The organism is Bacillus sp. FSL W8-1143, from assembly GCF_037965155.1.
Taxonomy (GTDB): domain Bacteria; phylum Bacillota; class Bacilli; order Bacillales; family Bacillaceae; genus Bacillus; species Bacillus pumilus.
This window is the reverse complement of record NZ_CP150182.1, coordinates 1153429-1211099: the sequence shown is the minus strand read 5'-3', so window position 1 is coordinate 1211099 and position 57671 is coordinate 1153429. Positions and strand designations below refer to the sequence as shown.

Genomic DNA, 57671 nt, shown 5'->3' with positions numbered 1-57671 from the left:
ATATTGGCAGTAAATAAGCTTCATCTGTAGATACATTAAGGTTAAAAGAAGTAAAATCAATCCACGGTAGACTTGAAATATTGAACATGTTTTCTGGCATATGAGGTTTCGGAAATAGGTTGCTGCTTTTGCTAAATGTTTCAATATCGGCTACACAGCTTTTATAAAACTGAGCAAAGTTTTCATCAAAAGGCGTCCAAATACTTGAAAACGTCTTTGTTTCTTTATTTAGAATCGTATAACTAGGATGGAGAATCTCCCAGTAACCCAGTTCATCGTTCACTTGATCCATCCGAAACTCAGGAATTTTTTGCACAGCTCTTGCTAACAAATAAATTTGCACAGGATATACTTTTAGCTTTTTTTCTTTTAATATTGCATGCAATTTCGTGATGTCTAGATTGATCACCAAGCTATATGAGCATCGGGTTAACGTCATATAATGGTGAAAGTGCTCTTTTCGCAGATAATTTTCGTCTATTTGTTTAAACAATTTTATCTCCTCCTGAATGTGATTTACTGTATTCAGGAGGAGACTTTATCTGTTTTCACCACCATAATCATCCTTTCAAGAGATATGTCATGTTTCTGTCCATTCAAAGTCTACCATGAGCTTTGCCTACGTTAAAGCCTGCAGCAACTCTTCGTAAGTCATCTTGCCCAACGTGAATTTTTCTAGTGCTATATATGTTTTCTCCGCTGAGGTATTCATTCTATTATGACATTCATTCACTAACTCATTTTCATTTGTTATTGGCTCATGTATATGTTCTTTTTTTCGAAATGCTTCATAATATCTTATACCAAATATTCTCTGGGACATCGCATTGATGTGAATTCCGTCCGGGTTAGGTATAAGGCCTTTCGCAGTAACATAATAACAATTTTCATGATGATGTGCAGATTTTTGTAGTTCCTCATTGATCAGTTGATATTCCACACATCCTGCGCCAAATGCTCTCTTTCCCAAGAAATCGCCCAAACCTCCTATCAAAAGCGGAATGTTAGGTGCAGATAATTCAGTTCTTAGCTCATGAAATAATCTTAGTATTTTTTCATAATATGCTTTGTACTTCCCATCTTGGCTGTCACTTTCTCCTTGATGCCATAATATCCCGGCCAATTCGCTATTTTCCTTTGCAAATTTAGCTTCATTTATTGCATGACGAAATAAAGCCCCCTCTCGTGCACTCATCAATGGAACTGCCACCTTCGGCACATGGAATCAGACCAATCTTCTCTCCTTCATGATCCTTACACCAAGCCTCCGCAAAGGAAGCCGCCAGTCCAACGCCAGCTACCGGCCTATCAAAATGAATAGGTTCAGTCATCATTTGCCATCTACCATTTCGCAGCATCATGATTCTTTCATTATAAATTGGCGGCACTTCATGCTTGAAGCCACGACCCGCCATATTTGATTGTCCAATTAGTAAAAATGACTTCATATCATTTTCCCCTCCTCTGTGTATTCACCTGAACGTTATCAGTTAACCCTTCCACTGTTATTTCTAGAATTTCAACAATTTCTTAAAATTCCCTTTTCAGATTAACATTTGTCTATTTTTGTCGAAAGCATAGTAAAAAGGAATTGTTTATTGTAATATCCTTATGCATCTATAAATCAGGAGGATCTACTATGAAGAAATATTTTGTATTATTTTTTACTTGTTTATTATTGTTAACAGCTTGTAGCAGCGCAGCATCTACTAAAAAACAGCTCACCACAGACAACCTTATTGAAGCTTTCCAAAGTGCAGGGCTTGAAGCAGAAAAACCAACTGATCTTGAACAAAAAGAGTTTGGAAATTTAAGAGAAGAAGGAAAAAGGATTCTCATTCCCTCTTTAGGCGAAAATGCTGGTGGAAGGATTTTTAAATTTGGAAATGAAACTGATCTTAAACAGGCCAAATCTTATTACGATGAGTTGGGCAATGCTGGATCTATGTTCTTCTCTCACACATATTCAAAAGGGAACTTCCTGTTACAAATGAACGGAGAAATGAAAGATTCTGAGTTTGAAAAATATAAGAAAGTGATGGATGAAGAAATAGACTAGTCTTATTTTTCTTTTACTTATTGCTTCTTTAATCTTTAAAAAGAAGGATTCTTTACGATGGTCTCTAATTCAGCTGTTTCGAACAAAAGTTCAGGTTCAGAAAAACAAAAAACCCTTGTTGCTCAAGGGTTCCTATGATGACTCCGACTGGCTCGAACCATCCATCCCTATCCAATCAAGGTAGAGGTATAGAATTATGTTATTACCAGCGATACCCTCTATTCACTTCTATTTTCACTGCAGAATCTTTTTATCCTCCGGTATTCCTTCGTTTTTTTAAAACCAACAAAGGTTAACTGTTTTAATCTTTGTTATTTAAATTCTTTGCTATTCATGTTTTTTCATAATTATTATACCGTTCAATTTCCATAACAAATAATCCATTTACTTCATCGCACCTCTTAGTGCCATTTGTTTTTCTTTTAAGGTGGTCCAAAGAATATCGCCTCCTTTGGCCCCTATTATGTTTCTTAGGTAGTTGTTCAAATTGTTCTTAATTCTTCTGAGTACTGTTGGCGAATACGCTCTTAATCTATTAGTACTTAATGCGACGCGATCTTCTCCGATTGAGTTTAATGGGCCACTGTAAATGTTTGTAAGTTCGAAACCCTCTTCGTGATTCTCTAGTAATATGTTGGAATTAACCAATCTATTGTCTGAAATCATTTCAGATTATGTCTATAACTTTTTTCCCGCATTTTATGTAAAATGTAAGAAAAAAAGAGGTCAAAAAGCTTACCTCTCGTTATCTACATATGTTCTATTCATCCTTTTTCTCTTCTCAATTTCTTTTTCTCTATCCACCTCTACCTTTTCAAATATTTCTTTCATATCACAACCAATGATGTCACTAATCGCCCATGCGTAGACCAATTTCCATGCAGTGCGATTGTGCACAAGGTTCATAAAGCCCTTATAAGAGAGATCGAGACCATATTTTCCTATCATTCTGTCATGCAAAATGGTGTAATCCATTGATTTCTCTTCCATTATATCCACAAGCTTCTCATTATTAATAATTACATTTATCTTATGAATGTTATAAGGTTTTTTTGCCAATACCTATAGCTCCTCCTTTATTTATGAGGATATGTTCTCTCAATATTCTCTTATGTTAGAAATCTCCTTAGATTGCCATGCAAATTTGAGCCAAATCATCTCGCTAAGATCCTAATCTCATCTGTAGATAACTCACCTATTTCTACATATAATTCTTTTGTATGATAAACCATACAGCTTCTCTCTAACAATTTAGCTGTTAAATCTATACCTAATAATTTTTTAATATTTTTAAGCCTTCAGAACGGCCTTCGCAAAGAAATGATATTAACGAACTGGTTGTTGAGGCACAGTAGCACAGGCGAAATTTCTAAAACGTTGTTAGCGCAACGTTTATTAGAAACCCTAGTCACACTAAGCCTCTATCTCCATATCCGACAATTACTTGCCAACGCCAACCAACAGCACAAAAGGAGTTAATTGGAGTTGCTTAAATTTTACATTTTCCACTTCGGATGTGTCAATATTGTGCATTGATAAAAGAAGGGGACAACCCAAAATATTAGAAATACAAAAGCCACTCTCGATTATGTCAAGAATGGCTCTGTATCAACGTCTTTTCATATGATTCCGACTGGGCTCGAACCAGCGACCTCTACCCTGTCAAGGTAGCGCTCTCCCAGCTGAGCTACGGAATCGGGTTATGTATCAGTTCTGGGCTTTCTGTTACTGACAGTCTCTATTATATAATCATCATGATCCGTCGTCAATGGTTTTGTTCAAAAAAGGTCAAAAAGCCGGCACAGCCGCCGGCTTTTTTCTCTTCTTTATGATTGGTTTACAAGAACAGGCTTGAGTTGATCGAGTGCTTGTTTGAAGTCGCGTTTGAGGTCTTCTCCGTTTTCTACTCCTACACTTAATCGAAGCAGGCCGTCCGTTATCCCTCTTTTTTCTCTTTCTTCTTTTGGCATAGCAGCATGTGACATTTTGGCTGGGTATGACAGAATGGATTCGACGGCGCCAAGGCTGACGGCGAATACAGGTAATGTGACAGCATCCACTAATTCTTTGACCGCTGCTTGGTTTTCTAATTCAAATGAGAGAACTGCTCCAGCTCCGCTTGCTTGCTTTCGCTGAATGTCTGCCCCAGGATGGTCATCTAAGCCTGGATAGTATACTTTTTTCACCGCAGGATGCTCTTTGAGGAATGAAGCGAGTTCAAATGCCGTTTGGCTTGCTTTTTCTAATCTGACTTGAAGGGTTTTTAACCCTCTTAATACGAGCCAGCAATCCTGCACGCCAAGGACCGCACCGAAGGAGTTTTGCAGAGAATAGAGTTCTTCTCCCAGTTTCTCGTCTTTCACTACAGCTAAGCCTGACAGTACATCACTGTGACCGCTCAAAAATTTCGTTGCGCTGTGCAGGACAACGTCAACACCAAGATCGAGCGGACGCTGAAGAGCGGGTGTTAAAAATGTATTATCTAAAAATGTCAGACAGTCATGTTCTTTCGCAAGCTGGACGACGCCCCCAATATCCGTAATCCCTAGAGTCGGGTTTGACGGCGTTTCCATGTAAATGACTTTTGTATTCGATTGAATGCCTCTTTTGACTTCATTCAAATCCGTCATGTCCACAAAGGTATGCTCAATGCCAAATCGCGAAAGAACTTGAGTAATCATTCTGAAAGTACCGCCATACACATCTCTTGTGACAAGGACGTGATCTCCTTTTGATAATAGAAGAAAAGCAGTTGAGATGGCTGCCATGCCTGATGCAAAAGCAAGCCCTCTTGTTCCTCCTTCTAGCGCCGCAATCGTATCCTCTAATGCTTGACGTGTAGGAGTTCCCGATCTTGAGTAGTCATATTGACCAAAATCATCAAAGCTGCTTTGATGAAAGGTGGACGCATGCTGAATCGGCACACTGACTGCACCTGTTGAACGGTCTGTTTTGAATGCATTATGAACGAGTTGGGTTTCGAATGTCCAATCATGTGTGGTCATTTGGCATGTACCTCCTCTTTTACTTGTGATAGTGCCTGTTTTAGGTCTGCCTTCAGGTCATCTACGTGCTCAATACCAACGGAGAAACGGAGCAGTTTGTTACACACACCGTTTGCAATGCGAATTTCCGCAGGAATATCCATGTGCGTTTGCGTCGCAGGATACGTAATGAAGCTTTCGACTCCGCCAAGACTTTCAGCAAAACAAATCGTTTTCAGCTGCTTTAAAAATGGATTGACCCAGTCCTCTTCGGCTACACGGAATGACAGCATTCCTCCCTTGCCTGGGTAAAGGACATCTTGAATTTCTGGCTGTTTCTTTAAAAACTCAGCTAGCTCCTTCGCATTTGCCTCGTGCTGGCGCATTCTAAGAGCCAGTGTTTTCATCCCTCTCATTAACAGCCATGAGTCAAACGGAGATAAAACGGCGCCAATTGCGTTTTGATGCTGGAACATGTCTTCAGAGAGCTTTTCTCCTTTTGTCACCACAAGCCCGGCAAGAACGTCATTGTGCCCGCCTAAATATTTGGTAGCACTATGGATGACAATGTCCGCTCCAAGCGTAATCGGCTTTTGCAAAACGGGTGTGTAAAAGGTGTTATCGACAATGACCAAAGCGCCATGTTCTTTTGCAATCTTCGCTATTTTTTGAATATCCGCTTCCTGCATAAGTGGATTTGTCGGCGTTTCAATAAAGACTGCTTTTGTGTTTGACGTGATTTTAGAGCGTAAACAGTCTTCATCTGAAAAATCATCGTAAAGAAAACGCAAGCCGTACTTTTTCCATTCGTTTTCAAACAAACGATATGTACCGCCATATAGGTCTGATGAGACGATGAGTTCATCACCGCTTTCAAATAGCGCCATGATCGTTTGGATCGCAGCCATTCCCGAACTGAAGGCAAATCCAGCCGTCCCTTCTTCGAGTGAAGCAATCGCATCCTCTACAAGCTGCCTTGTTGGGTTTTTCGTTCGAATGTAATCAAATCCGGTTGATTCCCCTATGCCTCTATGTCTGTAGGCTGTTGAAAGATAAACGGGGGGACTGACCGTACCAGTCGCCTCTTCGCTGCGGTTTCCAATTTGCGCTAATGTCGTTTCCACATGTTCTGTCATTTGACACCATCCTAAGTAAAAATCTGATTTCAAAACAGAAAACCCCTTCTTCATAAGAAGAAGGGGTTTTAATCGCTTCCTCTTATCTTCCAAGCAAAAAAGCTGCTTGCTGGATTTAGCACCTTGGTACATCACATGAAGTGATGCATACCGGTTGCTGAGGTTTCAAAGGGCCAGTCCCTCCACCTCTCACGATAAGAATGTGTTGTCTGTCTGTTCTAATTCTTAATACTGTAACGCATTAAATCTCATTTTTCAAGAGGAATCTGAACAATTAATTGAAATTTTCTGTATTTTATAACAGATTCGGTGTTAACTGAATTGATTGCATGTTAGCATATAGGAACAACGCTATTTTTCATGTTACAATGAATGGAAACGTTTCACTTTGTGATGAAATCGGTTAGCTGGAGGAATGGATTATGGTGAAGAAAACAGGCATTATTCAAGAACAAACCTTACATTCAAAAGAACTTGGGGCGGATATGACCCTTTTGATCTATTTGCCAGTCAATTATTCCCCCCTTTATACATATCATGTCATCATTGCCCAAGATGGTCATGATTATTTCCGCTTAGGCAAAATAGGCAGACAGGCAGAAGAATTGATGCAAAACAAAGAAATGGAACGCTCCATTATCATTGGTGTTCCTTATGAAAATGTCACGGAAAGACGGAATATGTATCATCCAGACGGCACAAAATTTGAAGCGTATAAACGCTTTTTAGCAAATGAACTTGTCCCTTATATTGATACGCATTATCCAACCTATCAAATTGGCTCAGGTCGCACGTTTATTGGTGATTCACTGGGTGCTACGATTTCTCTTATGACAGCGATTGATTATCCTTCTTTATTTGGCGGACTCATTTTGCAGTCCCCTTACGTCGATGAGTCAGTCTTAGAAGCTGTTAAACAGTCGACAGCCCTTTCTCATTATGCGATTATCCATCAAATTGGACTGGAAGAAACGGCTGTGAAAACAACAGATGGCCAAGTGCTTGATTTTATTCAGCCAAACGACGATTTAAAGGCACTTCTTGAACAGTCAGGTGCGGATTATTTATTTGAGACATTCGAAGGGGATCATAAATGGACGTTTTGGCAGCCGCTCATTGCGCCTTCGTTAAAAAGAATGCTCCCATATTCGTTAATCAACTGAATTTTGTTATAATAAACAATAATAAATACTTTCTTAATCAGGAGGGAACAAGATGAAATACGGAGTTGTTATATTTCCATCAAAAAAATTGCAAGATATTGCGAACTCTTACCGGAAGCGTTATGATCCGAACTATGCACTCATACCGCCTCATTTAACACTTAGAACACCTTTTGAATTAACGGATCTAGAAGCGGCTGAGGTCGTCTCAACGTTAAGAGAGTATGCAAAAAATGTTTCTCCTATTACGTTACGTATTAAAAAATTCAGTTCATTCGCTCCTGTAAACAACGTCATTTATATGAAAGTAGAACCGAACGAGGAAATCATGGCGCTCAATGAAAGATTGTACGCAGATCCACTTGCTGGCACACCTGAATATGCCTTTGTTCCGCATGTGACAGTGGCTCAAAAACTATCAGATGATGAGCATTCAGACGTACTTGGCACATTAAAGCTGAGAAAGATTGACCATGAAGAAACAGTGGATCGCTTCCACCTTTTATATCAATTAGAGAACGGATCTTGGACCGTCTATGAAACATTTATTTTAGGAGAAGAGGGTTAAGTACACTTGAAAACAGTCATCGCAACAGCACAAACACAACGAGAAGATGCATATTACGTTCGAAAAGAAGTATTCGTCAAAGAACAAGAAGTCCCAATAGAGATTGAAATAGATGAACTAGAAGACGAGGCCATTCATTTTGTCATTTATAACGATGAAATGAAGCCTCAAGCAGCCGCTAGATTACGGATCATTGAAGGGCCAAAGGCAAAGCTAGAACGAATTTGTGTGTTAAAAGAGGCGCGCGCTTTCGGCCTTGGCCACAAACTATTAGAAGCGCTGGAAACAGAAGCCATTGCGAATGGAGCGAAGGAAGCGGTTATGCACGCACAAGTCCAAGCTCTTCCTTTCTACGAAAAAAAAGGCTACAAAGCCGTATCTGAACCGTTTGAAGAAGCGGGGATCACACATGTCAAAATGACAAAAACACTGTCTGTTTGACCAAAAGAAAAGCCAGAGCATTCAAGATGCCCTGGCTTTTCTTTCTTTATCATCGTTCGTCAATGGAAGAAAGCGCAATCATTTATATATACGTATTAATATGAACGCCTTTGCCTTCCTCCATAAACATATCTCGTACAAAGCGTTCCCGCTTTTTTTGTTGTACTTTCGTTTCCGCTTCTGTCACTAAGTCCTCTTTTTTCTCCAGCTCTCTGTATATCTTGTCATGAAAGGTGCGAGTAACCTTAGTTACTTTCGCGTAGTCTTCTTTATCCTGAGGAGCAGGACGATTGATATATTGAAAATACAGATCCGGCTGAATCGGGGCTATATATCCCATCAAGAACGCCTCCTTTGCTTCTCTTCTACTCTACTATTCCCTAATTAATACTGTTTGAAACACGTCTCATTTGATATGATTAGATGTGTTTCTTTTTAAGATTGATTAACTATTGGAGGACTAGCTTTGAAATGCGCACGACGACATGATCGAACGATCTCATTACATACGTATTCGAGAGAACATTATCAATTCCTCCATGACGAGGGAAAAAAAGGGCACTTATTCTGCCCATATTGCGGACAACCAGTCTTTTTCAGATTAAATATACATGAAGAACCTGCCTTTATTCATAAACATATGTCTCAGCAAGTGCTGTGTGAACAAGCAGAAGAACAAGAAGATCAGAAAAAACACGCAGATCGAGAGGAAAGTGCTTCTTATAAAGAACTTGGGGGCTTCCGTTTTCCAACAGGTAAACAAATCATCTCGCAAACGAATGAATCATATGACTGGCAGGAACCAAGGTCGATTCAATTTAGTGATGCGTTACATTTAGAAGAGAATGAACAAGCACATACCATCGATCTCTTTCCGCATATCACCTTTAGCACACCGCAGCTTCAAGCTGTCACACATAAAGACGGTCCAATGCTGGTGCTGGCTGGCGCTGGCAGCGGGAAAACAAGAGTCCTGACAGCAAGAGCGGCTTATCTCATGTCACATCATCATATTCCTGCTCACCATATCTTACTCGTGACTTTCACCACAAAAGCCAGCAGTGAAATGAAAGAAAGACTGCGCAAGCAATATCAGCTTTACCCATCACAAGCAAGCCAAGTGGTGACAGGCACCTTCCATAGTCTTTTTTATAAAATGCTGCTTCACGATGACGCAAACAAATGGAATGGCCAGCACCTGATCAAGTTTGATTGGCAGAAGGAACAGTACATTCGGAAAGCCATCATGAATGAAGGACTAGATGAAAAAGACTACCCTACCGATCAAGTCCTGCAATCGATCGGCTATTGGAAAAATGCTTTTTTACCAGGTGAGCTTCCTGATTTGAAGGATGAAAAAGAAAAACACATGTGGACAATCTATCAATCTTATGAACAGCAAAAACAAGACAATCAGCAATTTGACTTTGATGACATGGCCATTGCCTGCTTGCACATGCTGACTGAACAGCCTGAACTGCTGAAACGGTATCAAGAACGGTTCAAATATATATTGGTGGATGAATTTCAGGATATAAATCCAGTTCAATATCAATTGATTCAGCTGTTAGCTGGAGAATCTGAGCAGCTATTTTGTGTCGGTGATGATGATCAAGCCATTTATGCCTTTAGGGGCAGTAATCCTGCTTTCATTCTTGAATTCAAACGAGATTATCCTTCGGCTCAGATTGTCCATTTACATGCCAATTATCGGTCGCATCATACAATTGTCGCAAGTGCGGATGCCATTATTAAGAAAAATCAGCATCGTTATGAGAAAACGTTAAAAGCCGTCCGATCGGAGACAATCCCTCCTATGCTCTTTTATCCATATGACGAGGAAGAGGAAGCGACCATGATCGTGGCAGATATTCAGGAGAAAATTAAAAACGGCGCAAAGCCGAATGATATCTGCGTGCTCTTTCGCACCAATACGGGAGGCCGCGCGATTTATGAGCGTCTGCATCAATCCGCGATTCCGTATGAGACGGAGGCTGGTGTCAAAGCCTTCTACAGCAGACGAATTGTTCGGGTTCTTCTCGCCTTTCTCTCTTTAAGTCAGGATGCCGATGATGTAGCTGCTATGAAACAGCTGCTTCCGGTTTTCTTTTTAAAGCAACAGACCTTAAACACAATGAAGGCACTGACCATCACGGAAGATTGTTCAATGGTCGACGCACTCGGAAAACTAACTGATATTCAGCCGTTTCAACAGAAAAAGCTGCAATCTATTGTTCCTCTGTTCCGCACGTTACGAAATTTAAAGCCGTCTGATGCTGTGGCGTTTATTGAACAAAAGATGGGACTTGGTGATTACTTAAAAAAACGAGTGAATGATACGAATGTGCTTGAAAAAGGGGCGGATGACGTACGAGATGTAAAAACCGCCGCCAAACGCTTTGAAACGATTGAAGCCTTTCTCGCACATGCCGAACACATGAAATCTGCCGAAAAGGAAAAAACAGACGAACCAGGTGTTCAGCTCATGACGATTCACCGGGCAAAGGGTCTGGAATTCCAAACGGTGTACATCACTTGCGTGGTCGACGGAGCACTGCCTCATGATTTCTCACTTGATGAACTCAGAAACGGTGATGAAGAAGCCTTGGAAGAAGAGCGCCGTTTATTATATGTGGCCATGACAAGAGCTGAACAATCTCTTTATCTATCGGTTCCATCATTTAGACGAGGGAAAACCGCTCATCGCTCGCGCTTTTTATATCCCCTTCTAAAGAAAAGCCGAGAATTATTCACAGAAAAACAACAGGCCCCCCTTTAAGCGGAGAGCCTGTTGTTTATTTTTTGTTGTTCATCATTTTAGCGATGGTATTGAAATCAAGCTTTTCTTTTCCACTTGTAATCGATTGAACGATTTTGTCTTCCATTTCTTTCGGTACACGTTTATTCGCAAGCTGCGCTACTTTTTTAATGACGCCTCGAACCGTTGCTTCATCTTTAAAGTTGGCATTTTGCAAAGAACCTGCAAGCTTGAAGACATCGTTCATATTCACACCTGTTTTATTTTCAACGCTTTTAAAGAATTTATTATCCATTCATTTGCCTCCTCTTTGTGGAGTAATCACCTTACTATATGAAAATAGGCGAGATATGTGCCTATCCTAAAGCCTTGTTTGCCCAAAGAGAAAGGAAAGCAAAAGGCTCCCCAATTGCTTCCCTCACCTTCTTACTGTTTAGTTAAAGAAAGAAGCACCAACGATGATTAGAAGGATGAAAAGCACGACGACAAGAACAAATGTTGATCCATATCCGCCGCCATAACCTCCGCCGTAGCCGCCGCAAGAACCGCCACCGTAACCGTAACAACTCATATATAAGCACCTCCTCTTCTCCCTTACAAAATATGAAAAATACTACAAATGGTTTGGACGATCACATAAAAAAGTGCGGAATTTTTATTTCTGCTGTTTAAAGACGTAATCTGCCTCTCCATGACGCACAATGAATGCTTCTGTTTCTTTCGCAAAAGCATCCATCTTCACGCCAAATGCTTTTAAATGCTCCTCAAGATCCTTCGCTTTATCCGTTAGATCCATTTCAACCTTTTCATGCGCTTGCTCTTTCCCATCATGGGGTTTAGTGAACAAGGAACCGATTAATTGTTCGAATGCATCCATTCTGGTCACCCCTTCTCTCTTACATATGCATCACTCAAAAAAAGGGCAACAAAAAAACCGGATAAATCCGGCTTTTGTTTTCTCTTCTATTGAGGTTTCTTTTTGTTTCCACAGCCGCAGCCTGCTTTTTTAATTTTCTTCGTATAAACAGATTGTTGATTTGACTGCGCTGGATAACCTTGAAGCGTATGTGACGGCGTTTCAGTTGGTTTCATCGCAACCCTTCCTTTCCTATTCCATGATAGTATATGCATTTTTTAAAAGCGTGTCTGATCAGAATGCCTGTTTATTTCACCAGCTTTGAGACGATCGCTTCAATAATGCCTGCTGCTGCGGCAATCGCTAATAGTAAATTAAGCCACATGCTAATGACAGGAAATAATATGTATATCAGAAGTAAAGCAGCAGTGCACCACATGCCCGTACACCAATAACAACTTAACAGCTCTCCTACCCAAGACCGCAGTCCTTTACCTTTAATGATGATATATGTCTCCACTTCACCTTGTTCATTGACCTCTTCCTGTTCTTCATGAAATAAACGGCGGAAAGGAGCAGTAATGGTATCAAATACAATGAGCCTCGTCAGTCTAAAGGATGCGAGGGCAAACACGACAAATGACAAAGCACCGCTCAGGAGCCTCCACCTCCTTCTTTCTTCTTTTTTGCGTCCTTTCTTTATATATGCAAAAAGAAAGACCGCCATGATGAATCGAGCGGAAATAAAATTGGGTTGTACTTTTTCACACTTTCCGATTCCACCTTGAGCCTCTGCTGCATTAAATAATGTATAGATAAGAAAGGAGTGAAAGTATTGTCTATTGAAGAAAGTGCTGATTTATTATACACACAACTGTTAAACGAATTAATCAGCAATTATGATGATTTCATTGAGATCAAAGATTCCGAAAATGTCACAATTCATAAAACAGATGTAACAGCCGCACTCTCCCTTCAAGCGACCGTAACGACAATCATTACTCTTTTAATCCAACTTCTTGTACCAGACGATGAATTGGCTACAGACATCACAGATCAGCTTTTAGCCACACAACAAGTAACAGTCCAAAAGAAAACTGTGATCCAAATCATCAATTGCTATAACGTCACGATTACATTATCAGATGCATCTATTATGAACTCTGTCCAAATTCTCACTCAAACATTGAATGTACTCTTAGTTGAAGCCGGCATTCTTTGACCCTTTCTTTTTCTAACATTATGTATGAAAGAGGTGAAATAATCGTGGCTGAAGAGAACGAAAAAAAGGAGTTTCAAATCAACACTGATGTTGATCCATTAACGAGCCTTCTTGTAAGTGATATTTTAAACAAAAACAATATCACAGATGATCAGAAAGCAAATATTACAGATGATCAAAGAAGAATGATTTTGAAATTAGTTGAGGACTTACAAAAGAAAGCAGATGACTTCGTACAGCAGCAGCAGGAGAAAAAAAGGCAGGCAGAGACAGCAAAACATCCGGAAGAAGTACAGCCTGAACCAAAAGTACGTCCAAAACGAAATTCACTTCGAGATCGTATTCAGCAGCGCCGTGATGCGCAGCGTAATAACGATTAAATAAAAATGGGTTGCCTGCTAGGGTAAATGCCCGAGACAAAACCACGCATTCCAGCATTTAATAAAGTAAACGGAAGGAGGAATAGAAATGGATTCTAAACCATACTCTTGGGTCGCTCTAGATCGTAACTGTACACACCACGGCGATTACAACTATGAAAGAAAAGCAGTTTGTGACGGCCACTATTATGATGATGAAGATGTCTTGCAAGACTTTGATCAAGTGAGTTTTACAAAGCAGACATCTGAGGAAGTCATTATCGTCAGAGACTCTTGTGACATTAATGTCTCTTCTGTTGATGCACAGGTTGCAGCATCTATCCAAGTAGCTGTTCAAACAGCGATCATCACCATTACAAATATCTCAATCGCAGATGGTGATTTAGCAGACCGCGTCACACAGGATCTTTTACAAGCTGCTACTCACAAACAAACAAACCGCCAAAAACTTGTCATCGAAAATTCAAGAAACGTTACAGTATCGACAATCGATGCGGACATCTCAATCGCAATCCAAACACTTACACAAACACTTGTTGCGACAATCATTGCGATCGGTATCCTCTAATGTACAAAAGCAGAGCGAAAAGCTCTGCTTTTCCTTTTATAAAAATACAACAAATATAAATAGTCATTTACCCACACCAACTAGAGGGCGCATACATATGTTGTTAAGGACTAAAGTCAAATACCTTGTTAAAGGAGCTGAAATCCATGAGCTGCGGAAAACACCATGGCCGACATGATGAAAACTGTGTATGCGATGCGGTTGATAAGATTTTAGCAGAGCAGGAAGCTGTAGAAGATAAATGTCCTACGAGCTGCTACAGTAATTTATTAAGCCCAACCGTTTCTGGAAAAGATACGATTCCGTTTTTACTTTTCGATAAAAAGGGCGGATTGTTTTCTACTTTCGGAAACATTGGAGGATTTGTTGACGATTGCCAATGCTTCGAATCCATTTTCTTCCGGGTTGAAAAATTACACGACTGCTGTGCTACGTTATCTGTATTAAGACCTGTTGATGTACACGGACATACGTTAAGCGTTTGTCACCCTTGTGACCCTGACTTCTTTGGTCTAGAAAAAACGGACTTTTGTATTGAGGTTGATCTAAACTGCTTCTGCGCAATCCAATGTTTAAACCCAGAACTAGTAGACAGAGTCATGCCATCGAAAGATAAAAAGCATCATCACCACGGCTAAATCAACCGCCATTGATCTCACTTGTCATGAGTCAAAGCATCCCCTTCCTTACGAATGACAGTCAATCATGCGGAGCAGTCAGCATAAGAGCTGCCGCTTCCGCATTGATTGTAAGTAGAAGTATCAACCGGCAAAACAAAAAGCTTGTAGATGATGACAGTGCTCAAACACTCAAACAAATTTCCTAGTATAGGAGGGTTGAATATGAGCCGCAAACATTCATGGAATTGTGTAGCAGAGGCTGTTGAAAATATTAACGACTTACAAAATGCCGTCGAAGAAGAATGCCCGACCAGCTGTTACAGCAATCTCCTTTCTTCATCCCATTCATTAGGTGACACTGTCCCGTTTGTTCTCTTTACATCCAAATCAAAACCATTCGTCGCATTCGGAAACGTCGGAGAAGTAGATGCAGGTCCTTGCTTCAGCACTACATTTTTCAGAGTCGAACACATCTCTGACCACTGCGCAACACTCAGCTTGCTTATCGCATTTGACAAAGACCGTCATATTTTAGATTTTACAGACAAAGATTCTGTATGTGATGTGTTCCGATTAGAAAAATCGAAGTATTGCATTGAAGTAGATCTTGACTGCTTCTGCGCAATCGAGTGCTTAAATCCACGACTCATCAACCGTAACTGCTAACAAAAAAAGTCCCTCTATGGGACTTTTTTTATTCGTTAAAAGCCAAGTGGATGAATCGAGGAAATTTCATCTATTGCTAATTCAACTGGATTTCCCCCGCCCGCTGTTCGAATGACCACTGTATCTTCTTTTCGATCCATGATAATCCCTCTATATGTTTTACCATCAGCTTCAATCAGGCAAAGGGCTCTTGGCATATTATGAGGCAGGCTTGTGAGAAAATCGACTTTTTCGTCAATGCTCATCTGACTTAAAGGCTTTTTCACTCGTTTTCTTCTAGGTTCTTCTTTTGTTTCATGAAAAACGCCTTCTGGCGGCTTCTCCTCTTCTCGCTGAGGTTTTCGTTCTTGTATAAGCTCTGGCTCTTTTGTGATGTCTTGTTCTTGGGTAAGCTCTGCTTCTTGCATCATGTCTTGCTCTTGCTGACGCTCAGGCGGCTTTGCTTCTTTTTTCTTCTCGATTTCTTGAGCCACGGGTTCCTCGTGCGTACTTTCTTCGATCTTGTCTTTTTTACTCTTAGAAATTTCTTGTGGTTTTTCTGATTTCTTTCGCTTTCTCACAATATTTTGCATGGCCGGCATTGACTCATCATAGCTCGGCTGAACAATATACATAAGCGGCTTCTGGTTCTCATCACCTTTATTTGACATACTAATCCCTCCCGAATGATTCATTCCTTATATATATGAGCGGACGCCTCAAATCAGAAGAAAAATAAAAAAACAGCATACCCTTATTCGGTATGCTGCAAATCATTTAATTGGTTAGCGAGCAATGATATGGAAGCCAGAATCAACATGCAGATTCTCACCTGTCATGCCGCGTGATAGATCACTGAATAAGAATAGAGCTGTATCGCCAACTTCTTCAGGAGTCGTTGTACGACGAAGCGGTGCACGCTCTTCAATATCCTTCAGAATGGTATTAAAACCACTGATGCCTTTTGCAGACAGCGTACGAATTGGACCAGCAGAAATACTATTCACACGAATACCTTCTGCGCCTAAATCAGCTGCTAAGTATTTCACACTTGCTTCAAGTGCTGCTTTTGCTACACCCATTACGTTGTAGTTTGAAACCACACGCTCTCCGCCTAGGTATGTAAGCGTGACGATGCTTCCACCTTCTGTCATCAATGGACGTGCTGCTTTTGCTACAGCTGTTAAAGAGTATGCACTAATGTTGTGCGCCAAAAGGAAACCTTCACGGTTCGTGTTTAAGTATTCACCGACAAGCTCTTCCTTGTTTGCAAATGCAATCGCATGCGCAACGCCATGAATGACTTGTACTTTTTCTTTAATTGTAGCGAAACATTTTTCGATTTCTTCGTCACTTGTCACGTCACATGGAAGAATGATTGAATCATCGCGCTCAAGTGTGCTTGCAAGTTCTTTTACAGATTCAGCAAGACGATCTCCAACATAAGTAAAAATCAAACGAGCTCCAGCTTCGTGAAGTGAGCGGGCAATTCCCCAAGCGATGCTTCGTTTATTGGCAACACCCATTACCACGATATTACGGCCTTCTAAAGAAAAGTTCATATGTAATAAAGCCTCCTATTTTTTCAAGACATAGTATTAGTACCTGATCATAATATTATCACAGATCACGAGAGAATGACAATTTCCTCAGAAAGAAAGTTTCTTTTTCATCAAAAAACCGTCCTCGCAAATGAAGACGGTTCGATTCTCTCATCGTTTGAGCCGGTTTTGCTGATAAGCAAAATGGTTGGTAGGTCCGTGTCCAGCCCCAATATTCAAAGGGAACTTGATGGCTTCATGGACAAAGGTTTCTGCTGTGTCAAAAGCCTCCCTCATGGAGGATCCTTTCGCAATTTCAGCTGTTAATGCCGCTGCAAACGTGCAGCCTGTGCCATGTGTATGGGGAGTATCAATGTGTTCGTTTGTGACTTCTATAAAGCCTTTTCCATCATACAATAGGTCTGTAATCATTCCGCCAGATGGACCGTGACCGCCTTTGATCACGACATGTTTCGTACCAAGCTCATATAAACGCTCCGCTGCTAGATAGCGATCCTCTTTTGTCTGAATCCGCATGCCTGTCAGCACTTCTGCCTCAGGAAGATTCGGCGTTACGGCATAGCTGACAGGCAGCAAGTGTGTTTTCAACGCTGTGACCGCATCTTCATTTAATAAAGAAGCGCCTCCTTTTGCGATCATCACTGGATCGACAATGAGCTTCATGTCATATTGAACCGTTTTTTCAGCAACTATCTTGATCATGTCTGCGCTCCACAGCATTCCTGTTTTGACGGCATCTGGCAGTAAATCCTCTGCCACTGCATCAATTTGACTTTCTAACGCCTCGTTTGAAAGCGGATATACTCCGTGAACACCTAGTGTGTTTTGTGCTGTAATCGCTGTAATCGCAGACATTCCGAACACACCGAGCTCCTGAAAGGTTTTTAAATCAGCTTGAATGCCTGCTCCGCCGCCAGAATCAGAACCTGCAATTGTGAATGCTTTTTTGATCGTCATTTCATCACACCTCTCATTAGCCAATCCATTGATGATAAATGGTTCTTGCTTTTGCCATATCATTTGTGCCATGGACAAGAGCTCTGCCGTCTTTAAATAAGACAAGCTTATATTCATCCTTTTGACAGGAAAGCAAATACGGATTTTCAAGGACATCCATCCCTGCTTTCTTTAACCGAAGAGCCACTTCGTTTAATGGCGGCGGGGTTTCGGCTGCACTGCGGATTTGGACCGTATTGCGGCCGCATAGTACATCTGCTTTCGCTCTCTTGTCATAGGAGAGAAATGGATATGTCTTCAGCCCACAGCTTGGACATTGCTTCTTCTTTAAGGAGCTGGCTGATCGGATGTCAGACCGCTCATTGGTCCATAAATCAAAGGATCTTAAAATTGGCGTCACTTGATGACCTGTTAAATACTTCAGAGCATCTGCCACTTGATATGCTGCCACCTGCTGCACAACTGGACTAATGATACCGGCTGTATCACAAGTCATGCCTTGTGCGGGTAAATGTTCAAGCAGGCAGTGTAAACATGGCGTCTCACCAGGAATGACAGTAAATTGAATACCATAGCTGGCGACGCAAGCTCCATAAAGGAATGGAATTTGATGTTTGACGGCAGCATCATTTGCGATCATCCTTACCTCAAAATTATCCGCTGCATCCACGATAATCGAAGCCCCGCTGACAAGTTCATCAATCTGTTCAGCGGTCACATCAATGACAATTCCTTTGACCTGCACGTCACTATTTATCTGTTTGAGTCTATTTTCAGCCGCCACAGCCTTTGGCAGTCGATCCTGTACATCTTGCTCCGTGTAAAGCTGCTGACGCTGAAGGTTGCTCCATTCAATATAATCTCGATCCAAAATGGTGACAGATCCAACGCCAGCACGAACGAGCATTTCCGCACTAGCTGTTCCAAGCGCTCCTGCACCAATAATGACAGCCTTTGAGTCATTTAACCGCTTTTGCCCCTCTATGCCGATTGGCTGAAAGAGCTCTTGTCGTGAATAACGTGTGCTCAAAATGCCGGCATTCCTTCCTGCGGACTGCTTGCTGTCCCGTAGTTTTTCAAAGGAATACGTCCCGCCTCGAAGCCTAGCCTTCCTGATTCAATCGCCAGCTTCATGGCTTTAGCCATTTTCACAGGGTCCTTTGCACCTGACACAGCGGTGTTCAGTAATACAGCGTCAGCCCCTAGCTCCATCGCATAAGCCGCATCCTTTGGAGAGCCTACACCAGCATCAATAATCACCGGTACCTTTGCCTGCTCGATAATAAATGAGAGATTCAGAGGGTTTAGTAAGCCTTGCCCTGAACCAATCGGCGAAGCACCTGGCATGATGGCATGGACACCAAGCTCTTCTAATTTTCTTGCCAGTACCACATCATCAGATGTATATGGCAGCACGGTAAATCCTTCTTCGAGTAGCATTTCGGATGCTTTTAACGTTTCGACTGGATCTGGCAGAAGAGACCTTGAGCAGCCAATGACTTCTACCTTGATCATGTCACACAGTCCAGAAGCCTTCGCTAAACGAGCAATACGAACTGCCTCTTCCGCTGTACTAGCACCAGCTGTATTCGGAAGCAGCGTATATTTTGATAAATCAAGCTGCTCCAAAAAGTTTGGCTGAGATGATTCGAAAATGTTCATTCTTCTCACAGCAAAGGTTAATATTTCTGCTTCTGATACGTTCACGGCTTCTTTTTGAACTTCAAATGATGGGTACTTTCCTGTACCAAGTAATAATCTTGATGTGAATGTCTTTCCGCCAATGTGCAGCATGTTGTCATCCTCCTCCTACAAAGTGAACGATTTCGATCGTGTCATTAGGTTCAATTTTCACTTGTTGAAACGCTTCTTTATCAATAATTTCTTGGTTCTTTTCCACAATCACTACTCGATTTTCAAGCTGATAGTCTGATAGCAGGTCATAGATCGTTCCATTTTCTCGTTCGAAATCAACGATTCTGCCATTCAATTGAATTTTCATACAAACAGTGCCTCCTTTCGGCCAATACGAAATGCGTGAAGCCATTCCTTTTGGACCGGTTCACCTAATATCAGGTCGCGAATGATTTCTCCAGTAATCGGGGCAAGTAAAATACCATTTCTGTAATGCCCTGCAGCAAAAAGAATACGCTGATCTTCCGGGTGTCTTCCGATATAAGGATGCCGGTCGCTTGTCGCCGGACGAAGGCCAGCCCAACACTGATCAATCGGCATCTCCTTGATCGAAGGCATCAGCTGTGACGCCTTTTGAATAACAGCTTCAATGCCGCCAAGCGTAGGAACAGTTTGCCACTCGTTTGGCTTCATCGTTGCGCCAACGACCAGTTTGCCGCTATCTCGTTGAACGATGTAACTATGATCATGGTAAATGGTGTGGTGGAGTGCTGGACCATGATTCCATACAGACACACATTCCCCTTTTACTGGATAAAGAGAATGAGATAATCCAAGCTCTTCAAAAAAACGGCCAGACCATACACCACTTGCTACAGTGAGGTCATCACATGTGAATGTTCCCTTCGTTGTTCTAATCGCTAACGCTTCTTTCTCCCGCTTCACTTCGATCACGGGTGTACACTCATTCACTTCTGCCCCGTACCTGACCGCCGCCTGCCAAAATGCCCGGCATACCGCATAAGGTTCGACATGAACATCCTCTTTAATCAAACCTGCTCCTAAGATGTTCTCTGCTATTTGAGGCATGCATTTTTTTACGCTGCTTGCGTCAAGCCACTCAAATGTAGACAAATGCTGCATGCGGCAAAGTGCTTGTTTCTCCTCTTCTGTAAAGGCTACCTTCATGATACCGCCCGCTGATGTTCGAATATCAATGCCAGATTCATGCTGTAGATCGACTTTTAACTTTTCGTACAATGCCTGGCTTGCTCTGCCTACTTGAAAAAAAATATCCTCATGACCCTCTCCTTCAGCATGTGCACCAAGCATCCCAGCAGCCGCACTTGTCGTTTGCTTCCCTACCTCATTCGCCTCAAATAAGACGACCTGCTTTCCTGCTTTTGCAAGGTGATAGGCAATGGACATCCCTATGATTCCACCACCAATGATTGCCACATCATAATGCTTCTTCATAAGGATGCTCCTTTACTTGTTTAGAAAATGCTTGTGCCATCTTGCGCGGCTGATGATGAGTAAAAATTCCAGACATGACAGCAATCCCTTTCACATTCGCGTGTCTCAATTCTGGAATGCGGTCAGGTGTCACACCACCGATTGCCACGACTGGAATAGATAGTAGAGATGTCAGTTCTTTCACAAGCTGTACGCCTCTTGCCTGAAGTCCTGGTTTACAAGTGGTGTCATATACGTGCCCAAATATGACATACTCTGCTCCATTTTTCTCAGCTGCTTTCCCTTCTTCAATCGAATGAACAGAGACGCCCGCATGAAGATGAGGGAATTTTTGCCGCAGCTCTTTTGGCGAAAAGCTATGGCCCGGGAGATGTACCCGGTGAATATTGGTGAGCAGTGCAACGTCTACTCTGTCGTTGATGATGAGCTTCTCTTTCGGTACACCTTCTAAAAGGAGACCTTTCACGAGATCAACAAGCTCACTTGCTGTTTTAGACCGTTCCCGGATATGAATAAAATCCACTTCAGGTGCAATGTTTTTTATTTGTTTGATCAGCTCACCCGCAGGAAGCGAATCATTTGTCACTGCGTGGAGTTCCATTTGCACCAACCCCATCTAAGCATGCTGTTTGCCACATTTCTTTTTGATACGCCATCTCCCAGAAATGGTATTCGTAATAGCTTGAAATCACAAAATTTTCTTTCATATTGGCCCGTACATGTTCTGGTGCTTTTTCGGCTAGTTCATCAAAGCGGTTGACTTGTTCAAAGACAAGTTCCTTAAACCAATCCCCTCCATATGTCAAAATCCATTCCTGATAAATCGGATGGTCAGGTGTGGTTTGTTTCAGCTTTTCACCCACCTCATAATAAAGCCAGTAGCACGGCAATAACGCAGCTAATATCTCTTCGAATCGTCCGCTTTTCACAGATCGGTACATATGAGACGTATACGCATATGCAGTGGGAGAAGGCTTAAAGTTCTCGATGGCTTCATCTGAAATCTCTAAAAGCTCTGTAAACTTTCTATGCAGCGACAGCTCTGCTTCATACGTTCCCTGCGCATGATACGCCATTCTGCCCGTCGTATGTAAGTCCTCACTAATTGCCGCTCCATATGCTTGCACCTTTGCAAAATGAGTTAAATAATATGAATCCTGCATCACATAATACGTGAAACGATCGAGTGACAGCGTGCCATCGCCAATCCCTTTCACAAAGGGGTGTGTAAAGCTTCCATTCCACCATGGTGCTGCTGCTTCTTTACATTCAGTTGAAAATGTCATGTTTCTCTCCTCCTGTTTTTCCATATAAAAAAGCCACTTTCCGTATGGAAAGTGGCTTGGAATTTGTAAAAAGCATAGTCAAAAACCGCACCACTTCCCTACGCAGGTATGAACCTGTTCAGGTAATGAGGGTCTAAAAGTCGATACTTTTATCTCAGCCCTTTTAAAGGACTCCCCTAGTGGATCAAATATATGATGTTGTACTTCTATCTTAATCAGGAATTGTTCATTGGTCAAGGGTTCATTCTCACTCTAATTGGGCTCTAAGTCCTGCTACATACTCACGAGAGCCCGACACAAGCACACGGTCACCGCTTCTAAGCGTCGTATCTCCATGTGGTACTAAGCTGTCTATCCCTCTGAAAATACGGACAAAGACCAAATCGCCGGTAAACGGAAATTCCCTCAGCATGACATTGTGATAGCGATGATTGTTCATTTGAATTTGATACAAGGAAGTATCCTCATTTGTTAATAATCGAATTGCATCCGGTGCTTCAATCAAGGCTCTTAGCACCGTTTTAGATGATAGGAAATTAGAAAACGTATCAATGCCCGCTTCCTTCAATGTTAGCTCTGCCTCAGCTTTGCTCACACTCGCAATGACTTGTTTTGCTCCTTCTTCCTTTGCAAATAAAGCAATTTTCTTATTTTTCGTCTCACTGCCTGTTGCGACGACGAGGACATCCTCCTGGCCAACGCCTGCCTTTCGCAGCGTCTCATCGTCGTACTCTTCAATTGATTCGACTTCAAAGATGGAGTCGGCGAGCATCGCTTCTTTATTTTCTTGAAAGACATGCAAAATTCGAATATCATATTCATCCTGATGTAAATCGAGTGTGACAGGTAAGGTCAGCTGATTTGCACCAATAAAGGTCACACGTTTTTTATGGCTCACAACTTGTTCTTTTTTAAACAGTGCTTTAAACCAAACTGGCGTTAAAATACTCGTGAGTATCGCGACTAAAATTAGCGCGCCGGACATTTTATGATCAATGACTCCGAGCCGCTCCCCGATCGTCGCAGCTGCAATGACGAGTGATAATGTCGATGTTAATAAAAAGCCTGAACCAATCACTTTTTTCATGTCATACCATTTTTTCAAATAAAGAATCGGGATGAGCTTACTAATCAGTAATGCAATAAATAGCAGCGGGATCATGATCATAATGTTTGGGTCCTTGAACAGTGCCCATATATTCAAATCCACTCCGACCATCACAAAGAAGATGGGGATCAAAAATCCGTAGCCAAATGAATCCAGCTGCTGGACAAGCTCTTTATTCGGCGAAAGAAGGGACACAAGTACGCCCGCTAAAAACGCCCCAAGAATATTTTCAGCACCGAGTGATTCAGATAAAGCAACTAAGACTATAATGAGAGTAAAGATCGCCCTTGTCCCAATTTGCACGGTCCCTTTTGACATGGACTGAAAAATTGACTTTGTCTTAAATACGCGGCCAAATAAATAAAGAAGGATGCCCGCAGCAAATAATAAGAGCAGAAGCCACATATTCCCTGTACCATCGCCATAAATGGAGGAAAATACAGCAAGTAAAATCATCGTCACCAAATCCGCAATGACAGCGACAAGCAAGATGATTTGACCGATATTCGTCTGCATCAATTTTTCCTCTTTTAAGGTGGGAACCACTACCCCTAATGAGATCGTCGATATAATGAGCGTCATTAAAAAGGCATTTTGGATAAACCCTGCAAGGACAAACGCATAGGACAGAATAAAAGAAATACTAAATACGCCAAGAAAAACAATAGTGGCTGCTTTAAACGTATTCGGTTCTTTTAGACCATTTGGTAGTTCTCGTGCTTTCTTCTTTGACTCGAAAGAAGAAAAATCTATTTCAAGTCCACTTAAAAACATCAGAAAAATAAAACCGAGCATGGATAACGTATCTAACCATGCATCATGTTCAACTACCAGTTGAAGACCGCTTTTTCCAATGATGAGCCCCATGATGATTTCAGCAACAACGACCGGAATGGTCAGCTTAAATCGGTGCAATAAAAGTGGGGTGAAAAAGGCGACAATAATAACGACAACGAGTGATGAAACAGATGTATGCTCCATTGGCTAAAGCCTCCTAACATTGATGTTTAATCTTTTAAGGTTTACGTTAAAGCATTGATTCTAACAATTGCCTAAATGAAAAGAAAGCCATTCGTTATATGTTCTAAAATTCAAACTTCTTTAACCCCGATGAATGGATGAGAAAAATCAGGAGGAAATCTTATGAAATTTGATATCATTGGTGATATCCACGGCTGCTACGAAGAGCTGCTTGCCCTCATACACAAACTAGGATACGAATTCAAACATGGATTACCCGTCCATCCTGATAAGAGAACGCTAGCACTTGTCGGTGATTTAACAGATCGAGGACCTCAGTCAGTAGATGTCATGCGATTTGTCATTCATGCCTACGCACACGGCGCGATCCGCTACGTACCTGGCAACCATTGCTTTAAGCTTTATCGCTATTTAAAAGGAAATCCGGTGAAATTACTTCATGGCATTGAAACCACAGTGAACGAAATAAAAAAGCTGCCCCTTCATGAACAAACCAAATTGTCACATGAATTTAAGCAGCTATTTGAGAAGGCTCCGCTTTACGATGTACTTATTCCTGATGAACTGATGATTGCTCACGCAGCGATGAAGGAAAAGGACATTGGAAGAAAGCCGAACAAACAGATGCGATCCTATCTATTATTTGGCGCAGTCACAGGAGAAACGTGGCCGGATGGGCGACCTGTGCGGAAGGATTGGGCAAAGGAATATCGCGGAAAACCATGGATTGTCTACGGACATACACCAGTGAAAGAACCGCGATTCGTTGGCAGAACTGTCAACATTGATACAGGCTGTGTATTTGGCCACCGGCTGTCTGCCCTTAAATATCCTGAGCTTGAAACGGTTTCTGTTCCTTCCTCTATGCCTTATGACGATTCAAGGTTTCAGCATTTCACATCATAAAAAAACCCGGTCCTGCGCTTGCAGGTAGCCGGGTTTCTCTATTTAAAGCAGCAATGATTTCATGTCTTCAGGAAGCGGAGCCGAGAATGTCATTTCCTCCCCGGTCATCGGATGAGGAAAGACAAGAGTCTCACTATGCAGTGCCTGCCGGTTCATCCGCTCACTCGTTCCACCATATAGCGTATCTCCGATGAGCGGGTAACCAAGATACTGCATATGAACACGAATTTGATGGGTTCTCCCCGTTTCAAGTGCCAGCGTCACATCTGACATGTTCAACTCAGCGTCCACCGCTCGCACTGTAAAATGCGTCACAGCTTCCTGCCCAGTATCATCGACCATTCGCTCGATGATACTATCTCCTTTTCGGGCAATTTTTGCACGAATGGTGCCGCGCTTTTCTGAGATCATGCCATGTGTAAACGCTCTGTATGTTCGTTTGACCGCTCCACCTTTCTGCGCTTTTGATAAAAGGCTGTGGGCAAAGCGATGCTTGGCCACAAGCATGACGCCAGATGTATCTCGATCAAGACGATTCACCAAATGAACCGTTAGCCGAACAGACTGCTCTGCATAATGATGCAGCAATCCATTCGCAATACTGTGCTCTCGGTGCTCCCGAGAAGGAATGGACGGAATATATGGCTTTTTATTCAGCACAAGGACATGCTCATCCTCAAATAAAATATCAAGCGGAATCGGAGCAGGCTTTAGCCCTTCACTCACTTTTTCCTCTGGGAATAAAATGGTGAGCCTGTCTCCGTTATGCAGCTTGTATCTCACAGTCACATGCTCTCCATTAATGAGGAGATCACCGCCATCAAATTTAATATCCGTCAGCATTCTTTTCGAAATGCCAAGATCTATTAAATAATCCTTTAAAAGCAGCCCTTCTTCTTTGGCTGTCATGGTTTTGTTTAGTGTAAAGTATTCCAGCGAGAACGACCTCTTTCTTATTCACCTTTTCCGATAAAGGAATCTTGCACCCTTTTCCAAAACGGAAATGGTCTAAATCGGGCAAAGCGGACATTCTCGTCTGCTACCCGGCATTGAATGGATTTGACGTCCTTATGAAGCAGCGTCAAATGATCAATGGTTACCTGAAAATCGACATCATTCCTCGGTTTAATGACACAAGTATGGTGGTCTGGTAAAATAAGCGGCGAACCGACCGTTCGAAACACTCTGTTGTTGATTGAAGCCATTTCTGCCAGCTGAATGGCTCTAATGGAAGGATGAATAATGGCGCCCCCAAGTGCTTTATTATAGGCTGTACTGCCAGACGGCGTAGACAGACAAAGACCGTCACCTCTGAATGTTTCAAACAGCTGCCCCCTAATTTCAACATCTGCCACAAGTGTCCCTTCCATACTTTTAATCGTACATTCATTCATGGCTAAATATTTCTCTTCTCTGCCGCCATCGTTGTATCTGACAATGACTTCTAAGATCGGATATTCCACAATGTGATAAGGGGTTTTCGCAATAGCTAAAACGAGTTTTTCAATTTCACTTGGCACCCAGTCAGCATAAAAACCAAGATGACCTGTATGAACACCGACAAAAGCTGTTTCATTCAGACGGTCGCTATAACGGTGAAACGCATAAAGAAGGGTGCCGTCTCCACCAACCGTAATGACAAGATCGGGTTCCTCTTCATTGAGTTCCATCCCGAAATCCAATAAGTAGGTCTGAATTTTACTTTTGAGTGTGTCAGATACAGAATTCCCTTTCGAAGAAACTGCAAATTTCATGAATTCTTCTCCTTTTCCACCTTGCTGCTATGAGAGGGCAGCATCATATTTGATCAAGCACAGGCTCAGCTATCGTTTTTCTTTTTCCGGGAAAATGCCACTTGTGCTTCTTGAATTTCCCCTCTAATTTCAGACATCTCATCATCAAGAAGAGATGCTGCCTCGGAAGCTCTTTGAAGGCGCAGCTTGACTTTCTCCGGGATATTCCCGCTATATTTATAATTCAGAGAATGCTCAATGGTCGCCCAAAAATTCATCGCAAGTGTACGAATTTGGATTTCGACGAGGAGCTGCTTCTCTCCATTAATCGTTTGCAGCGGATATAACACAACAAGGTGGTACGAACGGTATCCGCTTTCTTTATGCTCTGCAATATAGTCGCGTTTATCAACAACCACGAAGTCTTTTCGTGACTGGAGCATTTTTTTCACGACTTGTATGTCTTCTACAAACTGGCACATAATGCGAAGCCCAGCAATATCCTGCATCGTTTCGATTTCATGCATTGGGATGTTTTTACGCTTTGCCTTTTCTAATATGCTGGCAACAGGTTTCACTCGGCCTGTAACAAATTCTACTGGTGAATGGTCATCCTCGAATTCATACAGCTTTCGAATGCCTTTTAGTTTCACTTTTAATTCTTCGACTGCTTGTTTATACGGTGCGAGGAATTGATCCCATTGTTTTTTGTCCATGAAACTTCCCCCAATTCCATATACCTAATTATTTCAGAGGAATGTGCTCTTCACTTTCTCTTCCATATCTCCGTAATTGGCATTGTCTTTAATATTGTCGATTAAATAATGTAATTCTTGATGAAGCTGAATGAGTTCTAACGAATGTCCTCCCGCTGTCAAATAGACAGGGATGTCAAGATTCATTGCTTCTTTTAATGGAGTCCATGTATGTTTCCCTAAGATAAGATATGAAAAGGACTCCTCGTTTTCAAGTATGTAAACGAACGCAAAGTGATCAGAATCAACAAGCATTTGTCCTGATGCTTTTGCTTTTTGGATTTGCTCTTCTGACTTGGTCGTCAAAATCAGCCTGTCTTCTTTTAAAGTTGCTTCTGCGATTTCAATTCGGTTTTGCATCATGATCTCCTTTACAACAAAGTACAGCTTTATTTTATCATATCAAGTTCAATATTGATAAACCGAACTTATTGAGAAAATCCTATTTTCTTCTTATAAATGATCCTTTCACGTAATTATCCATTGATTTTGGCACATGTGGAAAGAGAAATAATAGATAAAAACAGTCTTTTACATGATGAACATACTTCATGTACAATAATCATATTTCCTCTAAATGAAAGGTTGATGTCAAAATGGCACAGGAAATTGAAATAGAACTAAAGCAATTGTTAATGAAAGAAGAATTTGAACAGTTGAAACAACATTTTCAATTGAAGGATTCGGATTTTCACACGCAAACCAACCATTACTTTGATACACCTCAATTTGATATAAAATCTCAATTCGCTGCATTAAGAATGAGAGAAAGAAACGGTCAGTGGGTTCTCACGTTAAAGGAACCACACGAAATAGGCTTGCTCGAAACCCACCAAACGATCGCTCCTCCTTCAAGCCTTGACGATTTCCAGCTGCCAAAAGGTGAAGTGGCTGACAGGCTAGATCATTTGAACATTCAAAAGGATCAAATTGTGTATTTTGGTTCACTTGAAACGTCAAGAGCTGAAAAAATGATCAAAGAAGGCTTAATTGTTTTGGATCACAGCCGATATTTAACAGTAGAGGACCATGAACTTGAATTTGAAGTGAGCGACCTGGAAATCGGACAAGCCGCATTCTCCGCATTGCTCCAACAATTCCAAATCCCTGTTCGAAACACGAAAAACAAAGTCGTACGTTTTTATGAAGAGAAAATGAAAACACAGAATAGATGAATTCCTTGAAGGAGGAACATGATGAACGTCAATCAACTTCAATCCTTTATGCAGCTCCAAGCGCTTAAAACATTACAATCAGACCCTGGACAAACGCAAATGCCGGGCGGCCAAGAATCGACTGCACAAGCTTCATTTCAGTCGCTGCTGCAAGATTTTTTAGGCGGATCAGAATTATCACGCCTGCCGCTTTCAATTTCTGCATTTATGGGAACGGACCCATCAACGGCTCCGAACACGCAATACGCGCGTACAAACCCATACTTATCTGCTATCGCTGGCGGTGAGCAGCTTCAAGCTCAACCTTCATATGCGAATGACGCTCAATTGAATACAGCAAATGGTATTGGGAATGTCTTAAACAACAGCTACACGCCGCCGCTTCAAAAGGCTGTTTCAAGCGGCTCATCATCAAAGGAAATTAATCAAATTGTGTCACAAATGGCTCAAAAACATGGTGTTCCAGAAAAGCTAATTCATGCGGTCATTAAGCAAGAATCTGGCTATCGTACGAATGCGGTCAGCCATGCAGGCGCGCTTGGCCTTATGCAGCTTATGCCATCTACAGCTAAGTCACTTGGCGTGAATAATGCCTTTGATGCGGCCCAGAACATCGAAGGCGGCACGAAGTATATCAAACAAATGCTTCAGAAATATAATGGAAATGTCTCACTCGCCTTAGCTGCTTATAATGCAGGCTCAGGAAATGTTGATAAATACGGCGGCATTCCACCATTTAAAGAAACACAAAATTATGTAAAGAAAATTACAGCACAATATTTCGCTTAAACCGAAGAGAATAACCTCTTCGGTTTTTTGTATGTCGCTTTTCACCCTTTTTTGACTGAATGTGTTATGATATGGTCAATTGATCACGGAACCCACCTCTCCCCTTATTTCCAATAGACCAAAGCGGTTTGTTTGTGGAATTGAGATGAGGTTGTTAAAATAAGTACAAGAATAGAAACATTAAAATAGAACAAACTGAATATCACTTTTGAAATAAATGAATTCACAATAGGGCGCTTCATCCTATTAACTACGAGTAAAAGGAGTAGTCAACATGGTACAATCGTTTAACGCACCTTACGAAGCGGTTGGAGAGGAACTTCTATCGCAACTTGTTGATACTTTTTATGAAAATGTAAAGTGTCATCCTTTGCTTCATCCTATTTTCCCGGATGACTTAAAAGAAACAGCAAGAAAACAAAAACAGTTTTTAACGCAATATTTAGGCGGACCCCCGCTTTATACAGAGGAGCATGGCCACCCTATGCTAAGGGCGAGACATCTCCCTTTTCCGATTACTGAGGAGCGGGCTGACGCATGGCTTGAATGCATGGAGGATGCAATGGATCAAGTAGGATTAACCGGCGATATTCGTGACTTTTTATTTGAGCGACTTTCTTTAACGGCTCGTCATATGGTCAATCAAACACCCGAAAAGGATGGACGATCTTGAGCTGCAATACGCACGATCAATATTTCTCACACTGTCACGGACATCCTCAAAAGCCGATTGAAATCTATGTATTCATTGACCCTCTAAGTCCAGACTGCTGGTTATTAGAACCATCCATTAAAAAATTAAAAATGAAGTACGGCCGTTTTTTCACTTTACGAACGGTGACAAGTTCTAGTATTAATGCATTGAATCGAAAACGAAAAAAGCATTTACTGACCGAAGCATGGGGGAAATTTGCGACCAAAACTCAGACCAAAAAAGAACAAATGCTGTCTGAACAAATTGTGACTTCACCCTATCTCGCCTCGCTTGCATTAAAAGCGGCTGAACTTCAAGGCAGAAAATGCGGAATGAAATTTCTGCGTCTCATTCAAGAATCACTTTTTTGCCATCAGCAAGATGTCACAAGTGAACATGTACTGCTAGAAAATGCAAAAAGCGCTGGACTAGACATCGAGGAATTCCAGCGCGATATTCATTCTCAAAGTGCTGTCAAAGCACTAAAATGTGATATGAAAATTGCCGCTGAAATGGACGTGTCTGAGCTTCCGACCTTTGCCTTTTTTAATACAGTAAACGGAGATGAAGGATTAAAAATTTCAGGTGCGTACTCTTATGATGTATACGAGGAAATTCTTTTTGAAATGATTGGTGAAAAACCAACCCCTTCAGAACGGCCTCCAATTGAATGGTTTATTGCTTACTTTCAATTTGCATCTGCCAAAGAGATTGCGGTCGTTTATGACCTGACACTTGATGAAGTTGAACGAGAAATGAAAAAGCTGGCTTTCGCTAAAAAAGTCGAACGTGTACAAGTGCATCAAGAAATGTTTTGGCGCTATAAAGAAGATGATCATCATTCAGATCTTGATGTCTATCGCTGTGAGAATGAACATGGGTGCTGACCCATGTTTTTTCTTCACTCCCCAAAAGAACATTTGTTCTATTTTTAGGTACGAAGAAACCGCGCCGGGATAAGCGCGGTTTCACTATGTCTTAACGACAACAAAGGGGATGGGAGAAATTTTTCACGGTCAAACAAAGGGGTAATGTTTGTATGTGATTAATTTCACATCTTTAGTATATCAAATTTTGTCGACTTATGACAACAGATATACTATATGTTCATATTTTTGTCACAAAACATAAGAGGGTTGTCACTTTCATATAGTGAAAGTAACGAAAAAATGGAGGGATCTGCATGCGCAGCACAACCATTGGACTTGTTTCCATTGGCTTATGTTTCTTTTTAAACATATTAGGCTTAATGAAAATGCTTCCTCTTTATCTCACATCGCCACTCTTATTTGCTACAATACTTTTTACACTTTATCGAATGAACCACCGGAAGACCTTTAAAGGATTTAAAGGTTGATGATAATGAACGGCCTCTACATGTGAAGAGGTCTTTTTTGTGAAAAAAACTCCTGTCAAAAGATGAGTTTTCACTCACACGTCTGACAGAAGTCTTTTCATTACTCACCCATTTTAGAGATGAGCTCTTCCATTTCTTTCAATTTTTCTTCGAACAATTGACATGCTGCTTCGATTGGTTCTTTGGAAGCCATATCAACACCCGCTTTTTTCAGCACATTGATTGGATAATCAGAGCTTCCTGCTTTAAGGAAGTCTGTGTAGCGCTCCACCGCTGGTTTTCCTTCTTCTAAGATTTGCTTGCTTAATGCCTGTGCAGCACTATAGCCTGTAGCATATTGATAGACATAATAGTTGTAATAGAAGTGAGGGATTCTCGTCCATTCTAATCCAATTTCCTTATCCACAACCATGCCGTCTCCAAAATACTTCTTATTCAGGTCGTAATAAAGGTTCGTCATGAATTCTGGCGTTAAAGCCTCTCCTTCTTGTGCTTTCACATGAATCAAATGCTCAAACTCAGCAAACATCGTCTGTCTGAATACCGTTCCTCTAAATCCTTCTAGCAAGTGATTTAACACATACAAACGCTGCTTTTTATCATCTAGATGATTCAGCAGGTATTCGCCAAGTAACGCTTCATTTGTCGTAGAAGCTACTTCAGCTACAAAGATGCTGTAGTTTCCATACGGATATGGCTGGTGCTTTCTTGTATAGTAGCTGTGGACGGAGTGCCCAAATTCATGAGCCAGTGTAAATAAATTATCAATATTATTTTGCCAGTTCATGAGGATATATGGATTTGTGCCATAGCTTCCAGATGAATACGCACCGCTACGTTTCCCTTTATTCTCATAAACGTCTACCCAGCGATTATTGAGTCCCTCTTTTAACACGGACACATATTCTTCTCCTAATGGCGCTAACCCTTTTAGCATATAATCCTTTGCTTCATCGTAGGTTAGCTTCATGCCAGCATCTTTTACAAGTGGCGTATACAAGTCATAATTGTGCACTTCATCAAGCTTTAACACCTTTTTACGCAATTCAATATAACGGTGTAATAACGGTAAATATTGATGAACTGTATCAATTAGATTGTCATATACTTCTTCTGGAATACTGTTTCGAGATAGTGCTGATTCTCTTGCCGATTTATAATTTCGTACTTTTGCATAAAAATTATCCTTTTTAATCGAACCGCTCAGTGTCGAAGCAAGCGTGTTTTTATACTGATCATACGTTTTATACACAGCTTTAAAGGCATTCTTTCTCACTTCACGGTCATCACTGTTTAAAAATGTGATAAAGTTGCCATGGGTAATTTTCTTTTCTTCTCCATTTTCATCCTTTACAGAAGGGAACGAAATATCAGCATTGTTAAACATACTAAAAGTAGTAGATGAAGTTGAGAGAGGTTCAGATGCCTCAGCTAATAAGGCCTCTTGCTCCTCACTTAAAATATGTGGACGTTCTTTATTAATTTCTTCAAGAGCATGAGAATACAGTTTTAATTCTTCTTTTTCCAGAATAAACTGCTGCAATTTATCTTCTTGAATCGATAAAATCTCTGGAACAATATAAGCAGAAGTACTAGAGAGTTGTGTAAATAAATTCGATGCTTTATCATTCAGCGCTTGAAATGATGAGTTAGTTGTATCCTCATCGTATTTCATGTGCGCATATGTATAAAGCTTACCAAGCTTTTCAGAAAGCTGATCCTGAAAGGTTAGGGCTTCATACAGTACATCAGCAGAATGGGCGAGCTTGCCTTTAAATTGGGCGAGCTTAGGAATTTCTTTTTTGACCGCTTCGAATTCCTTGTTCCATGCATCGACGCTTTCAAAAATATCTTCAAGTCGCCATTTGTTTTCTTCTTTTACTTCGCTTCTGTCTGGTAAATGGTTGTTTTTGCTTTGTGAAGTCATATGAATCCCCCTTGCATAAGTTGTGTTGAACCAACCTTTCGGAAAGTGAAAGAAATTGGTGTTGTATTTATCTTCTTTGTTTTGAACTATATTTGTCAAATCATATGCAGAAATAAATACCAAACAGACTAAAAAAATGAGAAAAAAGCGTTTCTTTCTATTCAATCGCAGCACCACCTTTTTCTTATCATGATCAAAGTGGGCATGAAACATGCTAATGAAATAAGAAAGCATCTCGTTTGAACGCTTCATCTACTGTTTGTATCGGCATTTGATTTGACGCTACTTCATAATTACCCTCTTTCGTCATGTGTAAAAACCCTTGTCTGACAAGCGCATGAACATATGATGTGATAACCTCTTTTAATTCTTCTATTGAAACATCGCCATATCGAAGCTTTACTTCTTTCATCTGGATACACCGTTTGATTTCTTTCATCAGCAGTTGAATCGTCACTGGACTGCTTCCTTTTTTCCTTATTATCCAATCATATAGACACCCTTGCCAGACGTAAACGGGACTTGTAAAGATGTACACTTCTGGCAGCGGGATAAATAATTCAGCCGGCAGAAAAGGGAAAGCTGTTTGATGATGCTCATAAAAAACGTCTCTCAACCGTTTGCTTTCATTTGATAAAATGCGAGGAGGCCGCTGCCTAAATTGCTGTATGCATCTTAGCCATTGCTTAGAAACTTGACGCTTGCTTGAGGGCGGCGATAGGATATCCGAAAGTTTGCGGTATGCTGTTGGCGGTCTGACAGTCATGGCAGCACATATTTTCGTTGGTTTAAATACAAGGAGTTGAGCAAGATGGATGAATCGATTCTGGAGCGGACAATAAAAAATCAGACTTCCTTTCTGTGATTCCCTTAGCATTCCCCAATGAATGGAGGAGAAGGAAAAGAGCTGGGCAGATTTTCGCTTTAAACGATTTGCTCCTAGGACCCATATAGGGAAGAGCCCTGCTTCGCGGAGTCCTGCTGTTCTTTTACGGAGCTCTTGCCGTGAAATATTTGAGCATTGATATTCGATTGCATAGCTTGTTCCTCCAATAGAGACGGTCACGTCAGGACGCTGATGAACCTTTGACACATACTTTTCAAGCACCGGTTTATGTCCCAGCTGCTGAAGCCAATGCATCATGGCTTCTTTCCCCGCCTGATGATAAGCCGTTTCGCCTGCGGCTAGAGGACATGCTGTCAGCTGTTTATGTGCAAAATGATAAACACGTTGTTCACCAAGCTTTAATTGCACCTCTTCCCTGCATTCAGGGCAGTAAAATTTGCACGTTGTCCTGACATGCTCCAACCTGTTTTTAGATAAGTGATGTGTAATTCGAATAAGCTTTCCATTATCCATGATCGCTGTATTCATTCAGCTCGCCCCTTAGTCTTTGATGATCGTATTATAGCTTTTTCGTCTATAAGAGAGCGAATAGGCAAAATGAGCTTTTATTGTGTGAAAATATGATTTTACTGATGTTTTCTTGAGGAAAATAAAAAACCCCCCTGATAAAAAGGGGGAAAATACAATCTTTATAGTAATGGCGATAATAATCTTGCTGTTGATTCAAAGAGTCTTACCCTTAACGGTCTCTTTGCAAATTCTTCTGGGACAATCTCGTGCGACTGCTCTAAATCACCTAAAAAGTCGTTCACGAGCTTCTCAGTGCTTTTCGTTTTATAGAGGAAGGCATTCACTTCAAAATTCAAATGAAAGCTTCTCATATCCATGTTGGCCGTTCCTATCGAAGCCAGCTCGCTATCTACAATGATAAATTTACTATGCATAAAGCCTTGATCATATTCATACACCTTTGCCCCTGCTTCTAAAAGCTCCGGGAAGTATGAACGGGACGCATGGAAGACGATCCGTTTATCTGGATTCTTCGGTGCAATAATCCGTACGTCTACTCCGCTTAATGCAGCAATTTTCAATGCAGACAAAATATCATCATCCGGCACAAAATATGGTGAAGCAATCCAAATAGACTTTTTGGCAGAGATAATCATGGAGAAAAAGAGATTTTTAATGACCTCCCACTGTTTATCAGGACCACCAGCAATCATTTGTACGCCTTCTGTTGTAATCTCAATGTGGGTGAAATCTTTGAAGTATTCCACACCTGCACATCTCTCATTCGTCATATAGTACCAATCCTGCATGAAAATCTGCTGCAGATCACGAACAGCTTCACCCTTAATCATCAAATGGGTGTCACGCCAAAATCCATATTGTCTGCTTCTGCCCATATATTCGTCTCCAATGTTTAGCCCGCCAACAAATCCAACTTCTCCATCAATCACGACAATTTTTCGGTGATTTCGGAAATTGATTTTATTATTTAACAGAGGCAGCCTCACGGGTAAAAAAGGAACGATCTGAACGCCAGCCTTTTCGAGGTCAGCAATATATTGACGAGAGAGCTTTAAACTCCCTACATCGTCATATAAAAAGCGGACAATCACGCCATTTTTCGCTTTATCAATGAGAATATCTTTTAATTCTTGTCCAAGGTCATCGTGGCGGAGAATATAATATTCTAAATGAATGTGATGTGTCGCCTTTTTGATTTCTTCAAAAATATGAGAGAATGTTTCTTCTCCATTCGTCAGGACTTTAGAGGACGTGCGATACGTAATAGGGGTATGTCCAAGTCTGTGGGCCAGCTTAAATAAGAGCTGCTGATGATCACCCATATGCGTCATTTTCTCAATCGCTTCTCTATGAATATGTTCATCTTCCTGGATTAACTGTTCGTCCAGGATGGCTTTCTTTTCAAACAACCGGCGCTTTTTGATATTGCGTCCAAAGAAAATATAGAACAAAAAGCCGAATAACGGAAAGCTGCCAAGCAGGACAAGCCACGTTATCGTTTGAGATGGATTCCGGTTCTCCAAGAATATGACAAACCCGATGAAGATAATCGATAAAGTGAACAGAACGCTGACTGAACTTAATACACTTACCGCTAAATCACCGGCAATTAATTGAATGACTAAATAAGCACCTATCGTAATGATAAGAAAAAATAGAACTTTGACTAAATTTCTCATTTCATTTTCTCCTTGCCGATCTCTTTATTTACCTATTCATTCCGATAAAAAAGCCGATTCCTCTATAGAAATCGACTTTTGTTGGTTACGAGAAGTGCTGTTGAATCGTTTCAAGGGCATTTCCTTCGATAATCAGCTGACCATATTCTTTCAGTCTGTAAATGCTGACCACTGATTCATGAGCATATTCAAGCAAAATGCTGAGCTTATTCTCCACTTGCTCATCTGACAAATCCTCGTGGAAGTCAACATATAGATAATAACGGTTTTCAAACGAATATAAACTTGAGGTAAAATCCTGCATATTTAATTGAGAAAGTGCAATCAAATCTTCAAAGTCATCCATTTTCAACACAAATTGAAGTTGAAGTTTTTTGTCCTTCTCATTATGGTCTTCTTGATCCTGCTCTTCTTTTTGAAAATCATCAAGCAGTGCGTCTAGACTTTCTTCATCTGTTTGATCTTTTTTATCTTCTGGAATCGGCAATTCGAGCTTTTGTCCATCTTTAGAAAGTTGGGCTTTCGTCACGACAATTTCAAGACCTTTGTCAAGTGCCTGCACTTGAATCCAAAGCGGTCCCTCAACTGCAAATTCTTCTTCTTCGTGCACTTCGTCCATTACTTCCCAAAACAGCTCTTCACTGCGTTCACGATTATACCAAATCTCTTCACGGTCAAATCCGCGGTCTTCAATATCACCGTAGGAAATATAAAATTTCACTGTATGTTCATTAATTCTTTCGATTTCCATTTTGCCAACCTTCCCTTCTATATAAGATGTTGAAGGGACATACAAGCTCCCAATTAATAGTACTTTACTACACTTTACCCGTTCCGTCTACATGTTAACCTTTTAAAGAATTGAGGTATTGCTTCGTACTGTCTATTTTATGATAAAACATGAATAAAAGAAATAAAAACGCATTTTTTGCAGAGAAAACTTACAGAAACATATATTTGAATTGTCTTCATATATTGGTTGTACGAGCTCTATTAGACATGAGGTGAAATGGATGGAAACAGAATGGATCATATCCTTACTGATGATTATTGGCATCGATCTGATTTTAGGCGGAGATAACGCGTTGATCATTGCGATGGCTAGCCGCAGCTTGTCAAATGACAAACGCAATAAAGCCATATGGATCGGCACACTTTTGGCAGTGCTGATGAGAATAACAATGACAGGTGCCGCAGTTTATTTATTGACCATCCCTTATTTACAATTTATCGGCGGACTTTTTCTCCTTTATATAGGATACAATTTGTTAATTGAGCAAAAGAAAGAATCAATTCGCATTAAAAGCAGCGGCTCCCTTTGGCGTGCGGTTCAGACCATTGTGATTGCCGACCTCTTTATGTCACTTGATAATGTGATTGCAGTTGCAGGAGCGGCAAAAGGCAACATGCTGCTGACCGCTTTTGGCCTGATGATTTCAGTACCGATTATTATTTGGGGAAGTAAGCTGATTCATGCCGCTTTCACCAAATTCCCGTTTCTTTTATACGGAGGAAGTGCTCTTTTGGCTTTTACTGGCGGTGAAATGATTGTTCGTGATGTGAAATTGAATGAATTTATGGCTCAGCATGCAACTCTTGAATTGATGCTTCCGTTTTTAACGGTCGTCATGGTCATTTTAGCCAGCCTGTTTTACGAACAAACGGCTGAAAATAAATAAAAAAAGCTGCCAAATGATCGGCAGCTTTTCGTTTTTCTATTAGTTAGCAAGTCGCTGAGCTTCTCTTAGTTGGAATGTACGAACCGTTCTTGGAAGGAAACGTCTAATTTCATCTTCATTGTAGCCAACTTGTAGTCTTTTTTCATCCAAGATGATTGGACGTCTTAAAAGACCTGGATGCTCATTGATCAGTTTATACAATTGTTGAAGAGGCATTGTCTCAACATTCACATTTAGCTTTTGGAATACTTTTGAACGTGTTGAGATAATTTCATCTGTACCGTCTTCAGTCATTCGAAGAATTTCTTTGATTTCATCGATTGAAAGAGGCTCTGAAAAGATGTTTCTCTCTTGATACGGAATATTGTGCTCTTCTAACCACGCTCTTGCTTTTCTACATGATGTACAGCTTGGTGATGTGTATAATGTTACCATAAATCTTCACTCCTCAATTTGTAGAATGAATATTGATCTGTATTCTTAAATTAAAATTGTTCTAAATAAGTAATCTTTATAGTGATTATACTATAAAAAAGTAAGTGTGAACAGATTTTCTTGCAATTTTTGTGACAAAAACTAGACAATTTCATTCATTTTCTCGTGTTGCTTGATGTCTGAACATTCTCATTTAGTCGAGATGATCGAAAATATTTTTTTGTTTTCTATTTTCAATGACCTTCAATACATCATCAACATCTTCATACGACTGCCCATACCATTCTTCATCTTTATACGTATGGATTCGTTCATAGGTTTTCCTCATAGCCTCCATCATTTCTTCTTCATTATCTGTAAGAGGCGACCAATAAAGGATTTCCATGCGGTTCACTTCATTTGTTGCAAGTGACCTGCGTTTATAACCGATTGATTCTGCATGCTTGAAGTGCTCTCTTTGGTAAAACTTTAGGCGTTTTGCAGTATCTGCATCATCTTCATCTACAGGCTCAACCTCAAGCAAGATCGGTTTCTTTTTTTCCTTCAGCTTATGAATGAGCTTTGATCCGAGGCCTTCACCTCTTGCATCTCTGGAAACAAATAAATAATCAATAAAGATAAAATTATCAAATTCGGCGTACATCATCACATGATGAGGTCCTTCCTCCTTATGATAAACATCACTTCTTTCCTTTAATAAAGCTTCCATATGCTCTTTTGACTTCATTTCTTCTATCGGGAAGTATTCACTGAGCTTTTCATACCAATTCATGGATCCGCTCCTTATGATATCGTTAAGAACCACTTCCTTAGATATTCCCGATTTCCTGCTATTTAAACGCCTGTACTAGTAAGACGCAGCAAAGTCTCCTCTAGTTTCACTTTTTTTCAAACAACAGAAAAAAAGTTTTATATCGAACGATTCATGAGTAATTGAAAACAGACAAACAGGATAAGTGTCATCCCAGTTTGGAACATGATGAAATAAAGATACTTGCTGCGCCGTGCTTCCTCTTTCTGATTGCTTGTTTTCCGGTGAAGCATATATTCCACGGAAAAAGACACGATGCCAATGAGCACCATAAATATGAGCATCCACTGTCCTCCATTTGGCTTTCTCAAAAAGGACGTTGAAAAAAGCATGAATACAATGAGAAAGTGAAAGAATGAATAACGAAACGTCTTCCATATCGACATCTGATTTCCTCCTTGAACCCGCTTGTTGTTAACTAAAAATTACCATCATCTCGTTTTTTGTAAAATAAAAAAAAGAAGCACTGACATAGCAGTGCTCCTTCCTTCTTATAATTGTTTTGCCTGAAGCTCTTTGAATTCTTCCTCTGTGCAGCTCACAAAGTGACCTGGCTTCACTTCACGGAAATCAGTGTTTGTTCCTTTGTGAACGGACGGATCATACTTGATTCGTTTGCGGTTACGCTCATAATCTGGATCTGGAAGCGGAATCGCAGATAGTAATGATTTTGTATATGGATGAAGCGGGTTTTCGTATAATTCATTCGCTGGTGCCAGCTCTACCAATTTCCCGAAATACATCACGCCAATACGATCGCTGATGTATTTTACCATGGACAGGTCATGGGCAATGAATAAATACGTTAAGCCTTTTTCTTCTTGCAGTTCTTTCATTAAGTTAACGACCTGTGCTTGAATCGACACATCTAATGCAGATATTGGTTCATCGGCAATAATAAAATCTGGCTCAACTGCTAATGCACGGGCAATTCCGATACGCTGCCTTTGACCACCAGAGAATTCATGCGGATATCTGTTTGCATGCCCTTTGTTCAATCCAACGGTTTCAAGCAACTGGTACACACGCTCTTTACGCGCTTGCTTTGTTTTCGCAAGGCCATGAATGTCGATGCCCTCTGCAATGATATCAAGGACTGTCATTCTAGGGTTCAGTGAGGCATATGGATCTTGGAAGATCATCTGCATTTGACGGTTGAACTCAAGCATTTTTTGTCTTGATTTCTTCCCGTGTACATTTTCTCCTTTATAAAGAACCTCGCCATCTGTCGCATCATAAAGTCTAATGATGGATCGGCCCGTAGTGGATTTACCACATCCAGACTCACCTACAAGACCTAGTGTTTCACCTTTGTAAATATCAAATGAAACGCCGTCAACTGCTTTCACCGTTCCTCTTGCTGTATGGAAATGCTGCTTTAAATTTTTGATTTCTAACAATTTTTCTGCCATGCTATTCACCCTCTTTTACTAATACAGGTTTTTCGTAGCTACCTTCTAGTTCACGCATTCTCGCCTTTACAGCAGCAGGCGGTTCAACTTTAGGTGCATTTGGATGAAGTAGCCATGATTTCACATAATGCGTATCTGATACTTTGAACATTGGCGGTTCTTGTTCAAAGTCAATTTTCATTGCATAATCGCTTCGGAGTGCAAATGCATCTCCTTTCGGCGGGTTTGTCAGATCTGGCGGTGTTCCTGGGATTGCAGTCAGCTTTCCTTCAGCTCCGCCATCTGTGTCTAGGCTTGGCATTGATGCCAATAGTCCCCATGTATACGGATGTTGTGGATTGTAGAAAATTTCATCCACAGTTCCTGTCTCAACAATCTGACCTGCATACATAACAGCTACACGATCAGCGACGTTGGCGACAACACCAAGATCATGCGTAATAAAGATAATTGACGTTTCAACCTTTTGCTGAATTTCTTTCATTAATTCTAAAATTTGCGCCTGAATTGTTACATCTAGAGCTGTTGTCGGCTCATCGGCAATCAATAGCTTTGGATCTGCTGCAAGTGCCATCGCAATGACAACCCGTTGTCTCATCCCGCCACTAAATTCGTGTGGGTATTGTTTGATTCTTTTTTCAGGCATTGCAATTCCAACAAGCTCCAGTAATTCAATGGCTCTTTTTTCAGCCGCTTCTTTTGAAATTTGTTCGTGCTTGAACAGCACTTCTGTAATTTGTTTCCCGACCTTCATCGTTGGGTTCAAGGAAGTCATCGGATCTTGGAAGATCATTGAGATGTCTTTTCCTCGAATGTTTTGCATTTGTTTTTCAGTTTTCTTGACAATATCTTGCCCATCAAACAGGATCTGTCCGCGCTTGAAATAACCCGGCGGCATCGGAATTAATCTCATGATGGCCTGTGATGTCACACTTTTACCAGAGCCAGATTCACCTACAATAGCAAGTGTCTCGCCTTTATTTAAGTGGAAGTTCACACCACGAATGGCTTGAACCTCTCCACCATATGTTTTAAATGAGATTGCAAGGTCTTTCACCTCTAGAATACGTTCACGTTCCATCCTAATCACTCCTTATTTACGCAACTTCGGATCTAAAGCGTCTCTTAGTCCGTCTCCAACCACGTTAAAACCAAACATTGTAATACAGATAAATGCGGCTGGGAACCATAATCTCCACGGGTAGTACGTCATGGCTGGAATTCCGTCAGACGCCATTGTTCCCCAGCTCGCTAATGGCTGAGGTACACCAAGCCCTAGATAGCTTAAGAATGCCTCCGTGAAAATAGCCGAAGGAATGGTGAGTGTCATCGTGACAAGAATTGGTCCCATTGAGTTTGGAATCAAGTGTTTAAATAAAAGTCTAGATGTTTTCGCACCTAATGTTTGTGCGGCAAGAACGTACTCTTGACTCTTCAATTGTAAAACCTGTCCCCGAACGATACGTGCCATGTTTATCCAGCCTACGACTGTCATGGCGAGGATAATCGTTAATAAGCCTTTTGGCAGAACAACCATCATTAAAATAACCATTAATAGTGTTGGGATTGCCCATAAAACGTCTGCGATACGCATCATCACTTCGTCCGTACGTCCGCCTTTGAATGCAGCAATACTTCCCCAGATAATACCGATGATCACGTCAAGAACAGCTGCTGCAAGACCGATAAAGATCGAAATTCTTGCCCCGACCCATGTACGAACAAACATGTCTCGGCCTAAATCATCCGTACCAAACCAGTGCTCTTTTGAAGGCGGCTGATCTGCATTAAGCAAATCTGTCGTAGAGTAATCATATTTAGAAAACACCGGAACGAAGATCGCCAGCATCACAACAATAAAAATAATTGTAAGTCCTACCATCGCAAGTTTATTTGCACGGAAGCGAAGCATGGCATCCTTCCATAAAGATAGACTAGGTTTAGAAATTTTTTCGGATTCTGCTGCGTCAGCTGTCGCAGGAACAAATAAATCTTTTCTCATCTCTTCCATGTGTTAGACCCCTTTCTTCGCCTTCGTCAGTTTAATTCTAGGATCAATAATACCGTAAAGGACGTCAACGACTAGAATACTGATTAATAGAATAATACTGTAGAAGACTGTGACACCCATGATGACGGTGTAATCACGGTTTGTAATACTTGTGACAAAGTGAGAGCCTAATCCAGGAATACCGAAAATCTTCTCCACGACAAAACTACCTGTTAAAACTGAAGCAGCCATTGGTCCCATATAAGTAATGACAGGCAACAATGCGTTTCGAATGGCGTGTTTAATCGTCACAGCTGATTTCGTTAATCCTTTCGCTCTAGCCGTTCTAATGTAGTCACTGTTTAGCACTTCAAGCATACTTGACCGTGCAAGTCTAGCGATAAATGCCATAGGCATGAAGGAAAGTGCAATAGAAGGTAGTACGGTGCTGGCCCAAGACTCCCATCCTGCAACTGGGAAAATCGCTATAACGCTTGCCTCAGATGCAAATACATATTGTAGTAGCGCAGCTAAAATGAAACTTGGAACTGAAATTCCAAAGATCGTTAAAATGGCAATCGTATAGTCTTGCCACTTGTTATGATAGAGCGCTGCAAGGACCCCAAACAATACACCAAATGCTAATGCGAGGAGAATTGCCTCAATTCCGAGGGTAAAGGAAACGGGGAATCCAGAACTGATTAAGTCATTTACAGTTTGTCCTTTATATTTAAATGAGGGACCAAAATCTAATTTTGCAACTGAACCTAAGTAGCTTACATATTGAACAAATAAGGGCTTGTCCAACCCGTAGTGCTCGTTTAGGTTTGCTTCAATTTCAGCAGGAAGTTTCTTCTCACCAGAGAATGGACCACCCGGTGCTGCCTGCATGAGAAAGAAAGTTGCAGTTACAATAACAAACAGTGTGATTAAAATATATATTAATCGCTTACCGATATATTTAAGCAACGGAATTGCACCTCCATGATTTTACAACATTTTCTCTAATCAGCAAGAAAGGTATATGGAGAGACATCCTCCATATACCTTAAGATCCTTGCCGTAGATCTCTTACATTATAACTCTTACTTTTCGAAATGAGCCCATTTGTATTGAACATCACCTAGTCCAGATACGACGACACCTTTAAGTTTTGGATCTTGTACCCAAAGCTGAGTGTAGAAGTAAATTGGTGCTATAGGCATATCGTTGATGATGATTTCTTCTGCTTTTTTCAGCATTTCTTCACGCTTCGTTTTATCTGTTTCTTTCGCAGAATCATTCAACAATTGTTTGTACTCTTTGCTTTCCCATCCAGTGTCGTTGTTTCCACCGTCTTTATCTTTGTAAAGCTCAAGGAAGTTCACTGGATCGTTGAAGTCACCTAACCAGCCCATACGTCCGATTTGGTAATCTCCGCTGTGGATTTTGTCGATGTATACGTTCCACTCAGAGTTATCAAGTTCAACTTTCACACCTAAATCTTTTTTCCACATTTCTTGAATTGCTTGTGCAATCTTTTGGTGGCCTTCATCTGTGTTGTAAGAAAGTTTCAATGCTGGAAGATCAGAAACTGACTTATAACCTAATTCTTTCGCACCTTTTTCAAGAAGTTTTTTAGCAGTATCTACATCGTGATCTTTAAAGTAGCCAGTTTTGTTATCAGTGAATCCTTCCATTGTTGGTGGAACGATTGCCATAGCTGGAACTTGTTCACCTTGCGTAATTTTGTCAACGATCGCTTGACGGTTGATTGAGTATGCAAGGGCCTTACGGATGTTAGCATTGTTTAAAGGTTTTACTTCTGTGTTGAATTTGTAGTTATAAATACCAGCGATCGTTTGGATTTTAAGACCGCCTTCTTTTTTCAATGTTTTTAAAGACTCAGTTGGAAGGCTTCCAGTTGGTGAACCAGCCCAGTCAAGCTCACCTTTTTTGAACATGCTAAGCTCAGTGTTTGTATCTTTGATCATAGACATGTTAATTTTTTTCAATTTCACAGTGTCTTTATCCCAGTATTCATTGTTCTTTTCAAGCGTGATAGAACCGCCATGTTTCCAATTAGAAAGAACGAATGGTCCGTTAGATACGTAGTTTTCACCAGCATTTGTGAACCAGTTTTTATTCTTTTCAGCCACTTTTTTGTTAACTGGCATATACGTATAGAATGCAGTTAGTTCAGTAAAGAACGGTGTTGGGTTCTCTAGCTCAACTACAAGCGTTTTGTCATCTTTTGCTTTAATACCAACATCAGCAACTTTCGCTTTCCCTTTGTTCGCTGCTTCAGCACCTTTAATATAGTAAAGCTGGTAAGCATATTGAGATTCATTTTTAGGATCTAATGCCCATTTCCAAGCATATTCGAAATCTTTAGCTGTGACAGGGTCACCATTAGACCATTTTGCATCACGAAGTGTGAATGTGTATGTTTTACCATCAGCACTTGTTTTGATATCAGAAGCCATTGCATTTTCTGGCTTACCTTCAGCGTTAATTCTTGTTAATCCCTCAAAAGTCTGACGGATGACACTTCCTGAAGTTGAATCATTTGCCAATCCCGGATGTAGAGAAAAAGGCTCAGTGGAGATATTCACATTTAGTGTTGTTTTAGCCTCTCCAGAACTGCTCGTGCTGTCGCCTGATTTGTTTCCGCTGAAACCACAAGCGCTTAATACAAGTGTGAAAATAAGCATTAAAGTAACAACAGACCAACGCTTTTTCAACTGTATTCCCCCTTATAATATGTTTTAGTTCAAAGGTCTCGATAGAAGATGAGATTCAGATTTAAGAAATAGCGTAAAAAAGTCCCTAAATAGCTTACTTTCTATTTCTTTTGTTTTTTCTGAATTTTCACTATGTAAAGAGCCTAGCACAAACGTGTGAACAAATTAATTATAATGAATAGAATAATTTATTGCAATATCAATTTCATATATTTTTAAAAAACGTAAATGGGGATAAAGAGGGATTTTTATAAACTAAAGTCTCAATCACTTCAACAAATTAAAGCGGAAATTGATTAAAATAATTTAACAAATTCAGCAGGAATAATGTTTTATACATATAATTAATCATCCTTTTTTAAAAAATTCTGACAGATAGTTGGTATTTTACCTAAAATTTTAAGTGTCAAACGACATGATGAGAAGGTCACATGAGGGCTTCGTGACTTTTTCATGGTCATCCTTTATAATAGATAGACATAATGTTGCGATGAAAAAGAAGAGTACATATATTCACCATTAACAGAGAGTCTGCGGCTGGTGCGAGCAGATAATGGCATGTATGGAATGGGCTTTGGAGCAGCTAACCGAACACTTTTGAAAGTAAGTAGGCTTAGACGGAGCAGTCTCCGATATCAACGTCTTGAGTGATTTCCATGTGAAATAACAAGGGTGGTACCACGGTTCATTCGTCCCTTTTCTGTTGAAAAGTGACGGGTGGGCCTTTTTATATTGAAGAAAAGAGGTTTTAGTATGACAAAGAAGACAATTTTTTCAGGCATTCAGCCGAGTGGTTCGGTCACATTGGGGAACTATATTGGAGCGATGAAGCAATTTGTCGATTTGCAGCATGATTATCACGGCTATTTTTGTGTAGTCGACCAGCATGCGATTACGGTGAGTCAGGATAGGCTAGCCCTTCGCCAAAATATTAGAAGCTTAGCAGCTCTTTATTTAGCGGTTGGACTTGATCCAGAGAAGGCGACATTGTTTATCCAATCAGAGGTACCTGCTCACGCCCAGGCAGGATGGATGCTGCAATGTGTTGCTTATATTGGAGAATTAGAAAGAATGACCCAATTTAAGGACAAATCCGCTGGTAAGGAAGCGGTTGTTTCAGGACTATTAACGTATCCCCCATTAATGGCTGGCGATATCTTATTATATGGTACTGATTTAGTCCCTGTCGGAGAAGATCAAAAGCAGCATCTTGAATTGACTAGAACGCTTGCTGAACGTTTTAACCGCAAATACAATGACATCTTCACTGTACCTGAAGTGAAGATTCCAAAAGAAGGCGCTCGGATTATGTCTTTAGCAGATCCGGTGAAAAAGATGAGCAAATCCGATCCGAACCAAAAATCGTTCATTACTTTATTAGATGAACCAAAGCAGCTTGAAAAGAAAATCAAAAGTGCTGTGACGGATTCAGAAGGCATCGTTAAGTACGACAAAGAGAACAAGCCTGGGATTGCCAACTTGCTGACGATTTACTCTGTGTTAGGTAACATATCGATTGCAGAGCTTGAGCAAAAGTATGAGGGCAAAGGGTATGGTGAGTTTAAGGGAGATCTTGCGAACGTCGTTGTTGATGCTTTAAAACCAATTCAAGATCGATACTATGAACTCATTGAGTCAGACGAGCTTGATCGCATTCTTGACGAAGGTGCTGAAAAAGCAAACCGCGCAGCAAACAAAATGCTGAAAAAAATGGAGAATGCAATGGGTCTTGGCAGAAAGCGCAAATAAAAAAAGCTTGCAGCACATCACGCTGCAAGCTTTTTCTAATTCACCTTTGATTCGTTTTCCATTTCCCAAAGCTTTTCAAAAAACGGCTGTCCCTTAATCATTTTTTCACAAAATGCTACATGATTCTCTGACCATCCATCAATGGTTTCATTGTAAAGCATGTTCCAAATCTCTTCGAATGACATTCGTTTGATTTGATTGTACATGCGCGGATTCCATTCCGTATACCAATACGCAATCTCTGCCCTGTTTTGAAGACCTTTTAATTGATCGAGCGCCATAAACATTAGCTGCTTCAGCTGTCTTTCTTTTCTCGTTAATCCGCTGATGTGCTGCGGCGGCAAAGACAAAATGTGATACTCCTTCGCCGACTCAAGACGGTCCTGAGAGAATTCATATTCCTCAGCCTTCACATCCTTCACCATTTCATACACCAATTGCTCCTGCCTTGGGATTAAGCGGCTTTTCCTCACAGGAATAGAATACCCAATCGTATCCACAGCAATAATTCGTATGCCGTCTGTCACCACAAAGCAATATTCTAATTTACGCCGTTCATGATTTTTTCGAATATATGATTTCTCAAAAACAGATTCTAGCAGCGTCTTCGGCAGCTCTGAAAGATCATTCTCTATGTAATCATACAAAGGACTCTGCACCTTGAGTAAAGGTACTTGATCTAACAGCTCCACACTGTCCTCCTTGCGCCACTCATGAAAATGACACACATTGTAGCCATTTTCTTCCCCTTCAAACCAATTCACCCATACGTCATGAAGAAATAACATAACCAATCCCTCACTTTATAAAAACTGTTGTCCACAGTATGGGCAAGGGATAGAGAAATTATTCCAACTTTATTAAACTTCAAGCGGAGCGAATGCTGGCATGCTTTTCTTGATGACATAAAGAAAAGAAAGGGTGTCGCAGAGTCCCTTTCATCTTGTCATAAAAATGAGGCATTACTTTAACTTTTTAGGATCAAGCGCATCTCTCAGTCCATCTCCTAAGAAATTAAAGCATAAAACGGTCAGCAATATTAGTAAACCTGGGAAGAGCGGATACCACCACGCTTGCACCATAATCGAGAAGTTTTGTGCATCTTGCAGCATGTTGCCCCAGCTCGCTGTTGGCGGCTGTATGCCAAACCCTAGATAGCTCAGTGTTGATTCGGCTAAAATGACGGAACCTACTTTTAATGTAGCTGACACAATAATAGGACCGATACAGTTCGGTAAAATATGCGAAAAGATGATGACATGGTTTTTCGTTCCAATGGTTCTTGCTGCGAGTACGAATTCTCTTGTTCGCAGTGATAAAAATTCACTGCGGATCAGTCTCGCGGTTGTGGTCCATCCGGTCAAAGCAAAGATTAAAATCAATTTATCAATGCCTGGTTTGAAAATAGTAACGAGCGTGATCAAGAGAAAAATGTCGGGAATCGACAACACGACATCCACAAATCTCATTAACAAGGAATCAACAAATCCTTTGAAATACCCCGCTACCGCTCCGACCACAGTGCCAATGGTAATCGCACCGACCACCGAAACGAAACCGACTAATAAAGAGACCCTCGCGCCATAAAGCACCCTTGAGAAAATATCGCGGCCAAACTTGTCAGTTCCCATCAAATGCTCAACACTTGGCGGCTGGAGCCGTTTTAATAAATCTTGCTGCTCTGGTGCGTAAGGGGCAATCACAGGAGCGAAAATGGCTGAAAAGATAATGACCAATAAGATCACGGAGCCGGCAACCGCCAATTTATTTTTGAAAAATTTCTCGCAAAATAAACGCAGCATCGTCTCTGGCTTTGGCGGAAGACCCTCCTTTAATTTGAGATCAACAGGAGGTGTTCCCATATTAGGCTGTGCCAATTGTGCTTCAGCTCCCTTCTAATATTCAATACGCGGATCAACGATCGCATAGAGAATATCCGCAATTAAATTTCCAACCACCACGAGCACTGCGGAAATAACAGTCATCGCCATAATGACCGGATAATCTCTCGAAAAAGCAGAATCAATGAACAGCTTTCCAAGCCCTGGCCAAGTGAAAATTTGTTCCACTACGACTGCACCACCAATAAAGGATGGAATCATCAATCCGAAAATCGTAATGACAGGCATAAGACCATTTCTTAACCCGTGCTTGAAAATGACTTTGTTTTCTCGAAAGCCTTTCGCTCTTGCGGTACGAATGTAATCCTGCCTCATGACATCAAGCATACTCGACCTTGTGTACCGGGTGAGCCCTGCCATATCAGCGGTTGCTAAAACAAAGGCTGGTAAAATGATGTGATGAAGCCGGTCAAATACATTAAAATCGGCGTTTAAGGTAGAGACGCCGCCTGTTGGGAACCATCCTAAATTCACAGATAAAACCATTATTAGAATGAGTCCAAACCAAAAGTTCGGAATAGCCAGTCCGATAAAAGATGTAAATGTAATGCCATAGTCTAGCTTTGTATATGGACGTTTTGCCGAAAGAACACCGAATGGGATGGCGATAATCAGGGCGACTAATGTAGAAAAGATCATGAGGATGAGGGTATTTGGCAGCCGGGCAAAAATCAAATCAGCCACAGGCGTTCCCTTTTTAACAATGGAGGTGCCAAAGTCACCTTGAAGCATATTGCCAAGCCATTTCATATACTGCACATATTCAGGGTCGTTCAAGCCGTACTTATCAATAAAAGCTTCCCGGTCTGCCGCACTAATGGTTGGGTCCATCATAAGTGACATCGGATCGCCTGGTGCTGCTTTCATAATGGCGAAGGACAAAATAGTAATCCCAAATAAGATGGGAATGGAAAGCAATGTCCTTCTAATGATATATGTAACCATATGCACAACTCCTTTTTCATCGGATCGCCATACTGTGATGAAAAAGGGCTAAAATGATCTTTCTTTTAGCCCTCTGTCTTCATTACAATGTGATATCAGAACCCTTTCAATCTAACTGGTGCTCGGTGAATGAAATCGTGAGCACTAGCACGCCTGACTGACACCGAATGAAAGGGTATATCTTCACGCTAAAAGGAGAGAACTTTCCTCTTCTTTCACTAGCAGCCTACTGTTCAATCCACCATTTCTCAATTTTGTAATACTCATCTTTCGGGTGGTATGAGTAGCCTTGGAGATTAGATGGCATCGCGCGATGTGAGTTGGCATAGTAAAGGAACGTATATGGCTGATCTTCTGCGATCAATTCATAAATTTTTTCATATGCCTTTGAATATTCTTTTCGATCGCTTAAATTCTTGGCATCTACTAACAGCTTATCGACCTCTTTATTTTTATACCAGATGTTATTCAAGCCTTTTTCTGACTGGCTTGAGTGGAAGATGCTGAATTGATCAGGGAATGTGGCAAGGCTCCAGCCGAGCAGCAGCGCATCATAATCCCACTTAGGCGGTGTCGTCTGCTCAATGAGTGCACTGAATTCCACAATTTGCGGCTTCGCTTCCACACCAATTTCTTTGAGCTGCTGCTGGACAACGACAGCAATGTCTTCACGGACTTTGTTTCCTTGGTTGGTCTTTATGACAAAGGAGAATTTCTTGCCATCCTTATCAAGATAGCCATCTCCATCTGTATCCTCCCAGCCCTCTTCTTTCAGCATCTTTTTCGCTTTTTCTTGATCAAATTCAAACACTGGAACACTTTCATTTTTAGGGTAGTTCCATGACAGCGGACTTTCTGGAATGTTGGCTACTTTGCCGTCTCCATCTAACACTTGATCGACAATCGTTTGGCGGTCAATGGCATGTGTCAGCGCTTGGCGGACCTTTTTACTTTTAAAGAGATCATTTTTCTGGTTCCAGCCAATGTATGAATAATTGAGCCCTAAATCAGATTCAATTTTAATGTTGCTGACTTTTTCAGCCGTTTGCAGCTCTGCTCCAGGTACAGCAAAGAAATCAATATCACCTGCTGAAAGCTGGGCAATTGCTGCGTTCTGATCAGGAATCGTTTTAATCGTGACGGTATCAAGATATGGACGTCCATCCCAATAATCGTCAAAGGCTTCTAGTTTCACGTAGTCGCCTTCTTTCCACTCGGCAAATTTAAATGGACCAGAACCAATTGGTTTTTTTCGGTTAAATTCATTTTCACCGAGATCTTTTATAGGCACATCACCTAAAATATGCTTAGGCAAAATGCCGTAGCTTCCTAGTGTGACATTATAAAAATAGGGATCTTTTTTATTGAGCTTGAATTCGATTGAGTAATCCCCTGTCTTTTTAACTGAATCTAATACTTCAAATCCTGATCCGCGCTCCCCGTTGTAGTCCTTATTGATCGGAATGCTGTATGTAAACACAACATCATCAGCTGTCAATTCTTCTCCATCATGAAACTTTACGCCTTTTTTAATGGTCACATCAAACTGCTTCCCGTCATCAGATTCTTTAATATCTTCTGCGAGTGATAGCTGAGGGTTCAACTTTCCATCAGTTTGAAGTAAGAAGCTGTAAATTCTTTCTTCAATATCAGAGCTAGCCACATCTGTTGAATACAGCGAGTTAAATAATGTTGGTTCTGCAATGGAACCGATGACAAGATCTCCGCCCTGTACAGGTTTACCGGTGGATTTCTTTTCACTGTCTCCAGAGGTTTTATTTCCACTAGAGCAAGCCGCAAGCATGAGCGTGAAGATCAGCAGTAAACTAATCAATATGGATTTTCTATTTCTACCTTTCATATACAATTCCCCCTATCCTTTTTTAGAAATGACGACAGATGCCGCTTCATCCCCCCTCTCAAAGATGAATTCATCCAAGCCGATTAAGCGTCGTAGAGGTGACAGGCAACGAAGTGGTTTGGTTTTAATTCTTGAAATGCTGGTATTTTTTCTTTACAGATTTGTTTCGCATACGGGCATCTTGTATGAAATACGCACCCTTTTGGCGGATTTGCAGGACTTGGCAGATCGCCTTGAAGCATGATCCGTTCTCTTTTGATCTGACCTTTTTTACGGGTAACAGGGACAGAAGAAAGCAATGCCTGTGTATATGGGTGGAGCGGTTCATCGTACAGGCTGTGCTTATCGGCAAGCTCCATCATTTTGCCGAGATACATCACGCCGACTCGATCACTAATGTGCCTGACCACACTTAAGTCGTGAGAGATAAATAGATAGGTCAGGTCAAATTCCTCCTGAAGTTCCTCCATCAGATTAATCACCTGCGCCTGAATGGATACATCAAGTGCTGAAACCGGCTCATCTGCGATAATCATTTCAGGATTCATGGCAAGCGCACGAGCAATGCCGATTCGCTGCCTCTGCCCGCCAGAAAATTCGTGGGGATAGCGATTTGCAAAGCTTGGATGAAGGCCCACCTTTGATAAAAGCTGTTCTACTTTTTCATTTCTTTCTTTTAAGGAATATAAGTGGTGTGTTTTGTAGGGTTCTTTGATGATGCTTCGAAGTGTTTTTCTAGGGTTGAGTGATGCAAAGGGATCTTGAAAAACCATTTGGATGTTTTTTCGTGTTGATTGTCTTAGCTTTGATTCTGATACACGGGAGATATCTTGCCCTTTAAAAAGGATTTGACCGTCAGTTGGTTCATATAAACGAATCATGGTCCGGCCTAATGTTGATTTACCGCATCCTGATTCCCCCACTATCCCTAACGTTTCACCTTTATAAATCTTCAAATCTATGCCGTCAACAGCTTTGACTGAACCGACTTTCTTCTGAAAGACGCCTGCTTTAATCGGAAAATGTTTTTTGATTTGTTTCAGTTCAAGTATGGTTTCTTTCTCTATTAGATCTGTTGCATGTGGTTGATTTTGAGCAAGGGTCATGTTTGGTCTGCCTCCTCATATAAGAAGCATCTGACGCTTCTGCCATTTTCAAAAGTCCTCAGTTTAGGCAGTTCACCTAGGCAGCGCTCCTTCACTTGCGGGCATCTAGGAGCAAATCGGCAGCCGGCTGGAAGCTGATCCGGTGCAGGGACATTCCCTTTTATTGCTGTTAGCGGCTGTATGTCTCCGTCAATGACAGGAATCGATTCAAGCAGCCCTTCTGTGTAAGGATGCAGCGGCTGATCAAATAATTCTTCGACGGTCCCATTTTCAACAACCTGTCCGCAGTACATGACAATGACTCGATCTGCCACTTCAGACACGACACCTAGATCATGAGTGATGAGGAGAATCGATGTACCAAATGTCGTGCATAAATCTTTCATCAATGTGAGCACCTGGGCTTGAATCGTAACATCTAGGGCAGTTGTCGGTTCATCTGCAATGAGGAGCTTCGGATCACAGCTTAGCGCAATGGCAATCATCACTCTTTGCCGCATGCCGCCTGATAAACGGTGCGGGTAATCTTTGATGATTTGTTCCGGTCTGGAAAAACCAACAAGCTTCAGCAGGTCAATCGCTTTTTTTGTCGCTTCTTTTTTTGAAAGTTTTTTGTGATAGATGAGGATTTCAGTTATTTGTTCCCCGATGGTTAGGACGGGATTAAGTGAGGTCATGGGTTCCTGAAAGATCATCGACACGTCATTACCACGAATGCTGCATAATTCCTTTTCACCATATGTAACGAGATCCTTGCCATCTAGCTTGATGGAACCATCCATAATTTTTCCACCAGTGCCGTTAATCAAGCCCATAATGGATAAGGACGTAATGCTTTTACCAGATCCAGACTCACCGACTAATGCGACAGTTTCTCCTCTGTTGATACTGAAATCAACGCCATCTACAGCAGGTATCGCTTCTTTTTTTCTAAAAAAATAGGTTTTTAAGTTCTGCACTTCAAGCAGCGTGGTCATGTATTCGCCCCTTTCACCATCAATCAATAGAACAAAATCTAAAAATTTCATCTTTTTCGAATAAAAAGAATTATCAAAATTTATATTTGTATATTATTACATTGTTATGACGAAATCAAGAAGAATTTAGTAAATTTGTAATATGTCTCTTTTTATGTGAATCATTCACTTTATGAGTCTATCGCCTTTAAAAAAGTTTCGGATGGCTCTGCAATCATAGACTCCTCGCTGATTCTGTGTTCGCTGAAATACTTTTTCACGATATAAAACCCAGTGGCGTAACCAAGCATTTTGGGGTAGTTCCCTTTTCCATAAAGGAGGTTCTGTATCAGTCTTTCGTCGTCCTGCACTTTTTGATCAAGATGACTGGATACCCATTTCTGATACATACGCTGAAGCTGCGTTTCGTCATAGAGAGTGGTCCATTTGGCTGTATAGCTTTCTCCGTATCTATGATACACAGCATATTCAGCGAGCCCCTCCATCATGATTGTATCAAGGAATGTAAAATCTTTTTCTTCTTTCGTGAGAAAATGCAACCTACATACATGGTGATATTCATGAGTCAGCAATGTGCCGATACGTTCTTTCGGGGTATTTGGCGACAAAAAGAGAAAGACCTTGTCGTCAAATGCCATGCCGGATTGATAATAAAATTGCTCTCTAATTTCTTTACTGCTCTCATTGACTGGCAAAATAAAGACTGGAATGTCAGGGCCTTTCCACTGCTTTTGCAGCGCCCGGTATTCTTTCATGACGAGCTGGAAGTACCCTTTTTCTTTGAGCTTTTCGATCATGTCTTTGCATGATCGAAAAGACCGAATCATGCCGTGATGTTGCAGGTGGGAGAGAATAGAGGACCATTCTTTTTCCTCCGCCCCTTTAAAATAAGGAACAAAACGCGACGCAAGCTCCTGAAATGATGAAGATTGATGAATGAGATATTGTGTATTGACTAGACCCATACCGCTAAACACCTCCATTTTCATCATATGCAAAAAAGCGGCGATCTGTTTATAGATCGCCGCCTTCTTAGGAAATATTACGCTTCGTATTTTTTAAAGATAATTGTCGCATTATGTCCGCCAAAGCCAAGTGAGTTACTTAGAGCCACTTGTACTTCTTTTAAACGTGCTTCATTTGCCACATAATCAAGATCACATTCTTCATCCGGTGTTACAAGGTTAATGGTTGGAGGAATAACGCTGTCTTTAATCGAAAGCACAGAGAAAATAGCTTCTACTCCACCTGCTGCGCCAAGTAAGTGACCTGTCATCGATTTTGTCGAACTGATCGCAAGCTGATTCGCATGCTCTCCGAACACTTCTTTAATCGCCATTGTTTCAAATTTATCATTGTACGGTGTGCTTGTTCCGTGGGCATTGATATAATCAATTTCTTCCACAGACAAACCAGCATCTCGAATCGCTTCTTTCATTGCGCGTACGCCGCCTTCTCCGTTTGGAGCCGGTGCTGTAATATGATACGCATCTCCAGTTGATCCATATCCAACAATTTCTGCATAAATCGTCGCGCCACGTTTTAATGCATGCTCAAGTTCTTCAAGAACGACAATCCCTGCACCCTCACCCATCACAAATCCGTCACGGTTTTTGTCAAATGGACGGCTTGCTGTCTCTGGATCAGGATTTGTCGAAAGAGCTTTGTTCGCACAGAAGCCAGCAAACGACATTTTTGTTAACGGCGCTTCTGTTCCGCCTGTGATCATCGCATCTGCATCTCCGCGCTGAATGACTTTAAATGCATCACCAATTGAGTTTGTTCCTGTTGCACATGCTGTGACAGTACAAGAGTTAACCCCTTTTGCGCCAAGTGCAATTGAGATTTGGCCTGTTGCCATATCTGGAATCATCATTGGAACGAAGAACGGGCTTACGCGTCTTGCCCCTTTATTTGAATACACTTCAAACTGCTCTTCAAATGTTTCAAGTCCGCCAATACCAGATCCAACCCATACACCAACACGCGGTGCGATTTCATCTGTGATTTCAAGACGTGAATCTTCTAGCGCCTTTTGAGCAGCAACGACTGCATATTGTGTGAAGCGTGCCATTTTTCGTGCTTCTTTTTTCTCCATGTAATCTTCAATGTTAAAATCTTTTAATTCTGCAGCCACTTTTGCTGTATATTCACTTGAGTCGACACGTGTGATTGGTCCAACTCCTGATACACCTGCTAAAGCATTTTTCCATGTTGATTCTACATCGTTGCCAAGAGGTGTCAAAGCACCCAATCCTGTAACAACTACTCGTTTTTTATCCATTAATTTGTGCACCTCACTCTTTTATCGGCCCCATCGCATAGCGATTGCGCCCCACGTTAATCCGCCACCAAAACCTACCATTACAATCACATCGCCGTCATGAATTTTTCCGGCTTCGATTTCTTCACATAGTGAAATCGGAATGGATGCTGCTGATGTGTTTCCATATTTATGGACTGTCTTCGACATTTTTTCAACTGGCAGCTCTAGGCGTTCGCGGGCTGCTTCCATAATGCGAATATTTGCTTGATGCGGGATCAAGAAGTCAACGTCTTCTTTTGATAGTCCAGCTTTTTCGATGACGTTTACGCTTGACTCGCCCATTTGTCTTACAGCAAATTTAAATACTTCTCGTCCATTCATGATTGTATGATCTTTTTCATCTAAGTACAAGTGCTTACCGCCTCTTCCATCGGCTCCAAGCTCAAATGAGAGAATTCCTTTCCCTTCGCTGACCTCTCCTAACACAGCAGCACCTGCTCCATCTCCAAACAGAACAGCAGTATTGCGGTCATCCCAGTCGGTAATGCGAGAAAGTTTTTCAACGCCAACGACGAGCACGTGCTTGAACGTACCTGATTCGATAAATTGTTTTCCAGTAACAAGCCCATACATAAAGCCAGCACACGCAGCGCTAATATCCATTGCACATGCTTTATGTGCACCGAGCTGCTCTTGAATCATACAAGCGACTGTCGGAAATGATTGATCTGGCGTGACTGTCGCCACAAGAATCATATCGATATCTTCTGCAGCTACATTTGCGTCAGCTAATGCTTTTTTTGCAGCAGCAAGCGCCATATGTGATGTATTGACATCATCAGAAGCAATTCTTCTTTCTTCTATACCTGTTCTAGTACGAATCCATTCGTCAGAAGTTTCAACCATTTTTTCTAAATCAAGATTTGTTAACACTTTTTCAGGTATATAGCGGCCAAGGCCAATAATTCCAGCATTCATTGAATAAGACTCCTTTTACTCATACGAGCATGTGATATTG

At 41.1% G+C, this 57671-nt stretch carries 63 protein-coding genes, 1 tRNA gene, 1 pseudogene, 2 riboswitches and 1 other annotated feature (1 of these 68 running past the window's edge); of the genes and pseudogenes, 18 read left to right on the top strand and 47 right to left on the bottom strand.

The window, feature by feature from the left end:
• Positions 1-493, bottom strand: partial view of a type A-6 chloramphenicol O-acetyltransferase Cat86 gene (locus NSQ36_RS05915; RefSeq protein WP_050945244.1) — the 5' portion only. It extends 170 nt beyond the left edge of the window; only the first 493 of its 663 coding nucleotides appear in the window; its start codon is at positions 491-493; its stop codon lies off the left edge, out of view.
• A gap of 126 nt (positions 494-619) precedes the next feature.
• Positions 620-1448, bottom strand: a pseudogene (locus NSQ36_RS05910) (sialate O-acetylesterase).
• Between the two features lie 191 nt (positions 1449-1639).
• Between NSQ36_RS05910 and NSQ36_RS05905 the strand changes: the two are divergent.
• Positions 1640-2059 carry a stress protein gene (locus NSQ36_RS05905; protein WP_251190967.1) on the top strand — a complete coding sequence of 140 codons (420 nt, stop codon included), beginning with the start codon at positions 1640-1642 and terminating at the stop codon, positions 2057-2059.
• 735 nt (positions 2060-2794) lie between these two features.
• Here the strand turns inward: NSQ36_RS05905 and NSQ36_RS05900 are convergent.
• The 4 genes from NSQ36_RS05900 to NSQ36_RS05885 all read right to left on the bottom strand — a co-directional run bounded on the left by NSQ36_RS05900 (position 2795) and on the right by NSQ36_RS05885 (position 6179).
• Positions 2795-3118, bottom strand: a complete 324-nt coding sequence (locus NSQ36_RS05900) for a hypothetical protein (RefSeq protein WP_251190968.1) — start codon at positions 3116-3118, stop codon at positions 2795-2797.
• 565 nt (positions 3119-3683) lie between these two features.
• Positions 3684-3756, bottom strand: a tRNA-Val gene (locus NSQ36_RS05895).
• A 129-nt stretch (positions 3757-3885) separates the two neighbouring features.
• Complete coding sequence (gene metC / locus NSQ36_RS05890; protein ID WP_251190969.1) at positions 3886-5064, bottom strand: cystathionine beta-lyase; 1179 nt, start codon at positions 5062-5064, stop codon at positions 3886-3888.
• The gene (locus NSQ36_RS05885; protein ID WP_251190970.1) at positions 5061-6179 is read right to left on the bottom strand and encodes a methionine biosynthesis PLP-dependent protein; all 1119 of its coding nucleotides are present in this window, start codon (positions 6177-6179) and stop codon (positions 5061-5063) included. Before NSQ36_RS05885 ends, metC begins: the two co-directional genes overlap by 4 nt.
• Positions 6180-6258: 79 nt before the next feature.
• A riboswitch (SAM riboswitch) is annotated at positions 6259-6380 on the bottom strand.
• A 221-nt stretch (positions 6381-6601) separates the two neighbouring features.
• Between NSQ36_RS05885 and NSQ36_RS05880 the strand changes: the two genes are divergently transcribed.
• From NSQ36_RS05880 to NSQ36_RS05870, 3 genes are read left to right on the top strand one after another with little or no spacing between them, the layout of a single operon-like run.
• Complete coding sequence (locus tag NSQ36_RS05880) at positions 6602-7342, top strand: esterase family protein (protein WP_251190971.1); 741 nt, start codon at positions 6602-6604, stop codon at positions 7340-7342.
• 52 nt (positions 7343-7394) lie between these two features.
• Complete coding sequence (locus tag NSQ36_RS05875; RefSeq protein WP_106030372.1) at positions 7395-7910, top strand: YjcG family protein; 516 nt, start codon at positions 7395-7397, stop codon at positions 7908-7910.
• A 6-nt stretch (positions 7911-7916) separates the two neighbouring features.
• Complete coding sequence (locus NSQ36_RS05870) at positions 7917-8351, top strand: GNAT family N-acetyltransferase (protein ID WP_044140428.1); 435 nt, start codon at positions 7917-7919, stop codon at positions 8349-8351.
• Positions 8352-8433: 82 nt separating this feature from the next.
• Here NSQ36_RS05870 and NSQ36_RS05865 read toward each other — a convergent pair whose 3' ends face one another.
• Positions 8434-8691, bottom strand: a complete 258-nt coding sequence (locus tag NSQ36_RS05865; protein WP_003210759.1) for a hypothetical protein — start codon at positions 8689-8691, stop codon at positions 8434-8436.
• A 126-nt stretch (positions 8692-8817) separates the two neighbouring features.
• Between NSQ36_RS05865 and NSQ36_RS05860 the strand changes: the two genes are divergently transcribed.
• Positions 8818-11130, top strand: a complete 2313-nt coding sequence (locus NSQ36_RS05860) for an ATP-dependent helicase (RefSeq protein ID WP_251190972.1) — start codon at positions 8818-8820, stop codon at positions 11128-11130.
• Positions 11131-11146: 16 nt separating this feature from the next.
• Here the strand turns inward: NSQ36_RS05860 and NSQ36_RS05855 are convergent, their stop codons facing one another.
• The 5 genes from NSQ36_RS05855 to NSQ36_RS05835 form a co-directional block, all read right to left on the bottom strand.
• Positions 11147-11404 carry a stage VI sporulation protein F gene (locus NSQ36_RS05855; protein ID WP_003212292.1) on the bottom strand — a complete coding sequence of 86 codons (258 nt, stop codon included), beginning with the start codon at positions 11402-11404 and terminating at the stop codon, positions 11147-11149.
• 138 nt (positions 11405-11542) lie between these two features.
• Positions 11543-11680 carry a YjcZ family sporulation protein gene (locus tag NSQ36_RS05850; RefSeq protein ID WP_003212017.1) on the bottom strand — a complete coding sequence of 46 codons (138 nt, stop codon included), beginning with the start codon at positions 11678-11680 and terminating at the stop codon, positions 11543-11545.
• Positions 11681-11764: 84 nt separating this feature from the next.
• Positions 11765-11986, bottom strand: a complete 222-nt coding sequence (locus tag NSQ36_RS05845) for a hypothetical protein (protein WP_251190973.1) — start codon at positions 11984-11986, stop codon at positions 11765-11767.
• Positions 11987-12072: 86 nt separating this feature from the next.
• On the bottom strand, positions 12073-12201 hold the full coding sequence (locus NSQ36_RS05840) for a hypothetical protein (RefSeq protein ID WP_003211271.1): 129 nt from the start codon (positions 12199-12201) through the stop codon (positions 12073-12075).
• A 71-nt stretch (positions 12202-12272) separates the two neighbouring features.
• Positions 12273-12623 carry a DUF1360 domain-containing protein gene (locus NSQ36_RS05835; protein WP_034620057.1) on the bottom strand — a complete coding sequence of 117 codons (351 nt, stop codon included), beginning with the start codon at positions 12621-12623 and terminating at the stop codon, positions 12273-12275.
• A 177-nt stretch (positions 12624-12800) separates the two neighbouring features.
• Between NSQ36_RS05835 and NSQ36_RS05830 the strand changes: the two genes are divergently transcribed.
• The 5 genes from NSQ36_RS05830 to NSQ36_RS05810 all read left to right on the top strand — a co-directional run bounded on the left by NSQ36_RS05830 (position 12801) and on the right by NSQ36_RS05810 (position 15421).
• Positions 12801-13187 carry a spore coat protein gene (locus NSQ36_RS05830; protein ID WP_044140425.1) on the top strand — a complete coding sequence of 129 codons (387 nt, stop codon included), beginning with the start codon at positions 12801-12803 and terminating at the stop codon, positions 13185-13187.
• A 44-nt stretch (positions 13188-13231) separates the two neighbouring features.
• Complete coding sequence (locus tag NSQ36_RS05825) at positions 13232-13567, top strand: spore coat protein (RefSeq protein ID WP_251190974.1); 336 nt, start codon at positions 13232-13234, stop codon at positions 13565-13567.
• An 88-nt stretch (positions 13568-13655) separates the two neighbouring features.
• Complete coding sequence (locus NSQ36_RS05820; protein WP_113768431.1) at positions 13656-14135, top strand: spore coat protein; 480 nt, start codon at positions 13656-13658, stop codon at positions 14133-14135.
• Positions 14136-14281: 146 nt separating this feature from the next.
• Positions 14282-14773, top strand: a complete 492-nt coding sequence (locus NSQ36_RS05815; protein WP_003211658.1) for a CotY/CotZ family spore coat protein — start codon at positions 14282-14284, stop codon at positions 14771-14773.
• 204 nt (positions 14774-14977) lie between these two features.
• A complete protein-coding gene (locus tag NSQ36_RS05810; RefSeq protein ID WP_044140422.1) occupies positions 14978-15421 on the top strand; it encodes a CotY/CotZ family spore coat protein in 444 nt (147 codons plus the stop codon).
• A 35-nt stretch (positions 15422-15456) separates the two neighbouring features.
• On the opposite strand, the gene NSQ36_RS05805 is transcribed toward NSQ36_RS05810, so the two are convergent.
• The 10 genes from NSQ36_RS05805 to NSQ36_RS05760 form a co-directional block, all read right to left on the bottom strand.
• Positions 15457-16071, bottom strand: a complete 615-nt coding sequence (locus tag NSQ36_RS05805; protein ID WP_050945254.1) for a spore coat CotO family protein — start codon at positions 16069-16071, stop codon at positions 15457-15459.
• Between the two features lie 114 nt (positions 16072-16185).
• On the bottom strand, positions 16186-16962 hold the full coding sequence (gene fabI, locus NSQ36_RS05800; RefSeq protein ID WP_003211867.1) for an enoyl-ACP reductase FabI: 777 nt from the start codon (positions 16960-16962) through the stop codon (positions 16186-16188).
• Between the two features lie 150 nt (positions 16963-17112).
• Positions 17113-17919, bottom strand: coding sequence for a bifunctional hydroxymethylpyrimidine kinase/phosphomethylpyrimidine kinase (gene thiD / locus NSQ36_RS05795; protein WP_050945255.1), 807 nt, complete (start codon positions 17917-17919; stop codon positions 17113-17115).
• Positions 17920-17935: 16 nt separating this feature from the next.
• Positions 17936-18949 (bottom strand): thiazole biosynthesis adenylyltransferase ThiF, encoded by a 1014-nt coding sequence (locus tag NSQ36_RS05790; RefSeq protein ID WP_339207003.1) that lies wholly within the window; start codon positions 18947-18949, stop codon positions 17936-17938.
• A complete protein-coding gene (locus NSQ36_RS05785) occupies positions 18946-19713 on the bottom strand; it encodes a thiazole synthase (RefSeq protein WP_339207001.1) in 768 nt (255 codons plus the stop codon). The genes NSQ36_RS05790 and NSQ36_RS05785 overlap by 4 nt, the downstream gene beginning before the upstream one ends.
• Before the next feature lie 4 nt (positions 19714-19717).
• Positions 19718-19921: a sulfur carrier protein ThiS gene (gene thiS, locus NSQ36_RS05780; protein ID WP_253622723.1), complete on the bottom strand. Its 204-nt coding sequence runs from the start codon at positions 19919-19921 to the stop codon at positions 19718-19720.
• The gene (gene thiO / locus NSQ36_RS05775; protein ID WP_339206999.1) at positions 19918-21030 is read right to left on the bottom strand and encodes a glycine oxidase ThiO; all 1113 of its coding nucleotides are present in this window, start codon (positions 21028-21030) and stop codon (positions 19918-19920) included. The genes thiS and thiO overlap by 4 nt, the downstream gene beginning before the upstream one ends.
• Entirely contained in the window at positions 21014-21631 is a 618-nt protein-coding gene (gene tenI, locus NSQ36_RS05770; protein ID WP_003211366.1) for a thiazole tautomerase TenI, read from the bottom strand. The genes thiO and tenI overlap by 17 nt, the downstream gene beginning before the upstream one ends.
• Complete coding sequence (gene tenA / locus NSQ36_RS05765; protein ID WP_003211004.1) at positions 21606-22316, bottom strand: thiaminase II; 711 nt, start codon at positions 22314-22316, stop codon at positions 21606-21608. The genes tenI and tenA overlap by 26 nt, the downstream gene beginning before the upstream one ends.
• Before the next feature lie 78 nt (positions 22317-22394).
• A riboswitch (TPP riboswitch) is annotated at positions 22395-22504 on the bottom strand.
• Positions 22505-22563: 59 nt separating this feature from the next.
• The gene (locus NSQ36_RS05760) at positions 22564-24405 is read right to left on the bottom strand and encodes a monovalent cation:proton antiporter family protein (RefSeq protein WP_310023431.1); all 1842 of its coding nucleotides are present in this window, start codon (positions 24403-24405) and stop codon (positions 22564-22566) included.
• A 162-nt stretch (positions 24406-24567) separates the two neighbouring features.
• Here NSQ36_RS05760 and prpE point away from each other — a divergent pair, with 162 nt between their 5' ends.
• Entirely contained in the window at positions 24568-25311 is a 744-nt protein-coding gene (prpE, locus tag NSQ36_RS05755) for a bis(5'-nucleosyl)-tetraphosphatase PrpE (RefSeq protein WP_003211819.1), read from the top strand.
• A gap of 42 nt (positions 25312-25353) precedes the next feature.
• Here prpE and NSQ36_RS05750 read toward each other — a convergent pair whose 3' ends face one another.
• The 4 genes from NSQ36_RS05750 to NSQ36_RS05735 all read right to left on the bottom strand — a co-directional run bounded on the left by NSQ36_RS05750 (position 25354) and on the right by NSQ36_RS05735 (position 28159).
• Positions 25354-26220, bottom strand: coding sequence for an RluA family pseudouridine synthase (locus NSQ36_RS05750; protein WP_310427088.1), 867 nt, complete (start codon positions 26218-26220; stop codon positions 25354-25356).
• Positions 26221-26264: 44 nt separating this feature from the next.
• A complete protein-coding gene (locus tag NSQ36_RS05745) occupies positions 26265-27065 on the bottom strand; it encodes an NAD kinase (protein WP_003211364.1) in 801 nt (266 codons plus the stop codon).
• A gap of 65 nt (positions 27066-27130) precedes the next feature.
• Positions 27131-27760, bottom strand: coding sequence for a GTP pyrophosphokinase family protein (locus tag NSQ36_RS05740; RefSeq protein WP_003211990.1), 630 nt, complete (start codon positions 27758-27760; stop codon positions 27131-27133).
• 33 nt (positions 27761-27793) lie between these two features.
• The gene (locus NSQ36_RS05735) at positions 27794-28159 is read right to left on the bottom strand and encodes a hypothetical protein (protein ID WP_003210805.1); all 366 of its coding nucleotides are present in this window, start codon (positions 28157-28159) and stop codon (positions 27794-27796) included.
• A 236-nt stretch (positions 28160-28395) separates the two neighbouring features.
• On the opposite strand from NSQ36_RS05735, the gene NSQ36_RS05730 reads away from it, so the two are divergent.
• The 5 genes from NSQ36_RS05730 (at position 28396) to NSQ36_RS05710 (ending at position 31814) form a co-directional block, all read left to right on the top strand.
• Complete coding sequence (locus NSQ36_RS05730) at positions 28396-28974, top strand: CYTH domain-containing protein (RefSeq protein WP_050945267.1); 579 nt, start codon at positions 28396-28398, stop codon at positions 28972-28974.
• A gap of 21 nt (positions 28975-28995) precedes the next feature.
• Positions 28996-29763, top strand: coding sequence for a lytic transglycosylase domain-containing protein (locus NSQ36_RS05725; RefSeq protein WP_212046069.1), 768 nt, complete (start codon positions 28996-28998; stop codon positions 29761-29763).
• Between the two features lie 274 nt (positions 29764-30037).
• Positions 30038-30436, top strand: coding sequence for a thiol management oxidoreductase (locus NSQ36_RS05720; RefSeq protein ID WP_008355333.1), 399 nt, complete (start codon positions 30038-30040; stop codon positions 30434-30436).
• Positions 30433-31344, top strand: a complete 912-nt coding sequence (locus tag NSQ36_RS05715; RefSeq protein WP_106030385.1) for a ClpXP adapter SpxH family protein — start codon at positions 30433-30435, stop codon at positions 31342-31344. Before NSQ36_RS05720 ends, NSQ36_RS05715 begins: the two co-directional genes overlap by 4 nt.
• 296 nt (positions 31345-31640) lie before the next feature.
• On the top strand, positions 31641-31814 hold the full coding sequence (locus tag NSQ36_RS05710; RefSeq protein ID WP_003211988.1) for a hypothetical protein: 174 nt from the start codon (positions 31641-31643) through the stop codon (positions 31812-31814).
• A gap of 100 nt (positions 31815-31914) precedes the next feature.
• On the opposite strand, the gene pepF is transcribed toward NSQ36_RS05710, so the two are convergent.
• The 4 genes from pepF to mecA form a co-directional block, all read right to left on the bottom strand.
• A complete protein-coding gene (gene pepF / locus NSQ36_RS05705; RefSeq protein WP_339206992.1) occupies positions 31915-33741 on the bottom strand; it encodes an oligoendopeptidase F in 1827 nt (608 codons plus the stop codon).
• A gap of 214 nt (positions 33742-33955) precedes the next feature.
• A complete protein-coding gene (locus NSQ36_RS05700) occupies positions 33956-35116 on the bottom strand; it encodes a competence protein CoiA family protein (protein WP_339206990.1) in 1161 nt (386 codons plus the stop codon).
• Positions 35117-35277: 161 nt separating this feature from the next.
• Positions 35278-36798, bottom strand: a complete 1521-nt coding sequence (cls, locus tag NSQ36_RS05695) for a cardiolipin synthase (protein ID WP_050945276.1) — start codon at positions 36796-36798, stop codon at positions 35278-35280.
• A gap of 85 nt (positions 36799-36883) precedes the next feature.
• Positions 36884-37549, bottom strand: coding sequence for an adaptor protein MecA (gene mecA / locus NSQ36_RS05690; protein WP_050945278.1), 666 nt, complete (start codon positions 37547-37549; stop codon positions 36884-36886).
• Between the two features lie 262 nt (positions 37550-37811).
• Here mecA and NSQ36_RS05685 point away from each other — a divergent pair, with 262 nt between their 5' ends.
• A complete protein-coding gene (locus NSQ36_RS05685) occupies positions 37812-38477 on the top strand; it encodes a TerC family protein (protein WP_050945279.1) in 666 nt (221 codons plus the stop codon).
• A 39-nt stretch (positions 38478-38516) separates the two neighbouring features.
• Here the strand turns inward: NSQ36_RS05685 and spxA are convergent, their stop codons facing one another.
• From spxA to NSQ36_RS05645, 8 genes are all read right to left on the bottom strand, one after another.
• Positions 38517-38912, bottom strand: coding sequence for a transcriptional regulator SpxA (gene spxA, locus NSQ36_RS05680; protein WP_003211421.1), 396 nt, complete (start codon positions 38910-38912; stop codon positions 38517-38519).
• Positions 38913-39105: 193 nt separating this feature from the next.
• Positions 39106-39684: a GNAT family N-acetyltransferase gene (locus NSQ36_RS05675; RefSeq protein ID WP_058014295.1), complete on the bottom strand. Its 579-nt coding sequence runs from the start codon at positions 39682-39684 to the stop codon at positions 39106-39108.
• A 137-nt stretch (positions 39685-39821) separates the two neighbouring features.
• Complete coding sequence (locus tag NSQ36_RS05670) at positions 39822-40109, bottom strand: hypothetical protein (RefSeq protein WP_050945281.1); 288 nt, start codon at positions 40107-40109, stop codon at positions 39822-39824.
• A gap of 105 nt (positions 40110-40214) precedes the next feature.
• Positions 40215-41135, bottom strand: a complete 921-nt coding sequence (locus NSQ36_RS05665; RefSeq protein WP_106035866.1) for an ATP-binding cassette domain-containing protein — start codon at positions 41133-41135, stop codon at positions 40215-40217.
• 1 nt (position 41136) lies between these two features.
• Complete coding sequence (locus NSQ36_RS05660; RefSeq protein WP_095117782.1) at positions 41137-42225, bottom strand: ABC transporter ATP-binding protein; 1089 nt, start codon at positions 42223-42225, stop codon at positions 41137-41139.
• Positions 42226-42228: 3 nt separating this feature from the next.
• Positions 42229-43146 (bottom strand): ABC transporter permease, encoded by a 918-nt coding sequence (locus tag NSQ36_RS05655; protein WP_003211545.1) that lies wholly within the window; start codon positions 43144-43146, stop codon positions 42229-42231.
• A gap of 3 nt (positions 43147-43149) precedes the next feature.
• Entirely contained in the window at positions 43150-44094 is a 945-nt protein-coding gene (locus NSQ36_RS05650; RefSeq protein ID WP_044139932.1) for an ABC transporter permease, read from the bottom strand.
• A 116-nt stretch (positions 44095-44210) separates the two neighbouring features.
• On the bottom strand, positions 44211-45848 hold the full coding sequence (locus NSQ36_RS05645; RefSeq protein ID WP_251190982.1) for a peptide ABC transporter substrate-binding protein: 1638 nt from the start codon (positions 45846-45848) through the stop codon (positions 44211-44213).
• Positions 45849-46329: 481 nt separating this feature from the next.
• Positions 46330-46548, top strand: a binding site (T-box leader).
• Between the two features lie 53 nt (positions 46549-46601).
• On the opposite strand from NSQ36_RS05645, the gene trpS reads away from it, so the two are divergent.
• Positions 46602-47597: a tryptophan--tRNA ligase gene (gene trpS, locus NSQ36_RS05640; protein WP_003212181.1), complete on the top strand. Its 996-nt coding sequence runs from the start codon at positions 46602-46604 to the stop codon at positions 47595-47597.
• 35 nt (positions 47598-47632) lie between these two features.
• Here the strand turns inward: trpS and NSQ36_RS05635 are convergent, their stop codons facing one another.
• The 9 genes from NSQ36_RS05635 to NSQ36_RS05595 all read right to left on the bottom strand — a co-directional run bounded on the left by NSQ36_RS05635 (position 47633) and on the right by NSQ36_RS05595 (position 57631).
• The gene (locus NSQ36_RS05635) at positions 47633-48385 is read right to left on the bottom strand and encodes a YjbA family protein (RefSeq protein ID WP_212046071.1); all 753 of its coding nucleotides are present in this window, start codon (positions 48383-48385) and stop codon (positions 47633-47635) included.
• A gap of 174 nt (positions 48386-48559) precedes the next feature.
• Positions 48560-49459 carry an oligopeptide ABC transporter permease gene (gene opp4C / locus NSQ36_RS05630; protein ID WP_003212337.1) on the bottom strand — a complete coding sequence of 300 codons (900 nt, stop codon included), beginning with the start codon at positions 49457-49459 and terminating at the stop codon, positions 48560-48562.
• Between the two features lie 33 nt (positions 49460-49492).
• A complete protein-coding gene (locus NSQ36_RS05625) occupies positions 49493-50443 on the bottom strand; it encodes an ABC transporter permease (protein WP_050945293.1) in 951 nt (316 codons plus the stop codon).
• Between the two features lie 226 nt (positions 50444-50669).
• Positions 50670-52304 carry a peptide-binding protein gene (locus NSQ36_RS05620; protein WP_050945295.1) on the bottom strand — a complete coding sequence of 545 codons (1635 nt, stop codon included), beginning with the start codon at positions 52302-52304 and terminating at the stop codon, positions 50670-50672.
• Positions 52305-52387: 83 nt separating this feature from the next.
• On the bottom strand, positions 52388-53410 hold the full coding sequence (locus tag NSQ36_RS05615; protein ID WP_212046072.1) for a dipeptide ABC transporter ATP-binding protein: 1023 nt from the start codon (positions 53408-53410) through the stop codon (positions 52388-52390).
• Complete coding sequence (locus tag NSQ36_RS05610; RefSeq protein ID WP_212046073.1) at positions 53407-54387, bottom strand: ABC transporter ATP-binding protein; 981 nt, start codon at positions 54385-54387, stop codon at positions 53407-53409. Before NSQ36_RS05610 ends, NSQ36_RS05615 begins: the two co-directional genes overlap by 4 nt.
• 170 nt (positions 54388-54557) lie before the next feature.
• Positions 54558-55352, bottom strand: coding sequence for a DUF2268 domain-containing protein (locus tag NSQ36_RS05605; RefSeq protein ID WP_253622729.1), 795 nt, complete (start codon positions 55350-55352; stop codon positions 54558-54560).
• Positions 55353-55429: 77 nt separating this feature from the next.
• Positions 55430-56671, bottom strand: coding sequence for a beta-ketoacyl-ACP synthase II (gene fabF, locus NSQ36_RS05600; RefSeq protein WP_339206984.1), 1242 nt, complete (start codon positions 56669-56671; stop codon positions 55430-55432).
• A gap of 21 nt (positions 56672-56692) precedes the next feature.
• Entirely contained in the window at positions 56693-57631 is a 939-nt protein-coding gene (locus NSQ36_RS05595; protein WP_003212296.1) for a beta-ketoacyl-ACP synthase III, read from the bottom strand.
• Positions 57632-57671: the final 40 nt, after the last annotated feature.

Coding starts and splice junctions, on each gene's coding strand:
- NSQ36_RS05665 (WP_106035866.1), bottom strand. CDS start 41,135: ATGGCAGAAAAATTGTTAGAAATCAAAAATTTAAAGCAGCATTTCCAT.
- NSQ36_RS05670 (WP_050945281.1), bottom strand. CDS start 40,109: ATGTCGATATGGAAGACGTTTCGTTATTCATTCTTTCACTTTCTCATT.
- NSQ36_RS05845 (WP_251190973.1), bottom strand. CDS start 11,986: ATGGATGCATTCGAACAATTAATCGGTTCCTTGTTCACTAAACCCCAT.
- NSQ36_RS05865 (WP_003210759.1), bottom strand. CDS start 8,691: ATGGGATATATAGCCCCGATTCAGCCGGATCTGTATTTTCAATATATC.
- NSQ36_RS05610 (WP_212046073.1), bottom strand. CDS start 54,387: ATGACCACGCTGCTTGAAGTGCAGAACTTAAAAACCTATTTTTTTAGA.
- NSQ36_RS05750 (WP_310427088.1), bottom strand. CDS start 26,220: ATGACAGCCAAAGAAGAAGGGCTGCTTTTAAAGGATTATTTAATAGAT.
- NSQ36_RS05635 (WP_212046071.1), bottom strand. CDS start 48,385: ATGTTATTTCTTCATGACGTATGGGTGAATTGGTTTGAAGGGGAAGAA.
- NSQ36_RS05625 (WP_050945293.1), bottom strand. CDS start 50,443: ATGGTTACATATATCATTAGAAGGACATTGCTTTCCATTCCCATCTTA.
- spxA (WP_003211421.1), bottom strand. CDS start 38,912: ATGGTAACATTATACACATCACCAAGCTGTACATCATGTAGAAAAGCA.
- NSQ36_RS05710 (WP_003211988.1), top strand. CDS start 31,641: ATGCGCAGCACAACCATTGGACTTGTTTCCATTGGCTTATGTTTCTTT.
- NSQ36_RS05885 (WP_251190970.1), bottom strand. CDS start 6,179: ATGACAGAACATGTGGAAACGACATTAGCGCAAATTGGAAACCGCAGC.
- tenA (WP_003211004.1), bottom strand. CDS start 22,316: ATGACATTTTCAACTGAATGTAAAGAAGCAGCAGCACCATGGTGGAAT.
- NSQ36_RS05685 (WP_050945279.1), top strand. CDS start 37,812: ATGGAAACAGAATGGATCATATCCTTACTGATGATTATTGGCATCGAT.
- NSQ36_RS05880 (WP_251190971.1), top strand. CDS start 6,602: ATGGTGAAGAAAACAGGCATTATTCAAGAACAAACCTTACATTCAAAA.
- NSQ36_RS05850 (WP_003212017.1), bottom strand. CDS start 11,680: ATGAGTTGTTACGGTTACGGTGGCGGTTCTTGCGGCGGCTACGGCGGA.
- prpE (WP_003211819.1), top strand. CDS start 24,568: ATGAAATTTGATATCATTGGTGATATCCACGGCTGCTACGAAGAGCTG.
- NSQ36_RS05760 (WP_310023431.1), bottom strand. CDS start 24,405: ATGGAGCATACATCTGTTTCATCACTCGTTGTCGTTATTATTGTCGCC.
- NSQ36_RS05820 (WP_113768431.1), top strand. CDS start 13,656: ATGGATTCTAAACCATACTCTTGGGTCGCTCTAGATCGTAACTGTACA.
- NSQ36_RS05735 (WP_003210805.1), bottom strand. CDS start 28,159: ATGCAAAACCGAATTGAAATCGCAGAAGCAACTTTAAAAGAAGACAGG.
- tenI (WP_003211366.1), bottom strand. CDS start 21,631: ATGGAACTCCACGCAGTGACAAATGATTCGCTTCCTGCGGGTGAGCTG.
- NSQ36_RS05595 (WP_003212296.1), bottom strand. CDS start 57,631: ATGAATGCTGGAATTATTGGCCTTGGCCGCTATATACCTGAAAAAGTG.
- NSQ36_RS05840 (WP_003211271.1), bottom strand. CDS start 12,201: ATGAAACCAACTGAAACGCCGTCACATACGCTTCAAGGTTATCCAGCG.
- thiD (WP_050945255.1), bottom strand. CDS start 17,919: ATGACGATCAAAAAAGCATTCACAATTGCAGGTTCTGATTCTGGCGGC.
- trpS (WP_003212181.1), top strand. CDS start 46,602: ATGACAAAGAAGACAATTTTTTCAGGCATTCAGCCGAGTGGTTCGGTC.
- NSQ36_RS05655 (WP_003211545.1), bottom strand. CDS start 43,146: ATGGAAGAGATGAGAAAAGATTTATTTGTTCCTGCGACAGCTGACGCA.
- NSQ36_RS05740 (WP_003211990.1), bottom strand. CDS start 27,760: ATGGACAAAAAACAATGGGATCAATTCCTCGCACCGTATAAACAAGCA.
- NSQ36_RS05620 (WP_050945295.1), bottom strand. CDS start 52,304: ATGAAAGGTAGAAATAGAAAATCCATATTGATTAGTTTACTGCTGATC.
- NSQ36_RS05810 (WP_044140422.1), top strand. CDS start 14,978: ATGAGCCGCAAACATTCATGGAATTGTGTAGCAGAGGCTGTTGAAAAT.
- NSQ36_RS05785 (WP_339207001.1), bottom strand. CDS start 19,713: ATGCTGCACATTGGCGGAAAGACATTCACATCAAGATTATTACTTGGT.
- NSQ36_RS05815 (WP_003211658.1), top strand. CDS start 14,282: ATGAGCTGCGGAAAACACCATGGCCGACATGATGAAAACTGTGTATGC.
- NSQ36_RS05675 (WP_058014295.1), bottom strand. CDS start 39,684: ATGAATTGGTATGAAAAGCTCAGTGAATACTTCCCGATAGAAGAAATG.
- NSQ36_RS05855 (WP_003212292.1), bottom strand. CDS start 11,404: ATGGATAATAAATTCTTTAAAAGCGTTGAAAATAAAACAGGTGTGAAT.
- mecA (WP_050945278.1), bottom strand. CDS start 37,549: ATGGAAATCGAAAGAATTAATGAACATACAGTGAAATTTTATATTTCC.
- NSQ36_RS05605 (WP_253622729.1), bottom strand. CDS start 55,352: ATGGGTCTAGTCAATACACAATATCTCATTCATCAATCTTCATCATTT.
- metC (WP_251190969.1), bottom strand. CDS start 5,064: ATGACCACACATGATTGGACATTCGAAACCCAACTCGTTCATAATGCA.
- cls (WP_050945276.1), bottom strand. CDS start 36,798: ATGAGAAATTTAGTCAAAGTTCTATTTTTTCTTATCATTACGATAGGT.
- NSQ36_RS05875 (WP_106030372.1), top strand. CDS start 7,395: ATGAAATACGGAGTTGTTATATTTCCATCAAAAAAATTGCAAGATATT.
- NSQ36_RS05905 (WP_251190967.1), top strand. CDS start 1,640: ATGAAGAAATATTTTGTATTATTTTTTACTTGTTTATTATTGTTAACA.
- opp4C (WP_003212337.1), bottom strand. CDS start 49,459: ATGGGAACACCTCCTGTTGATCTCAAATTAAAGGAGGGTCTTCCGCCA.
- NSQ36_RS05615 (WP_212046072.1), bottom strand. CDS start 53,410: ATGACCCTTGCTCAAAATCAACCACATGCAACAGATCTAATAGAGAAA.
- fabI (WP_003211867.1), bottom strand. CDS start 16,962: ATGAACTTTTCTTTAGAAGGCCGTAATATCGTGGTAATGGGTGTTGCC.
- NSQ36_RS05745 (WP_003211364.1), bottom strand. CDS start 27,065: ATGAAATTTGCAGTTTCTTCGAAAGGGAATTCTGTATCTGACACACTC.
- thiO (WP_339206999.1), bottom strand. CDS start 21,030: ATGAAGAAGCATTATGATGTGGCAATCATTGGTGGTGGAATCATAGGG.
- thiS (WP_253622723.1), bottom strand. CDS start 19,921: ATGAAAATTCAATTGAATGGCAGAATCGTTGATTTCGAACGAGAAAAT.
- NSQ36_RS05805 (WP_050945254.1), bottom strand. CDS start 16,071: ATGTCAAATAAAGGTGATGAGAACCAGAAGCCGCTTATGTATATTGTT.
- NSQ36_RS05730 (WP_050945267.1), top strand. CDS start 28,396: ATGGCACAGGAAATTGAAATAGAACTAAAGCAATTGTTAATGAAAGAA.
- NSQ36_RS05720 (WP_008355333.1), top strand. CDS start 30,038: ATGGTACAATCGTTTAACGCACCTTACGAAGCGGTTGGAGAGGAACTT.
- NSQ36_RS05700 (WP_339206990.1), bottom strand. CDS start 35,116: ATGAATACAGCGATCATGGATAATGGAAAGCTTATTCGAATTACACAT.
- fabF (WP_339206984.1), bottom strand. CDS start 56,671: ATGGATAAAAAACGAGTAGTTGTTACAGGATTGGGTGCTTTGACACCT.
- pepF (WP_339206992.1), bottom strand. CDS start 33,741: ATGACTTCACAAAGCAAAAACAACCATTTACCAGACAGAAGCGAAGTA.
- NSQ36_RS05725 (WP_212046069.1), top strand. CDS start 28,996: ATGAACGTCAATCAACTTCAATCCTTTATGCAGCTCCAAGCGCTTAAA.